This window comes from Sphingorhabdus lacus, assembly GCF_009768975.1.
Classification (GTDB): Bacteria; Pseudomonadota; Alphaproteobacteria; order Sphingomonadales; family Sphingomonadaceae; genus Sphingorhabdus_B; species Sphingorhabdus_B lacus.
This window is the reverse complement of sequence record NZ_CP035733.1, coordinates 345,419-402,220: the sequence shown is the minus strand read 5'-3', so window position 1 is coordinate 402,220 and position 56,802 is coordinate 345,419. Positions and strand designations below refer to the sequence as shown.

General features: G+C 57.8%; 53 protein-coding genes (2 of these 53 only partly in view). 19 read left to right on the top strand and 34 right to left on the bottom strand.

Annotation, left to right across the window (positions count from 1 at the left end):
• The 8 genes from EUU25_RS01885 to EUU25_RS01850 all read right to left on the bottom strand — a co-directional run.
• A protein-coding gene (locus EUU25_RS01885) for a TonB-dependent receptor (RefSeq protein ID WP_158897789.1) crosses the window boundary here: on the bottom strand, positions 1–406 show its 5' portion. 1,709 nt of this gene lie to the left of the window's left edge; only the first 406 of its 2,115 coding nucleotides appear in the window; it begins with the start codon at positions 404–406; the stop codon falls past the left edge of the window.
• Positions 407–585: 179 nt separating this feature from the next.
• Complete coding sequence (locus EUU25_RS01880) at positions 586–891, bottom strand: hypothetical protein (protein WP_158897787.1); 306 nt, start codon at positions 889–891, stop codon at positions 586–588.
• Between the two features lie 72 nt (positions 892–963).
• Positions 964–1,833, bottom strand: a complete 870-nt coding sequence (gene galU, locus EUU25_RS01875) for a UTP--glucose-1-phosphate uridylyltransferase GalU (protein ID WP_187351285.1) — start codon at positions 1,831–1,833, stop codon at positions 964–966.
• A gap of 73 nt (positions 1,834–1,906) precedes the next feature.
• Entirely contained in the window at positions 1,907–2,440 is a 534-nt protein-coding gene (msrA, locus tag EUU25_RS01870; protein WP_158897785.1) for a peptide-methionine (S)-S-oxide reductase MsrA, read from the bottom strand.
• Positions 2,430–5,516, bottom strand: coding sequence for an efflux RND transporter permease subunit (locus EUU25_RS01865; RefSeq protein WP_158897783.1), 3,087 nt, complete (start codon positions 5,514–5,516; stop codon positions 2,430–2,432). Before EUU25_RS01865 ends, msrA begins: the two co-directional genes overlap by 11 nt.
• 3 nt (positions 5,517–5,519) lie before the next feature.
• Complete coding sequence (locus EUU25_RS01860; RefSeq protein WP_281347010.1) at positions 5,520–6,542, bottom strand: efflux RND transporter periplasmic adaptor subunit; 1,023 nt, start codon at positions 6,540–6,542, stop codon at positions 5,520–5,522.
• A 115-nt stretch (positions 6,543–6,657) separates the two neighbouring features.
• Positions 6,658–7,611, bottom strand: coding sequence for a M48 family metalloprotease (locus EUU25_RS01855; RefSeq protein ID WP_158897779.1), 954 nt, complete (start codon positions 7,609–7,611; stop codon positions 6,658–6,660).
• Entirely contained in the window at positions 7,608–8,564 is a 957-nt protein-coding gene (locus tag EUU25_RS01850; protein ID WP_158897777.1) for an L-threonylcarbamoyladenylate synthase, read from the bottom strand. The genes EUU25_RS01855 and EUU25_RS01850 overlap by 4 nt, the downstream gene beginning before the upstream one ends.
• Before the next feature lie 54 nt (positions 8,565–8,618).
• Between EUU25_RS01850 and EUU25_RS01845 the strand changes: the two genes are divergently transcribed.
• Both EUU25_RS01845 and EUU25_RS01840 read left to right on the top strand, forming a co-directional pair.
• The gene (locus EUU25_RS01845; RefSeq protein ID WP_158897775.1) at positions 8,619–10,355 is read left to right on the top strand and encodes an acyl-CoA dehydrogenase; all 1,737 of its coding nucleotides are present in this window, start codon (positions 8,619–8,621) and stop codon (positions 10,353–10,355) included.
• The gene (locus tag EUU25_RS01840; RefSeq protein WP_158897773.1) at positions 10,352–11,167 is read left to right on the top strand and encodes an ATP-binding protein; all 816 of its coding nucleotides are present in this window, start codon (positions 10,352–10,354) and stop codon (positions 11,165–11,167) included. Before EUU25_RS01845 ends, EUU25_RS01840 begins: the two co-directional genes overlap by 4 nt.
• 340 nt (positions 11,168–11,507) lie before the next feature.
• On the opposite strand, the gene EUU25_RS01835 is transcribed toward EUU25_RS01840, so the two are convergent.
• The gene (locus EUU25_RS01835; RefSeq protein ID WP_158897771.1) at positions 11,508–12,830 is read right to left on the bottom strand and encodes a PQQ-dependent sugar dehydrogenase; all 1,323 of its coding nucleotides are present in this window, start codon (positions 12,828–12,830) and stop codon (positions 11,508–11,510) included.
• Positions 12,831–12,843: 13 nt separating this feature from the next.
• Positions 12,844–13,026: a hypothetical protein gene (locus tag EUU25_RS01830; protein WP_158897769.1), complete on the bottom strand. Its 183-nt coding sequence runs from the start codon at positions 13,024–13,026 to the stop codon at positions 12,844–12,846.
• Positions 13,027–13,204: 178 nt separating this feature from the next.
• Between EUU25_RS01830 and EUU25_RS01825 the strand changes: the two genes are divergently transcribed.
• The gene (locus EUU25_RS01825) at positions 13,205–13,414 is read left to right on the top strand and encodes a hypothetical protein (RefSeq protein WP_143776010.1); all 210 of its coding nucleotides are present in this window, start codon (positions 13,205–13,207) and stop codon (positions 13,412–13,414) included.
• A gap of 109 nt (positions 13,415–13,523) precedes the next feature.
• On the opposite strand, the gene EUU25_RS01820 is transcribed toward EUU25_RS01825, so the two are convergent.
• Positions 13,524–16,460: an L-glutamate gamma-semialdehyde dehydrogenase gene (locus EUU25_RS01820; RefSeq protein WP_222848839.1), complete on the bottom strand. Its 2,937-nt coding sequence runs from the start codon at positions 16,458–16,460 to the stop codon at positions 13,524–13,526.
• Here EUU25_RS01820 and EUU25_RS16720 point away from each other — a divergent pair.
• Positions 16,446–16,514 carry a hypothetical protein gene (locus EUU25_RS16720; RefSeq protein ID WP_484591132.1) on the top strand — a complete coding sequence of 23 codons (69 nt, stop codon included), beginning with the start codon at positions 16,446–16,448 and terminating at the stop codon, positions 16,512–16,514. The two genes, EUU25_RS01820 and EUU25_RS16720, sit on opposite strands and share 15 nt — an antisense overlap.
• Positions 16,515–16,650: 136 nt before the next feature.
• On the opposite strand, the gene EUU25_RS01815 is transcribed toward EUU25_RS16720, so the two are convergent.
• Entirely contained in the window at positions 16,651–17,019 is a 369-nt protein-coding gene (locus tag EUU25_RS01815; RefSeq protein ID WP_158897765.1) for a glycine zipper 2TM domain-containing protein, read from the bottom strand.
• A 144-nt stretch (positions 17,020–17,163) separates the two neighbouring features.
• Between EUU25_RS01815 and EUU25_RS01810 the strand changes: the two genes are divergently transcribed.
• Positions 17,164–18,189, top strand: coding sequence for an esterase-like activity of phytase family protein (locus EUU25_RS01810; protein ID WP_158897763.1), 1,026 nt, complete (start codon positions 17,164–17,166; stop codon positions 18,187–18,189).
• A gap of 27 nt (positions 18,190–18,216) precedes the next feature.
• Here EUU25_RS01810 and rpmB read toward each other — a convergent pair whose 3' ends face one another.
• Positions 18,217–18,507 (bottom strand): 50S ribosomal protein L28, encoded by a 291-nt coding sequence (gene rpmB, locus EUU25_RS01805; RefSeq protein ID WP_158897762.1) that lies wholly within the window; start codon positions 18,505–18,507, stop codon positions 18,217–18,219.
• 132 nt (positions 18,508–18,639) lie between these two features.
• On the opposite strand from rpmB, the gene tadA reads away from it, so the two are divergent.
• Positions 18,640–19,095, top strand: a complete 456-nt coding sequence (gene tadA, locus EUU25_RS01800; protein WP_158897761.1) for a tRNA adenosine(34) deaminase TadA — start codon at positions 18,640–18,642, stop codon at positions 19,093–19,095.
• A gap of 452 nt (positions 19,096–19,547) precedes the next feature.
• On the opposite strand, the gene EUU25_RS01795 is transcribed toward tadA, so the two are convergent.
• Complete coding sequence (locus tag EUU25_RS01795) at positions 19,548–20,210, bottom strand: Crp/Fnr family transcriptional regulator (protein WP_158897760.1); 663 nt, start codon at positions 20,208–20,210, stop codon at positions 19,548–19,550.
• Positions 20,211–20,339: 129 nt separating this feature from the next.
• Here EUU25_RS01795 and EUU25_RS01790 point away from each other — a divergent pair, with 129 nt between their 5' ends.
• Positions 20,340–21,806, top strand: a complete 1,467-nt coding sequence (locus tag EUU25_RS01790; protein ID WP_158897759.1) for a hypothetical protein — start codon at positions 20,340–20,342, stop codon at positions 21,804–21,806.
• Positions 21,807–21,915: 109 nt separating this feature from the next.
• On the opposite strand, the gene yghX is transcribed toward EUU25_RS01790, so the two are convergent.
• From yghX to EUU25_RS01775, 3 genes are read right to left on the bottom strand one after another with little or no spacing between them, the layout of a single operon-like run.
• Positions 21,916–22,824 carry a YghX family hydrolase gene (yghX, locus tag EUU25_RS01785; RefSeq protein WP_158897758.1) on the bottom strand — a complete coding sequence of 303 codons (909 nt, stop codon included), beginning with the start codon at positions 22,822–22,824 and terminating at the stop codon, positions 21,916–21,918.
• Between the two features lie 15 nt (positions 22,825–22,839).
• Positions 22,840–23,640, bottom strand: coding sequence for a LytR/AlgR family response regulator transcription factor (locus tag EUU25_RS01780; RefSeq protein ID WP_158897757.1), 801 nt, complete (start codon positions 23,638–23,640; stop codon positions 22,840–22,842).
• Positions 23,637–24,773 carry a sensor histidine kinase gene (locus tag EUU25_RS01775; RefSeq protein ID WP_158897756.1) on the bottom strand — a complete coding sequence of 379 codons (1,137 nt, stop codon included), beginning with the start codon at positions 24,771–24,773 and terminating at the stop codon, positions 23,637–23,639. The genes EUU25_RS01780 and EUU25_RS01775 overlap by 4 nt, the downstream gene beginning before the upstream one ends.
• Before the next feature lie 90 nt (positions 24,774–24,863).
• Here EUU25_RS01775 and EUU25_RS01770 point away from each other — a divergent pair, with 90 nt between their 5' ends.
• The 3 genes from EUU25_RS01770 to EUU25_RS16610 all read left to right on the top strand — a co-directional run bounded on the left by EUU25_RS01770 (position 24,864) and on the right by EUU25_RS16610 (position 26,691).
• Positions 24,864–25,463: an HD domain-containing protein gene (locus EUU25_RS01770; RefSeq protein ID WP_158897755.1), complete on the top strand. Its 600-nt coding sequence runs from the start codon at positions 24,864–24,866 to the stop codon at positions 25,461–25,463.
• Positions 25,464–25,646: 183 nt separating this feature from the next.
• Entirely contained in the window at positions 25,647–26,546 is a 900-nt protein-coding gene (locus EUU25_RS01765; RefSeq protein WP_158897754.1) for a beta-1,6-N-acetylglucosaminyltransferase, read from the top strand.
• A 16-nt stretch (positions 26,547–26,562) separates the two neighbouring features.
• Positions 26,563–26,691, top strand: a complete 129-nt coding sequence (locus EUU25_RS16610) for a hypothetical protein (protein WP_281347000.1) — start codon at positions 26,563–26,565, stop codon at positions 26,689–26,691.
• 4 nt (positions 26,692–26,695) lie between these two features.
• Here EUU25_RS16610 and EUU25_RS01760 read toward each other — a convergent pair whose 3' ends face one another.
• On the bottom strand, positions 26,696–31,345 hold the full coding sequence (locus EUU25_RS01760; protein ID WP_158897753.1) for an NAD-glutamate dehydrogenase: 4,650 nt from the start codon (positions 31,343–31,345) through the stop codon (positions 26,696–26,698).
• Between the two features lie 186 nt (positions 31,346–31,531).
• On the opposite strand from EUU25_RS01760, the gene EUU25_RS01755 reads away from it, so the two are divergent.
• Positions 31,532–32,875: a dicarboxylate/amino acid:cation symporter gene (locus tag EUU25_RS01755; protein WP_158897752.1), complete on the top strand. Its 1,344-nt coding sequence runs from the start codon at positions 31,532–31,534 to the stop codon at positions 32,873–32,875.
• A 2-nt stretch (positions 32,876–32,877) separates the two neighbouring features.
• Here the strand turns inward: EUU25_RS01755 and EUU25_RS01750 are convergent, their stop codons facing one another.
• Positions 32,878–33,615 (bottom strand): class I SAM-dependent methyltransferase, encoded by a 738-nt coding sequence (locus EUU25_RS01750; protein ID WP_158897751.1) that lies wholly within the window; start codon positions 33,613–33,615, stop codon positions 32,878–32,880.
• A 184-nt stretch (positions 33,616–33,799) separates the two neighbouring features.
• Between EUU25_RS01750 and EUU25_RS01745 the strand changes: the two genes are divergently transcribed.
• Entirely contained in the window at positions 33,800–35,140 is a 1,341-nt protein-coding gene (locus EUU25_RS01745) for a spinster family MFS transporter (RefSeq protein ID WP_343032377.1), read from the top strand.
• Here the strand turns inward: EUU25_RS01745 and EUU25_RS01740 are convergent.
• Both EUU25_RS01740 and EUU25_RS01735 read right to left on the bottom strand, forming a co-directional pair.
• Positions 35,137–35,649 (bottom strand): L,D-transpeptidase family protein, encoded by a 513-nt coding sequence (locus tag EUU25_RS01740; RefSeq protein WP_158897750.1) that lies wholly within the window; start codon positions 35,647–35,649, stop codon positions 35,137–35,139. The genes EUU25_RS01745 and EUU25_RS01740 overlap by 4 nt on opposite strands.
• Complete coding sequence (locus EUU25_RS01735) at positions 35,639–36,928, bottom strand: adenylosuccinate synthase (RefSeq protein ID WP_158897749.1); 1,290 nt, start codon at positions 36,926–36,928, stop codon at positions 35,639–35,641. Before EUU25_RS01735 ends, EUU25_RS01740 begins: the two co-directional genes overlap by 11 nt.
• Before the next feature lie 327 nt (positions 36,929–37,255).
• On the opposite strand from EUU25_RS01735, the gene EUU25_RS01730 reads away from it, so the two are divergent.
• The 3 genes from EUU25_RS01730 (at position 37,256) to EUU25_RS01720 (ending at position 39,884) form a co-directional block, all read left to right on the top strand.
• Positions 37,256–38,077, top strand: coding sequence for an alpha/beta hydrolase (locus EUU25_RS01730; protein ID WP_246162969.1), 822 nt, complete (start codon positions 37,256–37,258; stop codon positions 38,075–38,077).
• A 490-nt stretch (positions 38,078–38,567) separates the two neighbouring features.
• The gene (locus tag EUU25_RS01725; RefSeq protein ID WP_158897748.1) at positions 38,568–39,125 is read left to right on the top strand and encodes a hypothetical protein; all 558 of its coding nucleotides are present in this window, start codon (positions 38,568–38,570) and stop codon (positions 39,123–39,125) included.
• A gap of 102 nt (positions 39,126–39,227) precedes the next feature.
• Positions 39,228–39,884 carry a hypothetical protein gene (locus EUU25_RS01720; protein WP_158897747.1) on the top strand — a complete coding sequence of 219 codons (657 nt, stop codon included), beginning with the start codon at positions 39,228–39,230 and terminating at the stop codon, positions 39,882–39,884.
• 31 nt (positions 39,885–39,915) lie between these two features.
• Here the strand turns inward: EUU25_RS01720 and EUU25_RS01715 are convergent, their stop codons facing one another.
• The 5 genes from EUU25_RS01715 to EUU25_RS01695 form a co-directional block, all read right to left on the bottom strand.
• A complete protein-coding gene (locus EUU25_RS01715; RefSeq protein ID WP_158897746.1) occupies positions 39,916–41,034 on the bottom strand; it encodes an ATP phosphoribosyltransferase regulatory subunit in 1,119 nt (372 codons plus the stop codon).
• A gap of 41 nt (positions 41,035–41,075) precedes the next feature.
• Entirely contained in the window at positions 41,076–42,659 is a 1,584-nt protein-coding gene (gene serA / locus EUU25_RS01710) for a phosphoglycerate dehydrogenase (protein WP_158897745.1), read from the bottom strand.
• A 103-nt stretch (positions 42,660–42,762) separates the two neighbouring features.
• Positions 42,763–43,887 (bottom strand): phosphoserine transaminase, encoded by a 1,125-nt coding sequence (locus EUU25_RS01705; protein ID WP_158897744.1) that lies wholly within the window; start codon positions 43,885–43,887, stop codon positions 42,763–42,765.
• A 103-nt stretch (positions 43,888–43,990) separates the two neighbouring features.
• Positions 43,991–44,305 (bottom strand): PepSY domain-containing protein, encoded by a 315-nt coding sequence (locus EUU25_RS01700; RefSeq protein WP_246162843.1) that lies wholly within the window; start codon positions 44,303–44,305, stop codon positions 43,991–43,993.
• Positions 44,306–44,307: 2 nt separating this feature from the next.
• On the bottom strand, positions 44,308–44,892 hold the full coding sequence (locus EUU25_RS01695) for a protein-methionine-sulfoxide reductase heme-binding subunit MsrQ (RefSeq protein ID WP_222848819.1): 585 nt from the start codon (positions 44,890–44,892) through the stop codon (positions 44,308–44,310).
• 163 nt (positions 44,893–45,055) lie between these two features.
• Here EUU25_RS01695 and EUU25_RS01690 point away from each other — a divergent pair, with 163 nt between their 5' ends.
• Together EUU25_RS01690 and EUU25_RS01685 are read left to right on the top strand one after the other, a co-directional pair.
• Positions 45,056–45,718, top strand: coding sequence for an extensin family protein (locus EUU25_RS01690; RefSeq protein ID WP_158897742.1), 663 nt, complete (start codon positions 45,056–45,058; stop codon positions 45,716–45,718).
• Between the two features lie 40 nt (positions 45,719–45,758).
• Positions 45,759–46,625 carry an LOG family protein gene (locus EUU25_RS01685; RefSeq protein WP_158897741.1) on the top strand — a complete coding sequence of 289 codons (867 nt, stop codon included), beginning with the start codon at positions 45,759–45,761 and terminating at the stop codon, positions 46,623–46,625.
• 16 nt (positions 46,626–46,641) lie between these two features.
• Here EUU25_RS01685 and EUU25_RS01680 read toward each other — a convergent pair whose 3' ends face one another.
• Positions 46,642–47,067 (bottom strand): c-type cytochrome, encoded by a 426-nt coding sequence (locus EUU25_RS01680; RefSeq protein WP_158897740.1) that lies wholly within the window; start codon positions 47,065–47,067, stop codon positions 46,642–46,644.
• A 13-nt stretch (positions 47,068–47,080) separates the two neighbouring features.
• Positions 47,081–47,719 (bottom strand): c-type cytochrome, encoded by a 639-nt coding sequence (locus EUU25_RS01675; RefSeq protein WP_158897739.1) that lies wholly within the window; start codon positions 47,717–47,719, stop codon positions 47,081–47,083.
• A gap of 146 nt (positions 47,720–47,865) precedes the next feature.
• Between EUU25_RS01675 and EUU25_RS01670 the strand changes: the two genes are divergently transcribed.
• Entirely contained in the window at positions 47,866–48,759 is an 894-nt protein-coding gene (locus EUU25_RS01670; RefSeq protein ID WP_158897738.1) for a prephenate dehydratase, read from the top strand.
• Here EUU25_RS01670 and EUU25_RS01665 read toward each other — a convergent pair.
• The 3 genes from EUU25_RS01665 to EUU25_RS01655 form a co-directional block, all read right to left on the bottom strand.
• On the bottom strand, positions 48,756–49,814 hold the full coding sequence (locus tag EUU25_RS01665) for a glycosyltransferase family 4 protein (RefSeq protein WP_158897737.1): 1,059 nt from the start codon (positions 49,812–49,814) through the stop codon (positions 48,756–48,758). The two genes, EUU25_RS01670 and EUU25_RS01665, sit on opposite strands and share 4 nt — an antisense overlap.
• The gene (locus EUU25_RS01660) at positions 49,811–50,635 is read right to left on the bottom strand and encodes a UDP-2,3-diacylglucosamine diphosphatase (protein ID WP_158903000.1); all 825 of its coding nucleotides are present in this window, start codon (positions 50,633–50,635) and stop codon (positions 49,811–49,813) included. Before EUU25_RS01660 ends, EUU25_RS01665 begins: the two co-directional genes overlap by 4 nt.
• Before the next feature lie 160 nt (positions 50,636–50,795).
• Positions 50,796–53,093 carry a TonB-dependent receptor gene (locus EUU25_RS01655; RefSeq protein ID WP_158897736.1) on the bottom strand — a complete coding sequence of 766 codons (2,298 nt, stop codon included), beginning with the start codon at positions 53,091–53,093 and terminating at the stop codon, positions 50,796–50,798.
• 185 nt (positions 53,094–53,278) lie between these two features.
• Here EUU25_RS01655 and EUU25_RS01650 point away from each other — a divergent pair, with 185 nt between their 5' ends.
• Complete coding sequence (locus EUU25_RS01650; protein ID WP_158897735.1) at positions 53,279–53,542, top strand: DUF2171 domain-containing protein; 264 nt, start codon at positions 53,279–53,281, stop codon at positions 53,540–53,542.
• Between the two features lie 34 nt (positions 53,543–53,576).
• Here the strand turns inward: EUU25_RS01650 and polA are convergent, their stop codons facing one another.
• The 3 genes in view from polA to EUU25_RS01635 are tightly spaced (at most 58 nt apart) and all read right to left on the bottom strand, a layout consistent with a single transcriptional unit that may run on beyond the window.
• Entirely contained in the window at positions 53,577–56,393 is a 2,817-nt protein-coding gene (gene polA, locus EUU25_RS01645) for a DNA polymerase I (protein ID WP_158897734.1), read from the bottom strand.
• Between the two features lie 58 nt (positions 56,394–56,451).
• Positions 56,452–56,748 carry a hypothetical protein gene (locus tag EUU25_RS01640; RefSeq protein ID WP_158897733.1) on the bottom strand — a complete coding sequence of 99 codons (297 nt, stop codon included), beginning with the start codon at positions 56,746–56,748 and terminating at the stop codon, positions 56,452–56,454.
• A gap of 51 nt (positions 56,749–56,799) precedes the next feature.
• Positions 56,800–56,802: the 3' end of a hypothetical protein gene (locus tag EUU25_RS01635; RefSeq protein ID WP_158897732.1), read on the bottom strand. The gene runs 684 nt beyond the window's last position; the window shows 3 of its 687 coding nt (coding positions 685–687); the start codon falls outside the window, past its right edge; the stop codon is at positions 56,800–56,802.

Genomic DNA, 56,802 nt, shown 5'->3' with positions numbered 1-56,802 from the left:
CGTTGACAACCTGTCCTTGCCCCTGCGTTTCGGCATCAGCACCCGCCTGTTCGGTGAGCTCGACATAGTCAACTTCACTCGCTGGGATGCGCGAAAGTATTGTGAAAATATCATCAGATTTGCTGGATGGTCGGTCGCCATCAATTAAAACATTGCCTGCGTTTTCGCCAAATCCACGCCGTCCTTCTCCTTCAGCGATCGTAAACCCGGGGATACGGCGTATCATGTCCAACGCTGTTACCGGCGCATAGACTTCAAAATAATCGGCGCGAAATTGCCGTTTGCCCTCGATCGCCGTCACATTGACTGTGCCGCCGGATCGGCCTTCAGCATGCGCAAGTGCAGGGCTAATAATGCAAAATGTGCCGGTTAGCACTATCGCAATCTTGCGTCGAAAACCTGTCATTTATCCTCCCGAAAGACCCGCGCCGCATGCGCTGGATCTTTCGATAACCCGATTACATCTGTAGACAAATATTTGGAATCTTCGTTCGACAAACGAAGCATCCATTCGACCAAGCGCAAAAATACAACCGTTACAGTTGTTTGTCGAACTTGATTAGTATTTCACCGAAACAAGTCTCACTAATTTGGGTTTGCCAGTTTGACTTCAATTTCTTCGTCAAGTTGTTGCAACTTCGCGCATGCATCGCTGTTGCCGTCATCACATTTTTCGCGAGCTTTGTCGCGCTGGCGAGCAAGTTTCCCTATGGCCTCCTCACGCTTCCGAAGTTCACGACCTCGCTTCTCATCAGCCTCCGACTGGCTAGTTGTTAGGACATCCGCTGTCTTGGAAACAATTTTAACAGGCGCTGTAACCACGTCTTTAACGACCGATGCAACGCATCCAGGAAGAGTGAGCACAATCATGGCAGACAACAATAAGCGCATAACAACTCCTTGGCAAAGATCGTCGCCTGAATTGACGCGTATCATATGAGTAGAAGCTTAACGCGCCTATCCCTACTTCAACAAATCGAACGCAATAGCACGCACTTCGTCCGCCATATCCGCGCGGGATAACGCGACGGCCAAATTAGCTTCTATGTAACCAACTTTCGAGCCACAGTCGTATCGACTTCCATCGAACGTCACAGCGTGAAATGGTTGCTTTCCGATCATCTGAGCCATTGCATCCGTTAGCTGGATTTCGCCCCCTGCACCTTTTTCTTGATGCTCAAGGACACGCATGACTTCAGGTTGCAGAATGTAACGGCCAGATATGATCAAGTTCGATGGCGCGTCTTCGACCTTCGGCTTTTCGACTAAGCCCATGACCTCTGTCACCGCACCGTCACTCTTGCCTGGTGCGATCACACCATAGCTTGACACTTTTTCGTGCGGAATCTCGAGAACGCTGATCATGTTGCCGCCAATATTGTGGTAGGCGTCAACCATCTGCTTCATGCATCCGGGCGAGCCGTGCATAAATTCGTCCGGCAGGAAAATGGCAAAGGGTTCATCCCCTACGATGTCGCGGGCGCACCAAATTGCGTGCCCAAGACCGAGAGGCTCCTGTTGCCGTACATATGCACAGTTGCCCGGTCCTAAGCGTGTAGGCTCCAGAACCGATAAATCTTTACCCCGTTCGGACATTGTCTTTTCGAGTTCATAGGCGATATCAAAATGATCTTCGATCGCGCTTTTCCCGCGTCCAGTGACGAAAATCATCTGTTCTATGCCAGCTTCTCGCGCTTCATCGACGGCGTATTGAATCAAAGGACTGTCAACGATTGGCAGCATCTCCTTAGGGATGGCCTTTGTTGCCGGGAGAAAACGGGTGCCAAGCCCTGCAACAGGGAAGACGGCTTTGCGTATCGGTTTGATTTCCATGCCGCTTCAATACCCCTGTTGCAGAATTTGTCGATTACTCGGAAGGATAATTATTTGGCAATTTGGCGAGTACTCAATTTGACAATTTTTGTGCAAAACTCTTTTTCAACTTCGCGAGTTTTGGTGGAATAACCGCCAAGCAATAGGGATTACGTTGCCCCTCACCTTCCCAATATTCTTGATGATAATCTTCAGCAGGGTACCACGTTGCAGGCCCTTCAATCGTTGTCACGATTGGAGCCGGCCAATCCGCAGATGCCCTCGCTATTCCTTGCGAGGCGAGTTGATGCTGGCCATCGTCCAACGGGAAAATTGCGGATCGATACTGTGTTCCGATATCATTACCCTGCCGGTTAAGTTGAGTAGGATCGTGGGTTGCGAAAAATATGTCGAGTAAATCGGAGTATCTTATTGTCGAAGGATCGTAGGTGATACGGATGGCTTCGGCATGGCCCGTGTCGCCGCCACAAACCTGTTTATAGGTAGGATTTTCAATATCTCCGCCGATATATCCGCTTTCGACGCTTTGCACACCTTTCAGTCGACCAAATACGGCCTCCGTGCACCAGAAGCATCCTCCGGCAAAGATTGCCTCTTCATGTGGCATTCGATAATTCCTTTGTGTCGATAGAGGGCATTGCAGCCTTATTTTCATCACTGCGAACAACCAGCAAGTACATTGCGGGTGTTACAATACGTGATAGCAGTGTCGACGAAATCAAGCCCCCAATCAACACAATTGCCAAGGGACCGTATAAGCTTCCCCCAAATAGTGCCAGTGGCATCAAGCCGCCAATGGCGGTCACCGAAGTCAAGAGAACAGGAAGAAAGCGAACTTCACCAGCTTGTTCTATGGCCTCGCGCAAGGCCATTCCCCGGTCACGCAATTGGCTTGTGAAATCTACTAGTAATATCGAGTTTTTGATTTCAATGCCGACCAGCGCAATGAAGCCTATGACCGCCAAAAAGGATAAATTATTTCCGGTAATCAGAAGGGCAATCAGACCGCCAAACGTCCCCAGTGGAATAACGCCTGCGACGACTAATGCTTCTTTAAAGCGACCAAACTCTGCGACGAGGATGGCAAAGATGCTAAACATGGCGATAATGACGATCGGCCCGAAGCCAGCAAAAGTATCGTTTATTTTTTCCGCTTCTCCACCAATCTCAATCGAATAACCAGGCTTAAGCGGAATTGAGTCCATTTTCCGTTGTGCGTCGCTATTGACTTTTGACACGACAGCACCGTCAGAAATCTGTGCTGTAATGCTTATGTTTCGTTCCAGATTATAACGGTAAATTGCTGCAGGTGTTGATTCCAATATTGGGCGGCTAATTTCGGAGAGCTGGACGGATTGACCACTGCGGTTTGAAACATAAATAGATTCCAGCGCCGAAACTGGCTGCGTTTCCGCCAAAGGCAACCGAACGACAACGGGGTAACTATCACCCTCGCTATCTCGAAACGTTCCGGATCGCTCTCCTGAAAGGGCGAGCCTTATTGCCCGCCGAGGCGCGCCGGAAGGCACATCAAGTAGAGCTGCCTTCGCATCGTCGATCCTAACATCAAGGTCTACGCGATCAAATGCGACGGGATTGTTCACGTCACGGGCACCAGGCGTATCCCTTAGGATTTGCTCCATCTTGGTAGCGACGTTGCGAAGTTCTTCTTGTTCTGGCCCATATACGCGAAACTCGACAGGCGCATTTATCGGTGCGCCGTTCTGGAAAAGAACGATCTTAATGCGTGCTCCCGGAATGAGGTCAAGTTTTTGCCTTAGACGATCGACCATAGCCCGGGATTGCGCACCCTTCCATTCATTCATGATAGCCAAGACTTCGCCATGGGTGGGGTTTTCACCCCGCTGGAATACATTGTAAAAAACAGGGGGGTTATACGCTCCGACATTCTCTGCGCGTACGGTAATGGCCGGTTCCGACTTGAGCACTTCTGATACCTTACGGATTATACGGCCAGTTTCTTCAATGCTAGATCCCTGTTCCGCTTCAACGGTAACACGAAAATAGGACGTGTCCGCATTGGGAAAAAGGCTAAAGCCAAGGACGGGAACCAAGGAAAAAGCAGCGCACGTCACCGCCAATGCGCCCCAGACTGTCCGGCGAGGTCGATCCAACGCCCAATGCAACATGGGATGGTAAAAGCGGTCGATCTTTCCCATCAACCAACGAAGTAAAGCGTTACCCCCTTCTTCTTCATCGCGACTTAAAATCCGGCTGGCTAAAAAGGGGACGATAGTAAGCGAAACAATCATTGAAGCGGTGATAGTTGAAACTATTGTTCCGATGAAGCTCTGCGTAAATTTCCCGGCACCCTCAGGTAAAAAGAATAGCGGGAAAAAAGCAAAAATCAGGACGCCCGTCGAACCCATTACGGCCATCGTGATCTCTTTTGTGCCATCGATTGCGGCCTGATCGCGACTTTTTCCCATCCTCAAATGCCGCGCAATATTCTCTACGACAACGATGGAGTCGTCGACAAGAAGCCCTAGAGACAAAATGAAACCTGCTACGACTAGTTGGCTAAGGTTGAATCCCATGGCAGAAATTGCAAGCAGACCCGATGCAATGGACAGCGGGATTGAAATCATCACAATGATTGACGCGCGCCAACCAAGCGGCAGTAGCGTAAAAAGAACCAGAAAGAGAGCGATGCCAAAGTCTCTTGCAAGTTCTTTCAACCGCTTCGTAATGTCTCTACTTTGATCAAACTGAACGATAGCCTTGATGTCTGGGGGGAGCAGTTTCTGCTGGAGTGCCAATTCTTGCACGAGTAAATTGCGTAATTTGGTAGCGTCAGTTCCTTGCTTCTGATTTGCCGTTATCCAAATCGCCCTTTTCCCGTTGTGACTCACTTTGACGCGTTGTTCGGCGGCGCCGTATTTGACTTCTGCTACGTCGCCAACACGTAGCAATGTTCCATCATTTGTGCGCAATGGCAGACTTCTGATCGTCTCCAAGTCGCGAAATGCTCCGCCTGCCTCTACATTGAACCTACGTGTTCCGCTTGTAACAGCGCCAGCAGGTACATCTGCCCCACCCAATCTGATTGCGTCGGCTACCGCACTTGCGGGAACTCGCAAAGCAGCAAGCCGCCCAGCATTAACTGCAACGCTAATTTCAGGCTGGGGCAGACCGTATATTTCAGTTTGCCGAACTTCCTTATATCGGCCCAGCGCCTCGCTGATATCCCTGGCATATTTCTCCATGCGGTACCAACTGGCTGATTCGCTCAGCAGTGCGATTTGCAAGATAGAGGTATTTGTTGTTCGAATTTTTTCGAATGTCAGTCGCTGTAGGTCCGATGGCAACTGGCTCCGAATAGCAGTAACTTCGCGAACCGTGTCATTGAAATATTGATCAGGATCTCCCGACCAGTCGAATTCAGCACGGATGACCGCGCTGCCGTCTGTGCTGGTTGACGCCACATTTTGCACGTCTTCTAGACCTTGAATCAGTTCTTCTATGGGTTTGGTAATTGTTTGTTCGATTTCCGCAGGATCAGCCCCCGGTTGAAGTGCGACAATCGACACGACTGGCATTGAAAAATGTGGATCTACCGCCCGCGGCACTTGCTGAAATGCTGAAAACCCCAAGGCACATAGCAATGTAAAAAGCACCAGCGTTAGCTGCCATCTACGAATTGCAACTTCTGCGATATGCATTGGTCAACGCGCCGCTTGAATGGCGCGAACTTTTGACCCTGGCCGCAACTTTTCAAGCCCGGACGTCACGATCTTATCTCCCGGTTGGAGGCCTCCCGAAACGATAACAAACTCGTCAGTTAACCGTTCAATGGCAACGTTGCGCGTTTCGACCTTGTTTTTAGAGTTCACGACATAAACCAAGCCCTCCCCTGTGCGCACGCCGAACAACGCGCTAGCAGGGATTTGAAGTGAGCCATCTTCGGAAGCGGGTAATTTGATGTTGGCGGTACCAATCTGACCCGAACGCAGCTTTGAGTTGCTCGGCAAGGTGAACTGAACTGTGAACGCGCCCGTGGCTTCATTTGCACGGCCGTCAATTTCCGAAATAGTTGCTTGGATTGGACCGCTTGCAAGAGACTCGATCGAGATTTCTGCCGCCATGCCGACACGTAATTTCGTGGCGTCACGATCAATGATGGGCACCCTGAAAATGAAACCGGAGTCGCCTTCACCCAATATCAGCGCCGGTGTACCGGCGGCGATTACCTGCCCTGACTGCACATTCCGAGACAAAACGACGCCATTAGACGGCGCATAAAGTTGCGCGGTTCCGGATGCAAAACCAGCTTGCCGGACACGGGCATCAGCAGCTTTTAGAGCCGCTTCCGCAGCCTCAAAACGCGCTTTTGTAATCCATCCGTCGGCATAGAGTGACCGAACTCTTTCAAATTCCGAACCGGCACGGTCGCGTTCGGCCGTGGCGACACTGACATCTGCTCCGACATTTGTAGTGTCCAAAGCTGCCAGCAACGCACCGCGTTTCACAGTATCACCTTCTTCGAACCGAACAGTGGCGACTTTTCCGGCCGTCGTGAAGCCGAGAGGTGTCTCACGACGAAAACGCACGGTTCCTACAGCATTAATTGTTCGCTGCAGGCTCTCGCGTTGCACAGTATAAACTTGGACAGGATGCACATCATTTACGACGGCCTTCGGTGCGCTACCCTCCCCACTGCAGGCGGCAACGAGGCTGAGGGCTCCCATCAGTGGTAACAATCTCACTAAACGCGGCAAAGCCTGCCCTCCCCTGGATATCTCTTTGGTCCGTGATAGGACAAACCGATGCAAGATGAAACAACATCCTAATATGCAACTGAAATCAGCTTTCTTCTTTGAGCAGTGGTGGCGGGTACAGTCCGTTAAACTTCATAGAGCCATTTATCCTGCTGATTTCGGATTGCATTATGTCAACACGACCACGCCAGCGCAGATGCGTTCCGTCCGAAATAAGCGCGGGGTCTGTGGCCCGACCGAAGCGTTCAATAAACCGCACGGCGGCTAAAGGATCGTAGCCGGCATTTGCCATCAACCATACCGACAAGCGATCCGCTTCTATTTCGGTTGCCCTTATATTGCCCGCGCTCTTCCTCATTCTTCTCAGCTTTTCACGGTGTTCCAGCAAGTTGTGCGACAATTCGTGCGCCACCGCTGCCGCTAGTTCATCATCGTTGGCGGCGAAGTTTACCAATGCCTCGGTGATGCGGACATTATAACCATCCGCCCCGGCATCGAGCTTCGATTTGGTGTCGATCCAGAAGCGCGAGGCACAGATGGGTGCGGGGTTCAATCTGAAGGTCCTAGAACCAGCCGCAGTCTCCAACCTAACCTCGACACTGTCGTTGGACATTAATGCCGTCCGGAATTGCTCCTGAACATGCTCGATACGCTGAGCGCTCCTTGCCTTTGGTGTCGAGGTCGACCAATTCCATGCCGTACCATTAAAATCCAGCAATCCATCACCAGCCACAATCCCCGCTAAGTCGGCGGGTCCACCAGCAACAACACCGGCCACAGCAACGGGCTGGCGAAACGCCAAGGCGGTGCGGGCGGTTTCGAGATCAGGATATTGCCGCTCGTCTTGCAGCACCCATCCGGGGTTCCGCTCCAGCTTTTTGCAAAAAGGCGCGTTGGCGGCGGCCAGCTTGTACCCGATAGTCGCAATCCGGATATCCTGCTGCACCAAGGCCTGATAGGCTTTTACGTCAGAAGGATTGGAAGCGGCAGTTGCAATGGTCGCGAGTCCGAGGACAGCGCAAAATGCGATCGACTTCATCGTGTCGCAGCTCTTTTCAAACGATCGTTTATGGCCACTCCTATGCCTTTGTCCGGGATGTCCGCCACAGCTATCGAACGATATGGGCTGGCGTCGGCGCGGTGCAAGGCGTCGAAGAGATGGGCTGCCGCTTGGGCAAGGTCAGCGGTGGGGGATAGATTGTCGTGGCCTGCCACCGTTCCGAAACCGATGAGCCATTCGCCGTCCTCGGCTATTTGGGCATTTAGCCGGACCGTTTTGGTGGGGGCATAGTGGCTGGCGAGTTGGCCGGGGGCTTCGATCTTTTGGCCGGTTTGTTGACTTGGCTGACGCTTCGAGAAGGTTTGGAGGGATTCGGTAGTTACCGGTCCAGGACGTAATATTTCTATATTTTCCAGACGTATAGCGACAATAGTTGACTCCAAACCTTCTTTACAGGGTCCGGCGTCCAAAATCATCGGAACCGCACCGCCAAGGCTCGCCAAAACATGCTCGGCTCGTGTCGGACTGATCGCTCCGCTTTTGTTCGCCGAGGGCGCCGCAAGGTTCAGTCCGCTCTTTGCCAATACCGCCTGCATCACCGGATGCGCCGGGCAGCGCAGCGCGATCGTCGGCAGGCCAGCGGTCACAGCCGCCGCAACCTTCGCCCCTTCGCGCAACGGCAGAACAAGCGTCAATGCCCCGGGCCAGAACGCCTCCGCCAGTTGCCGCGCCAGCGGTCCAAACTCCGCCAGTTCCTCGGCAGCGGCCAGATCATGCACATGGACGATCAGCGGATTGAAGTCCGGCCGCCCCTTCGCCGCATATATATGCGCCACGGCGTCCGCATTGCTGGCATCGGCGGCAAGGCCATAGACCGTCTCGGTGGGAATCGCCACGATCTGCCCACCTCGCAAAAGGTCGGCAGCCGCCGTAATCGCAGCATCATCGGCGGGCACAACCCAGCCATTCCCCAAGGTATTTGAGCCTAGCATCGGTTCGGTCTATAGGCGCTGTGCAACCCGCTTTCACAGGAAATTTTTCGTCCCATGACCTTTGCTGCCCCTATCGCCGAACAACTCTTCGTTTTGAAGCATATCACCGGGATTGATGCGCTGGCCCAACATGGCCGTTTCGCCGACTCAACCGCCGATGTGGTGCAGGCAATTGTCGAAGGGATTGGCGAATTTGCGGCCAATGAATTCGCTCCGCTCAACCGCATCGGCGATGTTGTCGGCGCGCGGCTTATTGACGGAAAGGTCGTCATGCCCGACGGTTTCGTCGCCGCTTACCAGTCTTATGTCGCCAATGGCTGGGGATCGATCAACGCACCATCCGACTTTGGCGGACAGGGCCTGCCCTTCAGTATGGCGACCGTCGCGCTCGACTCCCTGGGCGCTGCCAACATGGCCTTTGCTTTGTGCCCCATATTGTCGGTCGGCGCGATTGAAGCCATCAACCACCATGGCTCCGAAGCCCAAAAGGCGGCCTATCTTCCCAAGCTATCCACGGCGGAGTGGAGCGGCACCATGAACCTGACCGAGCCGCAGGCCGGATCGGATGTCGGCGCCCTGCGCGCCACGGCAACCCCCTTGGGTGACGGCCGCTACCAGATCCGCGGCCAGAAAATCTATATCAGCTTCGGCGACCATGACATGGTGGAGAATATCGTCCACCTCGTGCTTGCCCGCACACCCGATGCGCCCGCAGGAACCAAGGGCATTTCGCTGTTCCTGGTCCCGAAATACCAGCTGACCGCTGACGGAGACATCGGCGAGGCAAACGATATCAAGGTTGTGTCCATCGAACATAAGATGGGCATCAATGCCTCGCCCACCTGCGTCCTTGCCTTTGGCGAGGAAGGCGAATGTGTCGGTGAATTGATCGGCCCCGAATTCGGCGGCATGCGCGCGATGTTCACAATGATGAACAACGCCCGCCTGAATGTCGGGTTGCAGGGCGTGCAAATCGCCGAAGCCGCGACGCAAAAGGCGATCTGGTTCGCGCGCGAACGGGTGCAGTCGGCCAAGGCGGGTGGTGCATCACGGGATTCGGTCGCAATTATCGAGCATCCCGATGTTCGCCGCATGCTATTGCGTATGAAGGCCGGAACGCAGGCCATCCGCGCTCTGCTCTACTTCGCCTCGGGCTATGTCGACCGCGCCGCATTGGGCGAAGACGGCGCGCGTGAAATGGTCGACCTCCTCACCCCGCTCGCCAAGACCTATGGCACTGATCTCGGCAGCGAAATCGCCTCGCTCGGCATACAGGTGCATGGTGGCATGGGCTTTATCGAGGAAACGGGAGCAGCCCAATATTACCGCGATATCCGCATCGCCGCAATTTACGAAGGTACCAACGGTATCCAGGCAGCCGACCTTGTTGGCCGCAAACTGGCAATGGAAGGTGGCGATGTCATTCGCCGTCATTTGCAAACCATCACCGCCGACGCGGGCGACAATGCCCCCCTGTCCGCGCTTGCCGGGGCCTGTGCCGAGGTGACCGAATGGATGCTGGGCGCCAGCGTCGATGATCGCCTCGCCGGAAGCTATGCCTACACCCAGATGATGGCCATTGCGACGTCCGGCTGGCTGATGCTGCGCCAATTGCGTGCCGCACAGGCGGAACAGACCGCCAATGGCACCAACGCCTTTCTGGATGGCAAGGTTGTTGCCTGCCGCTATTATCTGGAAGTCATGGTGGCCGAAGCCCTTTCGCTGAAGACGAGCGCGAAGGCCGGTTCCGAATTGCTGTATATGCTGGACGCAGAAGGGATGGCGGCTTGAACACGGATATTTTGAAGCGCATCGCCGAAGCGCTCGAAAGACTGTCCCCGCCACCTGCCCCGCCGATGGACCTGTCGGCCTATCCTGCCTATCATTGGGACGGAAAACGGCTTGCGCCGGTCCACCATTTCCGGCCGTTGCCCATCGATCTGATCGTCGGCGTCGACCGCCAGAAAACCGATATGCTCGAAAACAGCCGCCGCCATGCCTCCGGCGCGGCCGCGCATGATGTGCTTCTCTGGGGTGCGCGCGGCATGGGGAAATCGGCGCTGGTCAAATCCGTCGTCGGGGAATTGCAGAAAGAAGGGCTGTTTGTCGCACTGGTCGAGGCATCGTCATCCCACCTGGCCTCGCTGCCCCAGTTATTTGAGGAACTGTCCGTTTCCGGGCGACGCTTCATTCTGTTTGTCGATGACATCGCCTTTGATACGCACGACAACGGGCCGCGCCTGCTCCGCTCGCTTTTGGAAGGCGGGGCCGAAGCGCGTCCGAACAATGTGCGGCTCTATGTGACATCGAACCGGCGAAACATCGTTGACCGGACAATGGCCGAGCAAACCGATGCTATCAACGCCCGCGACAATATTGACGACAGCCTCGCGCTCGCCGACCGCTTCGGGTTGAAGCTTGGTTTTCAATATGCCGATCAGGAAGCCTTTGTGTCGATGGTCGCGGCCTATGCCAGCCATTTCGACCTCGACTGGGACGAAGCCGACGCCCTCGCCTTCGCCCACCAACGCGGCGGCCGATCGGGCCGGGTGGCGTGGCATTATACGGTGGAACTCGCCGGACGCGCGGGACGCAAGATTTAGGTGGATGCCTATCTGAATTCCGTTCGCCTTACCCCTTCCCGCTTGCGGGACGGGATTGGTTCGTGCGACGATTTGGCGAACGGGCGAAGCCTCTAATCTACTCTCTCCGCGGTCTCCGCGGCCTCCGCGTAATCCAAATAACTTGCGCTAGAGGGGTTCACGCGGAGTTCGCGGAGAGCGCGGAGAAAGTAGACTTCATCCTGAATCCTACTCCCCGTCGAATCCCACAAACCCGTCACCCCGAAACGAGTTCAGGGAGACGGGGTAAAAAGAATAAAAGGGACAGTCCCCAAGGTAACTTTATACGGGGACTGTCCCTTTAGGTACTGTCCCCAACACCTCAGCCCTTGGCCTTCACACGCCAGACAATATTGCCGACATCGTCGCTCACCAGCAAAGAACCGTCCTTCGCAACCGTCAGCATCGTTGGCCGGCCCTGCGCATTGCCGTCCTTGTCCAAGAAACCGGTCAACACGCGCACTGGCTTGCCGACAGGCTCACCCTTCGGGAAGGGCACGAAGATCACGTCATAGCCCGAGGCAGGCTTGCGGTTCCACGATCCGTGACGGGCAACAAAAGCACCGTCGGTCAGGGACGCGCCGAGCTTTGCATTATAGCCAAAGGCGAGACCCAGAGGCGCGGTGTGGGCACCCAGAGCATAGTCCGGACGGCGTTCATATTCGCGCTTTTCGGGTTTTGGTGGCGACACACGGGCGTCGGTAAAGCCACCCCAATAATGTTGCGGCCATCCATAGTCGGCACCGAATTCCACGAGGGCCAGATAATCCGGAACCAGATCAGATCCGAGCATGTCGCGTTCGTTGACGACCGTCCACAAACGTCCCGACTTGTCCCAGTCAAGCCCAACCGGATTACGCAGGCCCGATGCGTAAGGCATCTTCTTGCCTGATGCCAGATCGAGTTCGAGAACCATCGCGCGGCCCCGTTCGAATTGCATGCCGCGTTCGGCGATATTGCTGTTCGACCCGACCGAGATGTAGAGTTTCTTGCCATCAGGTGACGCGGCAAGGTTGCGGGTCCAATGGTTGTTGGGGGCCATGGCGTTCAGTTTGGTGACTTCACGGCCTTTTGCGGTGATGCTGGTCGCGCCTTCCTTATAGGGGAAGGCCAGCACAGCATCGGTATTGGCAACATACAGCGTATCGCCGACAAGAACCATGCCGAAGGGCGAGTTCAGGCCGGTGATATAGGGTGTCTTGAGCTCCGCCTTGCCATCGCCATCGGCGTCGCGCAGCAGGCTGACCCGGTTGGCCGACGGCACGCCTGCCCCAGCCTTGCCCATCAGCCAGCGCGCGACCATGCCTTCAACACCGCCGCCATCACGCGGGGGCGAATTGGATTCAGCCACCAGCACATCGCCATTGGGCAAAACATATATATTGCGGGGATGGTCCAGCCCTTCGGCAAAGCGTTCGACGACAAGGCCGGGTGCCGCGACCGGCGCTTCGCCGGCTTTCCAGCGGTCGACATCGGCCACGTTGATTGTCGGAAACATCTCCGGCCGAGGCTGGGTGAGTTCGGGTTTAGGGCCTTCCAGCGCCGCTAGCGGAAGCTTTGCTTCGTCCGGGCGGGTCAGGAACCATACACCGATCAGGCCAAGGACGATGAAAATCAGAACTATATTACGTACATGTTTCCACATGGCTTAAATCCTCTCAGGCCCGCTTGCGGTCCAACAGCCAAACCACCAATGCGATAGCTACACCGGCACCGAAGCCGATCATCATACCTGCAGAAGGCTCATTCAGCGCGATACCACCGATGACGCCCAAAAGCAGGCCGAGGGCAATAAAAATGCCGCCAGCAAAGCGGGGTTGGCTATTGTTCGTTTCAGACATGCCGCCCCTTTGCCACCAATGCCGCCTGACAGGCAAGCGGGAACATCGTGCTTAATTTCCGCTAACCAATTGCTTTGACGGAACAGCCATGCCCCCGCGCTATCAGCGTTTCTGCAGACAGGCCGTTTCACCCGGGCCTGTCTGCCACCCGGAACCCTTGTGAAAGCCTGACCAGCCTATGTTTTTGCCGCTCTATGTCGAACCGCGCGATGTTGTCGAAGCAGAAGCGTTGATCGACCAATTTGGTAAAACCGCCGGACTGGAGGCGGCTGATCGGGCCGAGGCGAGCCGCAATGTGGGCAACCACCTGCATTATTGCCGCTGGCGCCAGATTGAACGGCTGATCATCATGCTCAGCATCGAAACGACATTGGGCACTATTCACTAAACGGCGTTTCTGGCCGGACTTTTAGCCGGGTTTTTGCAAACAAATGACGTTAAAAGTAGCCGTCACCCTGAACTTGTTTCAGGGTGACGAGAATGGCGTTCAAACCAGATTAAACCTCGTCCTCCAACGACAGCAGCGACGCGTTGCCACCTGCGCTTGTCGTGTCCGTACTGGTCGTGCGTTCGGCGCAGAAACGGTAGAGATAGTGCGGACCGCCCGCCTTGGGTCCTGTGCCCGATAGCCCTTCCCCGCCAAAGGGCTGACTGCCCACAACTGCGCCAATCATCGAACGGTTGATATAGAGGTTGCCGACCCGCGCCATCTGTTCGACCGCTTCGCTGCTGCGCGCGATGCGGCTGTGGAGGCCCATGGTCAGGCCGAAGCCCTTGGCATTTACGCGCTGCACCGTTGCGTCGAGCGTTCCGGCTTTCCATGTCGCAACGTGGACGAGCGGGCCGAACCATTCATTTTGCAACTGGTCGAGGTCATTCAGCCGGATAACTGTTGGCGGAACGAACAGGCCCTTGGCCGGGACCGCAACGCTGTGGAAGATGCGGTCTTTCACGCTTTGGCGATAAGCCATCAGCTTGTCATAGGATGCCTGGTCAATGACGGGGCCAATGTCGGTTGCAGGATCGGACGGATCTCCAACATTCAGGCAATCCATCGCACCGCGCAGCATTTCGAGCGTATGATCCGCAATATCTTCCTGCAACAGCAGCAGGCGAAGGGCGGAGCAGCGCTGTCCAGCGGATTGGAAACCCGAGATGATGACATCACGCACGACCTGTTCGGACAGAGCGGTGGAGTCGACGATCATCGCATTCAAACCGCCCGTTTCCGCAATCAGCGGCACCAGCGGGCGGGCGTCGTCGAGCAAGAGGTTGCGGGCGATGGCCTTGGCGGTAGGGACCGATCCTGTGAACACCACACCGCAAATGCGGGTGTCAGACGTCAGCTGCGCGCCGACATCGCCTGCGCCGGTCACCAATTGCAGCGCGTCTGCAGGGACGCCGGCTTGATGCGCGAGCGAAACGGCAAAGGCGGCGATGGCGGGCGTTTGCGGGGCGGGCTTTGCAACCACCGCATTGCCGGCCACCAAAGCGGCGGCGACTTGTCCTAAAAAGATGGCGAGCGGGAAGTTCCACGGGGCGATAGCAACCCAGACACCGCGCCCTTCATGGCGCAAGACATTGCGTTCGCCCGTCGGCCCGGGCAGTTCTACCGGCACCAGATCGGCAATGGCGCGCGCGGAATAATAGCGGCAGAAATCGATGGCCTCGCGCACTTCGGAGAGCGCATCGGGGATGGTTTTCTTCGCCTCCTGCACCGCAAGCGCCATCAACTTGCCCCGGTTTTCCTCCAGCAGATCGGCCAGACGGTCCAGACATTCGGCGCGGGTGTAGAGCGATGTCGAAGACCATGCCGGATAGGCGGCCAAGGCGCGGCTGACGGCCTCTTGTGGGCCGGGACCTGCGGCTATGGCAAGCTTCGCGGGGATGGCGATTTCGGTGGCAGTAGCAGCCAAGACGGCGGCATCGTCCAGATCGACGCCCTGGCTGTTCACGCGCTCCGGCTGGAACAGGTCTGCGGGCAAGGCGATGGCGGGGTGGCGCGTGCCGCCTACCGCCATGACCTTTTCAACCGGATCGGCGAGCAGTTCGTCTTCGCTGACCGACTGGTCGGCCAACTGATGGACAAAGCTGCTGTTCGCGCCATTTTCCAGCAGGCGGCGGACGAGATAGGCAAGCAAGTCGCGGTGGCCGCCGACGGGCGCGTAGGTCCGGCAATGATAGCCCTCCTCCTGCACCAGCCTTTCGAAAAGCCCCTCGCCCATGCCGTGCAACCGCTGGAATTCAAAATCACGCCGGTTGCCCGCCCAATGCACGATGGTCGCGATGGTCAGCGCATTGTGGCTCGCCAGCGCCGGGCGGATGTGCGCGGCGTCGAACATGTCGCGGGCGCAGGCAAGGTAGGACACGTCGGTCGCAGGCTTGCGCGTGAAGAGCGGGAAATCGCTCAGCCCGCGCTCCTGTGCGTGCTTTATCTCGCTGTCCCAATAGGCGCCCTTCACCAGCCGCACCTGCAGGATCCGGCGCGTTTCCGCGCCTAGCGCATTGGCCCAGGCGATGGTCGGCCGCGCGCGCTTGGAATAGGCCTGCACCGCCATGCCCAGCCCGTCCCAGCCGTTCAGCGCGGGATCGCGTGCAACGCGCTCGATGATATCAAGGCTCATCTCCAGCCGCGCCGCCTCTTCGGCATCGATGGTCAACTGAACGCCGAGCGAAGCCGCCTTGGACGCGAGTTCGCGCACCATGGCGGCAAGTTCGGGCACACAGCTCGCCGCCTGCGCAGTTTCATAGCGGGGGTGCAGCGCCGACAGCTTCACCGAAACGCTATGCCCGCGCGCCGCATTCTGCCCGACCGAGGCAATGGCGTTGGCATAGGCTTCGAAGTAGCGCTCGGCATCGGCGCGGGTCCGGGCGGCCTCGCCCAGCATGTCGAAGCTGGCGGTAAAGCCCCGGTTTTCCTTGGCATCCATGCGCTTCATGGCTTCGTCGATGGTCCGGCCCATGACAAAGACCTGCCCCATCAACCGCATCGCCGCGCCCACGGCCTGCCGCACGAAGGGTTCGCCAGCACGCGCGATCAGACGTTTCAGGCTGCTGTTGCTGTCGCCCAGCACCGCCTTGCCCAGCACCAGCCCCCATGTCGCACTGTTGACGAGCAGGCTGGACGATTGCCCCTTATGCCCGCGCCAGTCCGCATCGGTCAGCTTGTCGGCGATGAGCAGGTCGGCAGTCTCCGGATCAGGCACCCGCAAAAACGCCTCGGCCAGCGATAAGAGCGCCGTCCCCTCTTCCGTCCCCAGCCGATATTCCTGCAAAAACTGGTTCACCCAACCATCGGATTGCGCAGCACGCAGGTCCTGCAACAGGTCGCGGGCAATCGCCACAATCGCATCCCGGTCCGGCGCTGCCATTTGCGCGCTGACCACCAGCGGTGCCAGCACCTCGGGCTCCGGCTTGCGATGATAGGGACGGATGGCGGCGCGGGCGGAGTCGAGTGTCGGTGTCATGCCCCGCGCTTTGCCGGATAATGGCGGGCCAGACAAGTTTCACTTGTAACGAAAAAGGCCAGCACCGCTTAACGATGCTGGCCCACCCCCGAAGAGGTTCGTCTTCAACCTGCGGCTGAGAAGGTTCAGGGACGCCGCAGGGTGAAAGCCTTAGAAACTAGCGGTAACGACGGCGGCAGTTGCTGTCCGACTTGTCGATCGCGCGACCGGCCAGCGCGCCTACCGCAGCACCGATGATGCTGCCTTCGGTCTTGTTACCGCGACGGGCGACTTCGTTACCCAAAAGGCCACCGGCAACCGCACCTATGATGGTGCCGCCCGTACCCTTGTCGCAACGTTGGTTGCCACGGTAATAGCGGTCACCCCGACGATATTCGCGGCGGTCATAACGGTCATAGCGGTCGTCGCGGCTGTAATAGCCATCGTCGTCATAGCCCCGGTCAGCATATGCAGGGGCGGCAGAAAAACCTGTTACGGCGGTGGCGGCAAGGACCAGTGCGCCAATGCTCTTGCGAAATTGTGTCATATCTGTTCTCCAGCTCTTAGGGTCAGGGGCAATGTGTTTTCCCAACGATGCTGTTATGCAATGACGCTATTGACCCTAATCTGAATGTAGTTGTTATCGTCTGTTCATGTTTATGCCGCTTAAGATTAACAACAATGGGGTCCCATGATTTCCCGACTGAAGCGCCCTTTGCTCCTTATTTTGCTCGCTATCCTGTCCATTGGCGGCGTTCGCATCATCGAGATTAACAACAGCCAGGATATCGCGTTCAAGCCCCTCAACCTCGATCCCGCACATCCCGGCAAACGCCGAATCGGCGAACTGATTTTCGAAGGCGCATGGCAATTGGACAGCCGGAACGAGAATTTCGGTGGCATTTCCGGCCTGACGCTCCTGCCGGAAGGACGCTTTGTCGGGATTAGCGACGCCGGAACCCTGATCGGATTCGGGCTATCCAACAACGCCCAGATCGATCGCCCCTTCATTGCCCCCTTACCGGGTTCGACGGGGCCAGACCTTGATTACAAGGACCGCGACAGCGAAGGCATCGCACATGATGCGCATAGCGGACAGTTTTGGGTCAGCTACGAAGCGAACCATGCGATTCGGCGATTCTCCCGCTCCTTCTCCCGCGTAAGCGGCGTCGCTCGCCCGGCAGAAATGCAGGAATGGCCCGAAAATCGTGGTGCAGAAGCATTGATCCGGCTTCGTGACGGTCGGTTCATCGTCATTGCCGAATCCGTGGACGACGGGACGCATCAGGCTTTGCTTTTTTCAGGGGACCCTGTTGAAAAAGGTTCGGTCGTCAGCCGATTCACCTATCGCCCACCTGCAGGCTATCGCGTCACCGATGGCGTCCAGTTGGCGGACGGGCGCCTGGCCCTGATCCACCGTTCCATCGGCCTTCCCGACGGTTTCGCGGCAAAGATCGGCCTGCTCCAGCCTTCGCTGATCGCCAAAGGCAAGATCGTAGAAAGCCGGATCGTCGCGACGCTGACGTCGCCGTTGCTGGTGGATAATCTGGAGGGGATCGCCACCGAAGAGAATGGCGGAAACACCTATATCTGGCTGATTTCCGACAATAATTTCTTCGTTCTGCAGCGGACTATCTTGATGAAGTTCCGCCTCGCCGAAAAGGCAGACACGAAAAAACCGGAAGCGGAACCCGCCCCCGGTTTTGAATCTCTGTAAAACAGCCGCCGAAGCAGCCGTCCGAAATCAGGCCGCAGCCTTCTGCTTCTTGGCGATTTCTTTCTTCACCTTGCGGGCGTTGGTCGAAAGCTTTTCGTCCGAGGTCTTGAGCAACCAGTTGTCGAGACCGCCAACATGTTCAACCGAACGCAGACCATGGGTCGATACCTTGAACTTGTAACCCTGTTCCAGCGTGTCCGACAGCAAGGTAACATTCTGCAGGTTCGGCAGGAACGTGCGCTTGGTCTTGTTGTTGGCGTGGCTGACATTGTTGCCTACCAGACGGCCCTTGCCGGTGAGTTCGCAAATGCGCGACATGATATCTATCCCGTTAAAAAAGATGTGGTGCGGAATCACTGTCCCGCGAAAGTCGCTGCCCCTAACCTTCCGGGCCAGAAAGGTCAAGTCGCAGATATAGCCAAATGCGCCATTGTCGGGTAGCGGAAGGCCATGTCTTTGTCCAATGCCCGCAAAATGATGGAAGAAGCACTGGCCCTCGCCCGTCAGGCAGCGGAATCAGGCGAGGTTCCGGTGGGTGCCATCGTGGTCAAGGACGGCCAGATCATCGGACGCGGCGCAAATCGCCCCCTTAAAAGCCACGACCCCACCGCCCATGCCGAAATCATCGCGCTGCGGCAGGCGGCGACAGCGCTCGGCAACGACCGGCTGACCGGATGCGAGCTATGGGTGACGCTTGAACCCTGCGCCATGTGCGCCGGCGCCATCGCCCACGCCCGCATCGCCCGCCTCTATTATGGAGCCGACGACCCCAAAGGCGGAGCCGTCGCCCACGGTCCCCGCCTGTTCGACCAGCCTACCGTGCACCACCGGCCGGAAGTTTACGCCGGAATCGCAGCCGATGAGGCAGCGGCGCTGCTGAAGGCGTTTTTTGCAGAGCGGCGGTAGCGTGGCTAGTGCGGCGTTTGCGGGAAGGCTGGGCTGACTTTTTTTTCGCTAGAAGGAAAAAGGAAAAAAGGAAGAAGGCGTCGCGTCACCCCTTCAACGGCAGGCAATGAAAGGGGACTGTCCCTTCAGGGACAGTCCCCAACCCCGCAGCTTAACACACCCGTCACCCTGAACTTGTTTCAGGGTCTTAGTTTTCAACGTCGCTGACTAAGACCCTGGAACGCAGTCACCGAAGGTGAAACGAGTTCAGGGTGACAATGCTTTCGAGGGAAGCGCCAGGCATCAACAAACACTTCGCCACACCCTCGCGCCGGATTAATCTCACGCAAAGGCGCGAAGAAGGACGTGAAGAAACAAGTGTTTTGCCCTGCGTCGTCACCCAGAACGAATAGCTGGTTTCACTGAGCAATGCAGCTATCTGGAATAATCGGAATATTGTGGGAATCACACAATCAGGTCGCGGCTGCGAAACGGGCAAGAGCTTGCAAGTCAGGTACGGTGACACGTCCATAGCCGGTTTTGATTAAACCGATCTTGGCGAGCTGGCCTAGCCGAATGTTAAGTGTCTGGCGGGTGCAACCGGATAGGCGCGCCAGTTGTTGTTGTGACAGACGTGCAATATGCGGGGCGTGGCCGTCTCCGCCGACTTTCACCAGCATCACCAACAGATTGGCCAGACGCTGCGTGTCACGGCTGAGCGCGGTATGTTCCATCCATTTCATGATCGCGCGAAATCGTTTGCCCAATTCCAGATAGAGCGGCCCATAAGCCGCCTGGTTCCGGTTCATGATGGTGCGTACCAGCGCGGACGGAAATGTGATCAGGGTCGAGCCTGCAATAACCTGGAATTCGCGCTCGGTTTCAATCGGATCAAGGACCGCCAGCCAGTTTACCCAGCTCCCGGCGCCGAATGTGGCGATGGTTACTTCGCCGCCTTCGGCTGACCCTGTCGTCAATTCCGCTTGCCCGCTCATCACAAGAAACAGATAGCGGGACTGCTCGCCCGGGTAGCCCAATGCTCCGCGCCGGGCAAAGGATCGCACGTTCGCCGCCTGAAATAGCAGATCGACATCATCCGGATCTAGCACGCCAATGACCGGGGATTGTCGAAACATAGAACGGATGAATTTCTGGTGATGGGCTTGCATTGCTCCACTCTGCATCAATTGTCCGGATTCCGACAATTGCTTTTTGCAGTCGGCCCTATTCTCTCCGCCAATAGCCATAAAAAGGAGAGGCCCATCATGTTCGAGAGCAAGACCCTATCACGCGCCACCACGATAGTACTGACCGCCAGTTTTTTGGCTGCGAGCCCCGGGCAAGCGCAGGATCATGTGCCGATGTCGGGCCCCATCAACCGGATGGACACCCAAAAACCCGGGACGCCCGGGCCACGCACCTGCTTTTGGAGCAATGGTCCCTATAGCGGCGATCCCTATCTCAACATCGCGTGGCCGGATACCAACACCTTTTACTGGACTGCCAAATTTACTGTGCCCGAAGGCGCGTCGCTGCGTCTTGACGGGCAGTTCCCGCATGCGCGCTATTCATCTTTCACAACCTATGACATGCGCGGGCAGCCTGTCGAAAGTCTGGCAGATTATCTGATTTCGCCACTGTCCGGCCATACTAATCCCGCGCGTGATGGCGCCGACCGGACAGTGCGGAAGCGTTCCTATTCGATTGAAATCCAGACGGGTGGCACTCGCGACCTTTCACGGCGCGAAGGAATTTTCATTGAAGGTGCAACTTCCAAGGTCATCCACGCACCCAAGAATGATGGTTATCAACAGGTTCTGATCTACCGGATATACACGGTCGACAAAGGTTCAGGCATCACCGGGAATGTCCCGCTGCCAACCCCGGTGCTAACGCTCGCGGACGGCAAGGTTTTGCGCGGAATGGATGCCTGCGACGCGATCAATGCCAGCCAGCAAATGAAGATCGCGCCAGACGCCGTTGGTATGCCAGCCTGGCGATATCGCGAGTTGCTGACGACACCGGGCAAACCGGATACAAATCCGGCAACAAATCCGTCGACATGGTATGCGCAGTTCGACCGCAAACAGTTTGAGGGCATATTCACCGGTGCCATCGGCAATTTCGACCGCAAGAGCGAAGGCTTCTATCCCACGGTCGACAATCAATATGTCCGCACTTTCATCAATCGCAAATTCGGGCCGATCTATGTGCTGCGCGGCAAGCTGCCGGTTACGCCGCGGACCATGAGCGGTGATCCGGTGATGCGGGTCAAAGATGCAGACATGCGATATTGGTCACTCTGCTCGCAAAAGGGTGCAGCCAATACCATGGTACTAAAATGCCTGAATGACGAGCAGATCGTCATCGACAAGGACCGCAATTATGTGGTCGTATTCAGCCGCGCGGCGGATCGACCCCGCAATGCCTATCCCGAATGCGGGATCAATTGGCTACCTATCCCCGATGACGGAGACGGCCTCTACGATGCCGATCAGGGTAACATGATGATCCGCAACATGCTTGCTTCTCCCGGTTTTAGACACGCGATCCAGAATGTGACGAAGACAGGCGAAGAACGCGAGGTAATGGGACCTTATCTGCCGACGGGCACATATCTCGTGCAAGCAACGTTCGAAGCGGTGTTCCAGTGTCGCTCTCCGGCAGAGCAAAGTGCTATCGCGCGCGAAACCATCGCGGCGGATCAAGCACAGCAGGCGGCGCAGAAATAACGTACCGCCGTTCCGGATTATTGCGGGGCGGGGCGATGAACGTGAAGTTGAAGAAAGACAATCTTGCCTATTCTCTTCTTCCTTCTGACGAAAAAAGAAACCGCCCGCCTCAGGCCGTCAAATTCGCCTTGAAAAAGGCCAGGGTCCGCGACCAGCTCAACTCCGCTGCCGCCTTGTCGTAACGCGGGGTGCTGTCGTTGTGGAAGCCATGCTGCGTGCCGGGGTAGAAATGCACTTCGTAGCGTTTCTGGTTGGAAATCAGCGCCGCCTGATAAGGCAGCCAGCCTGCGTTGATGCGCTCGTCTGCTTCGGCATAGTGGATCAGCAACGGGGCCTTGATCGCGGGGACTTCCTCGGCCTTGGGTTGGCGGCCATAATAGGGAGCCGAAGCGCCGAGGTCGGGATAGGCCACGGCAAGCGCATTGCATACGCCGCCGCCATAGCAGAAGCCGACCGCACCGACTTTGCCGTTGCTTTCCTTGTGATCGCGCAGAAATTCAAAGCTGGCGAAGAAATCCTCAAGCAATTTTGCCGGATTGAGTTTCGCCTGCAGTTCGCGGCCCTTGTCGTCGTTGCCGGGATAGCCGCCAACCGAGGACAGGCCGTCGGGGGCGAGTGCCAGATATCCGGCCTTCGCCAGACGCCGCGCCACATCCTCGATATAGGGGTTGAGGCCGCGATTTTCGTGAATGACCAATACCGCAGGCAACTTGCCCTTTGCCTTGGCAGGCCGGGCGAGCAGGCCGTTGATGCTGCCATGGCCTTCTGGGCTGGGTACTTCGACCCTTTGCGTTATGATCGCGGGGTCGTCGGCCTTCACCTGTTGCGCCAGCGCATAATCGGGCGCGAGTTGCTGCAGGATCATCAGGCCCGTGACACCGGCGGCGGCGAATTTGCCCGCCTCCCGGATGAATTCGCGCTTGGTCAGCTTGCCATGCACATAGCCGTCAAAGATTTCGAGAATATAGGGATGGAAGTCGCTGGCTTTCATGCGCGGTGACGCGTCGGCTTCGGCCATCCCTATTCTCCTTTTTTAATGTACGAAACGTGCGACGACGTCGCGGTAGGACCGGCTAACCTTCACCTGCGCGCCGGATTCGAGCACGAGGAAGCATTCGCCATTGGTGTGGGGCTTGACCTGACGCACCTGGTCCAGATTGACGATGGTGCTGCGGTGCACCCGCTGGAATGTGCGCGGATCAAGACGCTTTTCCAGATCCTTCATCGTTTCGCGCAGGATCAGCGAATTGTCGGCGGTGTAGATGCACATATAGTCACCCGCAGCGTCGATCCGCTCAATGCTTTCTACGTCGACGCGGAAAATCTGGCCCCGGTCCTTGACGTTTATCAGCTTTTCAAAGCGCGTGGACGCGACATCGTCGTCCATTGAGCCCAGATTGTCGGCGGCGTTGGGCGCGACTTCGTTGATGACGGTGCGCAGACGCTCCAGCTCATCGGTGTTGCGCTTGTTCGCCAGACGTGACCGGACACGTTCCATGGTGTCGGCCAACCGGTCGGGCTCGACGGGCTTCATCAGATAATCGACCGCCTGCGCCTCAAAGGCCTTGATCGCATGTTCGGAATAGGCGGTGACAAAGACAAAAAGCGGGGGATCAATGTCCATCACGCCCTGCACCACCGAGAAGCCATCAAATCCGGGCATCTGGATGTCCAGAAAAACCAGATCGGGCTTCAATGTCTTGATCTTCCGGATTGCCTCACGCCCGTTATGGCATGTGGCAACGATTTCAATATCGTCAAATGCCTGAAGCCTCAATTCGAGGCCCTGGATGGCCAATTTTTCATCATCAACCAATATTGTACGAATGCTCATGCGGTTTTCATTCCTTGTAATGTTGCCCCCGCTTGATTTTCTTCGACCGGTATAATGCGCGTCTGATAAGGCAGTTCCAATAAAACCTCAAATCCGCCGCTAGCTTTCACATAAAATTCGAAACGCTGGTCATCTCCATAGGCCTGCGAAAGCCGCTCGCGCGTGTTCGCCATGCCGACCCCTGTGGACAGGCTGTGGTCTTGCTGACCCGGCTGCAAGCCCGGGCCGGTGTCGGAAACGGTGATGCGAACCCTTTGGCCGACGAGTTGAGCGGTAACCGAGATATCCGCCCCCTCTTCTTTCGGCGTGACCGCATATTTGATGGCGTTTTCCACCAACGGTTGCAGCAACAATGAGGGCACCAGCGCATTTTCGACCGCCGGTTCGATGTTGAAAAAGGTGCGCAACCGCTCTTCGAAACGCATTTTCTCGATATCGAGATAGAGCTTCAACGTCTCGATTTCCTGCGTCAGCGGCACTTTAGCGGCGGCCTCGTTAATCAAGGTGAAGCGCAGGAAAGACGACAGGCGCGACAACATCGCGTTGGCCTGCTCGGTCTGTTTCAGCAGGACCAGCGTGGAAATACTGTTCAGCGTGTTGAACAGGAAATGCGGGTTGAGCTGATACCGCAGCATGGTGAGCTGCGCGCTGGTCGCCTGCGCCTCCAGCCGCATCATCTGGTCCGCCTGCTCTTCGGCGCGGACGAAATAGTTGATCGCGTAATAAAGCGCCGACCATGCCGCCAAAAGCACCGAGTTGATATAGATCGCCGCCAGCCAAAGCTGCGCAAAGGGCGTTTCGTCGACCCCGTCGCGTATCGTCTGCAGCACCCACACATCGATATAGGCATAGCCAATGGTCGCCACGGACATGGCCACAAAGGTCAGGCTCCACGTAATGAACGGGCGCTGGTCAATCAGGAAACGGTAGACCACCGACAGAACGAGCGTGATGGAATAGCCGGTAACGGCGGAGATCAGGATGGGGACAAGGAAGCTGACAGGCTGGCCCTGCGCAATGCCGGATGCGGCGCGCAAGATAACGGCCCCTGCCCAACCGGCGGAATGCAGGTTCCAGAAAGCCCGGTTCTTGTCCGCGAAAAAGGGTTTATCAGTAAGCTCTAGAACCGCCATATTTTGGGTCTAGCCGCATTTTGCGCGCGCATGAAGCCCTTGTTTCACAGAAAAGCCATGATAGCATGGCTGACGAGAGGAAAGAGTCACATGGACAATCAAGACGATCGCGCCAGTTTTCACGACATGTCGCTGAGCACGCAAGAGGATTGGCAGATCATCATGCGGCACAATATTCCGTTCGCGCAAAATGGCGGGAAGCGGATATTAGACCATTTGAAGCTGCTCGACGGCGACTTTGGCGGCTTTGCGGTGGACCGGCTGACCCATTCGCTGCAGACCGCGACCCGCGCCTATCGCGACGGGCGGGACGAAGATTATGTGGTGATGGCCTTGCTGCACGATATCGGCGACACGCTGGGCGCGGCAAACCATCCCGACATTGCGGCGGCGATCCTGAAACCCTTTGTGTCCGAGAAGCTCCTCTGGATTGTCCAGCATCATGGCATCTTCCAGGGGCATAATTTCTTCCACCATCTCGGCCTTGACCGCGATATGCGTGAACAGTTCCGGGGGCATGAATGGTTTGCCGATACCGAAGAATTTATCGACAAATATGATTGCCCGGCTTTCGACCCCGAATATGACACCCTGCCGCTCGAATTTTTCGAACCCATGGTGATGAAGCTGTTCAAATATCCGCTGAACAGCATCTACAAACGGGCAATGGAGACCGAAGCCGCCGAATAATCGGCGGTAGGGCCTTATATAAGGGCGCTTTCATCCCTATATAGGCGGGACTGACAGCCGCCCCGCCCGTGCTGGCCAGTGTCTCTTTCCGGTCGAACTTTCTTTCGCTTGGCGTCCCGAGACGGGTGATACCCGCCGCGCGTCGTCCCTGCAGGTCCGGCGCGCGCACATGGAGTGCGCCTTTTGATCGCCTATTTCATTCTCGTCCATCGCTTTCCCGAACAGTTCAAGCGCATGTTCCGCGCCATCTATGTGCCCGGCAACCAGTATCTCATCCACATCGACCGCACCTCCGGCCCCGAAATACAGGCCGACATCACCGCCTTTCTGAAACCTTATCAGGGCACTGCCATATTGGAACCGCGCCCCATGCTATGGGGTGGATACAGCCTGGTCGATGCAGAGCTGCGCGGCATGGCGATGCTGCTGAAGATGAGCAAAAGCTGGACCCATTATATCAATCTGAGCGGACAGGATTTCCCGCTGAAGTCACAGGAATATATCCGCGGCTTTCTGCGGTTGAATCGCGGCAAGCAATATATCCGTGCCGTAAACCAGCATTTGGTCCGGCCCGACACCGTCAACCGGATCAGCCATTATTTTATTGAGGCTTTGGGCCGCATCTTCCGGACCGGCGTCAAACGCCGCCCCATGGCGCATGTCACACCCTTTATCGGCACCCAGTGGAAAGTCGTCACCCGCGCCTTTTGCGAATTCGCCTGCACCGACGCCCGGGTGAAGCCGTTCCGCACCTTTTACCGCCGATCGCTGATTGCCGACGAAGGCTTTTTCCAGACCCTGATCATGAACAGCGGAAAGCATGGCGAAGTGATCAATGACGATTTGCGTACGATCGACTGGATCCCCGACGGCGACATCAAGCTGCGCCCTCGCACCTTTGTCAAAGCCGATGCCATGCGCTTGAGCCTCAGCCCCGATTTCTTTGCCCGCAAATTTGACGCCGACGAAGATTCGGAAATCCTCACCTTGCTGGAGGCGCATCTGCTGACGCCAGCCGCCAGCCAGTACCGGCCAATTGCGAACAGCAGCCCTCTTACCCCCAAGCCGGCACTAGCCGCCTAACCACAGGAGAGACGATATGGCGAAGAGCCAAAAGAAAACGAACCGCGAAGCCCGCAAGCCAAAGGCCGAAAAACCGAAGAAGCAGAACGCGTCCAATCCGTCGACAAAGGGTAGTGTCGCCGGACTGATGGCATCCAAATCCTAGCCGCTTAACGCCCCAGCAGCACCCGCGCCTGCCCGGCAATCTGTGCCAGCATAGCGGGTGTGGGCAAACCGGCCATACGCGCACGGTCGACCATCGCCTTGAAGGACCGGACCCGGCCTTCATTGTCGGCGACCCAGCCCTGTGTATCGGCGAGCGGCTTCTTCGCGGCGCGGCGGCGGAGGAAATCGAGGCGCATTGCCTGGAAATCACGCGCCAGCCCGGCAACGAGCAAACGCTCCCACGGGTCATGCGGATCCATTTGCATCGCTGTGCCCTGTGCCCAGCCGATGCCCAGCGCGTCGCCCAGTGCGGTGAACGCCTGTGTCAGCGCAGTCACATCGGCCTTTTGTGTCGCCGACAGCGCCGCAAGGCCAATCGCCCCATCAAGCTGTGCCATCTGCACCAGACGATCCGCAATTTTGCGCGGCGCGCCATGTTCGACCAGACGCGCGCCAAAGCTTTCGGTCTGGTGACGGACATCCGCAGGTAGCAAGCTATCAAGCGAGGTCGACAATTTCTGTACGACCGGAGTGTAGAGCGCGGTCGCAGCACCCACGTCACGGCCTTCCGCCGCATTGCGGATCAGGTCGGCCATTTGCGCGCGGACCTCAACAGCGGTCTGATTAAACAAGAGCAAACGGGTCGATTCGGGCATTTCGGCCGTGTCGATAGCCTGCCATAATGCCGGCAGATCGTAGATCCGCTCCGCAATGGCAAAGGCCGCCGCAACTTCGCCGAGGCCACAGCCTTCTTCTTCCGCCAATTCGAACGGGTGGAGCAGACCGAGCCGATTGATCATCCGGTTTGCAAGCTTGGTCGCGATGATTTCCTTGCGCAACCGGTGCGCCAAAATCGCCGACTTGTGCTTTTTGACCATTGCGTCAGGAAATGCCGCAAGCAACTCGCCATCCATCGAGGGATCTTCGGCCAAGGGAGCGGCCTCTACGCCATCCTGCGTCGCCAGCTTCGCCGTCGACAGCAAAACCGCCAGTTCCGGCCGGGTCAGCCCCTTGCCCTCACTTGCGCGGCGGAAAAGCTCGTCATTGGGTGCAATGCCTTCGACCACACGGTCCAACCTGCCCGTGCTTTCGAAGGTTTCGATCAGCCGGACATAAGCGGGCAAATCCCCCGCCCCGCCGGTTTCGGCGATGGACAGCGCCAGCGTCTGCAGGCGGTTATCCTCCAGCACCAGATGCGCAACCGCATCGGTCATTTCGGCCAGCAACTTGTTGCGGACCGGTTCTTTCAGCTTGCCCGCACGCATTTCGGCGTTGAGCGCGATCTTGATGTTGACCTCATTATCCGAACAATCAACGCCGGCGCTGTTGTCGATAAAGTCGGTATTAATGCGACCACCGCGCAGGGCAAAGCCGATGCGGCCTGCTTGCGTGACACCCAGATTGGCACCTTCGCCAATGACTTGCGCTCGCACATCGGCGCCGTTGACGCGAATGGCATCGTTGCCGGGGTCGCCCACGTCCAGATGGCTCTCGCCCTTGTCCTTGATATAGGTCCCGATTCCACCAAACCAAAGCAACTGGACGGGCGCTTTCAAAATGGCCGTCATCAGTTCCGAAGGTTCAATATCTTTGGCATCTATGCCCAGCAAGGCCCTGATTTCAGGGGTTGTCTTGATGCTTTTTTCATTGCGTGCAAAGACGCCACCGCCTTTGGAAATCAGCTTTGGATCATAATCCAGCCAGCTTGACCGAGGCAGGTTGAACAGCCGCTGGCGTTCTTTCCAGCTTATGGCAGGGTCCGGACTGGGATCGAAGAAGATGTGTCTATGGTCAAAGGCCGCAACGACCTTCAACGTTTTGGACAGCAGCATACCATTGCCGAACACGTCGCCCGACATGTCGCCGACACCGGCAACCGTAACAGGCTCTTTCTGCACATTGATGCCCATTTCGGCAAAGTGCCGCTGGACCGAAAGCCAGCCACCCTTGGCGGTGATGCCCATTGCCTTATGGTCATAGCCCACCGAACCGCCACTGGCGAACGCGTCGCCCAGCCAGAAATTGCGTTCCAGCGCGATGGCATTGGCCGTGTCGGAGAAGGTTGCGGTTCCCTTGTCGGCGGCAACCACGAAATAGGGATCGTCGCCGTCATGGATAACTACGCTGTCGGGATGCACTACCTTGTCGTTCACGATATTGTCGGTGATCGACAGCAAGGTGCGGATGAACAGGCGATAGCTCTCGGTGCCTTCCGCAAACCAGGCGTCGCGGTCGACCCGCATGTCGGGCAGTTTTTTGGGATAGAACCCGCCCTTTGCACCCGTTGGCACAATCACGGCGTTTTTGACGCGCTGCGCTTTCATCAGGCCCAGAACCTCGGTGCGGAAATCGTCCCGGCGGTCGGACCAGCGCAGACCCCCGCGCGCGACAGGACCAGCGCGCAAATGGATGCCCTCGACCCGCGGCGAATAAACGAACACTTCGCGCCAAGGCAGAGGCGCGGGCAGACCCGGAACTTTGGCGCTGTCGAGTTTGAACGCCAAGGCTTCGGCACCGGCAGGCGCAAAGGCATTGGTACGCAAGGTGGCGCGCACGACGCCCATATAGCGCCGCAAAATCCGGTCCTCATCAATTGCCGAGACCGCAGCAAGTCCGGTTTCAATGCTCTTGATAAATTTCGCCGATTCCTTGTCGCGGTCGCCGGTAAAGGCTGGATCATGCGCGGCGTTGAAGAGGCTGATAATCGCGCGTGTGACGCCCGAATGCTTGGACAGGGCGGCAACGGCGGTGGGCATGCCATAGGTGACACCCGTCTGCCGCAAATAGCGGTACCAGGCGCGCAGCAAGATCACCGACTGAGGCAAAAGCGCGGCCACCGTGACAAGCTGGTTGAATACATCATTCTCGGCTTTTCCGTCGAGAACCTGGCTCAACGCGCCTTCGAGAATGGCGGCGCGTTCCATCACGCTGGCGACATCGCCACCGCGCAGACCCAGTCGGAAGTCATGGATATAATTCCCGTCACTCAAGGCCGTCGGGGATTCCTCCAATACGTCGAATCCGAAATTTTCGAGCGCGGGGACCATGTCGCTCAACGGCATGGCACCGCCCTGACTGAACACTTTCAGGCGCAGCATTTCCCCATCGGCGGAAAGCCGCGTCACCTTGCTATGGTCACGCTCCATCTGCAGCAGGCCGAGCATATCGCGCGCAGCTTCGTCCGAACTGTAGCTGGTGCGGTAATTGTTCGGGAACAATGCGCCATAACGAACGATCATTGCAGCGGCGCGCTTTTCATCGGTCAAGCGGGCAAGCGATGCCTCAACCGCGGGCTCCCACCCGCGGACCATGAGTTCCAGCTTATCGTCGAGTTGGGCTTCATCGACCTTCTGGTCACGATCCGGCAAGTCGAGCGTGTAGCGCAGAAGCGCGATACCGCCATCTTCGAGGCTGATCGACCAGCCAAGCAGCCCGCCGCCTGTCGTTGCGGTCAACATATCCTCGATCTGCTTGCGCATACCGGTGGACACATCGTCGCGGGGCAGCCAGACGAAAATATAAAGATGCCGTCCAAGCGGCGACCGGATCGCCAGCAATTTGGGCCGTGGCCGGTCGGTCAGCGACATGGCGGTCAGGGTAACCCGCTCCAACTCCGCCAGTTTCAGCGACACCAGCAAATCATGCGGCAAGGAGGTCAACACATGGGTCATCGCCTTTCCGGCATGTCCCGACGGGTCAAATCCGAACCGCTCCATCAATGTCGAAAGATGCGTGCGCAATACCGGTATCCGGTCTGGCGCGGTTGCCAGTGCGGCGCTGGTCCACAGACCGGCTGTAATCGACAGACCTGTGATCGTGCTGCCCTCACGGATGGGGACAACCACAAGGTCCAACTGCACATTGCGGTGCACGCTCGATACGCGGTTGGCTTTCAGGATCAGCGGCGCGCTGCCGCCTTCTTCGAACCATTTGATGGCAAGGCCGATGCTCTTTTCCGACAGGATCGCCTCGTTGCTGACCCGCGCCAAGCCGAGCCGTTTCGACCTTTTCCCGTCGCGCGCCAGAACTTCATGTCCCAGCACGGTCATATTATTTTCGAGGAACCAGCGGACCAGAGCCGCGCCTTCGCCATCGGGCAGGCTGTCGGCATCTTCGGACATCGCACCCAGCATCTTGCGCCAGTCGGTAACCGCGCCGCGCACATCGCGCAGCACAGCGTGCAGATTTTCTTCGAGCGCGCGCCGTTCCTTGGCGTCGACGCGATCGGTCTCAAGATAGATGAATGATTCGCGTGTGACCGATGAATCCCGTTTCCGGCTGACCGACTGCAACACGGCCTGATCGTCACGCACGGTGCTAAGCACAGGGTGGATCAACCGCTTTACGCCAATTGCTTTGGAGGCAACGGCGGCGGAAATCGAATCCACCAGAAAGGGCATATCGTCATTGTTCATGGCGATCCGCATGGCCATGCGGCCCTGCGCATCGGTAAAACTGTCCAGCGCTACCGCGGCGTTGCCCACCTTGCGTTGCTCCGCAACCTGCAAGGTGAAGCGCGCCGCTTCTTCGCAGGCTTTGGCATCAAACCCCTCATTCTCTCCGGGAAGGGCGCTGTCCGCGAAGGCGGTCGCCAGCGCTTTCAACAAGGTGGCATCCGCTTTTGCGGCAGTTTTTGATGCTTTGGCAGCAGCCATGAATTTTACTCCTGAGCCCACGAAATTGGGGATTGGTCATGGTTAATACGACACAATCCATTGTAATTTTATTTCAATGCTTATGCCTTCGTTCGCCGGGCTATTCAAGTTACGTCGGTAGCGGGTTGCGGTCATCATTTTGCCTGTGTAGCGTCACCCCATGCCAAAAGGGCCGGAGGGAAGTTTATGGATAAGCGTCTGACATTGTGGATTTTGGTCGGGATGATCCTGGGTATCATCGTCGGCTATGCGGTCCATATTGGCGTCGCGCCCGACAGCACAGCCTTCGAAAATCTCACCAAAACGTTCAAATTGCTGTCGGATATTTTCCTGAATCTCATCAAACTTCTGGTCGCGCCGCTGATCCTGTCGACGATTGTTGTGGGCATCGCACATATGGGCGACAGCAGCGCGCTGGGCCGTATTGGCTTCCGCGCAATTACGTGGTTCATCCTCGCCAGCTTTATTTCCATCGGGCTGGGCCTGTTGATGGTCAACATCTTCCAGCCGGGCATTGGCGTTCCCCTGGGCGCAGCGGCAGAGGCGGCCGCGTCTGTCGGTGAAGTCAAGAAACTCGATGTATTCGAGTTCATCTTGTCGATCTTTCCCAAAAACGCGTTCGAGGCGATGGCCACGAACAATATCCTCCAGATTTTGGTCTTCTCGCTGTTCGCTGGAGTGGCCCTCTCGGCGCTCGGCGAAAAGGGCGCGCCGCTTGTCCGGGCCGCAGATGCGCTGGCCGAAATGATGCTGCAGATTACGCATTATGTGATGCGCTACGCACCGGTCGCGGTGTTTGGGGCATTGGCCAAGGTCGTGGCCACCAGCGGCCTCGCGATTTTGGGCAGCTACCTCGAACTGCTTGCCGAGTTCTATATGTCGCTCGTTATCCTCTGGGTGCTGTTGCTCTCCATCGGCTGGATATTCCTGCGCAACCGGATCTGGACGCTGATCCGGTATATCCGTGAACCGCTGTTGATTGCATTCTCGACCGCATCGTCCGAAGCCGCGCTGCCCAAGCTATTCGAGCAGCTCGACCGCTTTGGCGTGCCGCGCCGCATCTCGGGCTTCATGCTGCCGCTGGGTTACAGCTTCAACCTTGACGGCTCGATGATGTATATGAGCTTCGCGACGATCTTCATCGCGCAGGCCTATGGCATCGATCTTCCGATCATGACGCAGATCCTGATTTTGCTGACGCTGATGATCTCGTCCAAGGGCGTGGCGGCGGTTCCGCGTGCTTCGCTGGTCGTGATTACCGGGACGCTGGCGATGTTTGGGCTACCGGTCGAGGGCGTCGCCCTGATCCTCGCGATTGACCAGTTCCTCGATATGGGCCGCACTGCGACCAATGTCGTCGGCAACGCCGTTGCAACCTCGGTCATCACCAAATGGGAAGGCATGCTGGAGGTCGAGGAGCCGGAATTTGTCGAACCCCCGCACGCCCCTGCCCACACCGCAGCCGCAGGCAAACGCGGGCTGGACCTCGCCGAAGATATGGTCAGCGATACGCGCAGCACCAAAAGCTGAGTTTAGGCGGGAAGCTTGTGTCCGATCAGGGTGCCTTTTGCGCCCTTGCTATCGAGCGTGAAACGCATCGTATGATGTTCCCGCCGCCAGCGCCGCGCAACCACGCGCTCGCCGGGGCGGGCCGCATCGTCAAGCAGCACCCGGCCGCCGGGCCGGATGCGCGGAAACAGGCTCGCCGCCGCACCGCGCACATAGGGATGGATGGCCCAAGGCGGGCCGTCGACGATCAGTAAATCAATATCTGTGGGCACATCGCTCAGTTGATACCAATGCCCGGGCCAACCCGCAGGCGATGCCCCCAAAGGCGCATGCCGTATTTCTGCCGTCAAACCGTTCTCGCGCACCCATTGCTGCGTGATTGAGGCAAATTCGCCATGCTGGTCATAGCTGACCAACGATCCCCCGCCGAACTTCTGGAGCGCGCGGGCGATGATGAATGTCGACGCGCCGCAGCCCAGTTCCACGACCTGCGCTGGACGCATTTCTTCAATGGCGCGTGTGATGTGCCACAGGAAATGCGTATCGGCTTTCCAGCTTCCCAAATTGGGCAAGGCATCGGCCGGCAAGTCCAGATATTCCAGCAACGCCGCCTTGTCCGCTTTCCGTCCGCCATGAAGGCTGCGCAACAGCCATGGCCATTGGATCGCACCATAAGCGGTCACCATGGCACGGTCACCCAGAGTGAGATCGAGCCCAATATCGTCAAGCGGCAGCAGGGCCGTAGTTTCGCGTGTTGTCATGTCCCTCGCCCATGGGCGCACGACGGGCTACGAGCAACACAGCATTTCCGCCCTGCCGCGTTTCCAGAACGGTTCAAAGCGGATGTATCCCGAATATTTTCGGCAAGGCCCCGACATTCATCGCGAACGCTTTGACAAATCGAAAAATTGCCGGATAAACGCGGTGAGAGAAGAGGAGAGATGAATGCGTGATGCGGCGTCGCGTGCGGGCGAGAGCGGTTTCGATTCGGGGGCATCCCGCGCAGCAATCGGAAGGGCATCGACCACCCCCCGCCTGATGCTGTGGACCTTGCTGATTGTCTACACGCTGAACTTTCTGGACCGCCAGATCGTCAACATTCTGGCCGAACCGATCAAACGCGACCTCCAGCTGAGCGACACCGCACTGGGCTTACTGGCCGGCCCCGCCTTTGCCGTTTTCTATGCCGTGCTCGGTATCCCCATCGCCCGCTATGCCGACCGCGCCTCCACCAACCGCGTGGCGCTGATATCGGTGTCGCTTGCCCTCTGGTCCGCCATGACCGCCCTATGCGGCGTTGCGCAGAATTTCGTTCAGCTCCTGCTGGCCCGTATCGGCGTCGGCGTCGGCGAAGCGGGATGCACTCCAGCGGCCCATTCGCTTATCACCGATAGCGTGCCGCCCGAAAAGCGGTCCTCGGCCATCGCCTTTTTCGGCCTTGGCGTTCCCATAGGCAGCTTGTTCGGGCTGATCATCGGCGGTATCGTCAACGATCTTTATGGCTGGCGCGCCGCGCTCTTTCTGGTGGGCGCACCGGGATTGCTGCTAGCGCTCATCCTGCCGATGATCATCCGTGAGCCCCGCCGCACTGATGGCCCTGTCCGCGACGCGGCGCAGAACGGGCCAAAGAAAGTCGAGCTGCGCGTCGGCGAGGCGTTCCGGGAAGTATTCTCCTCCCGCGCCTATCTCTACATCTTCATCGCGGCGTCCTTCACCGCCTTTCTAAGCTACGGCAAGGGTCTGTGGACGATCAGCTTTTTCATCCGCAGCCACGGGCTTTCGACGACCCAGGCCGGTCTGGCTATGGCGGTTGCCTTGGGTATTGCCGGGGTAATCGGCACCCTACTCGGCGGGAAAATGGCGGACAAATTCGGCAAGGATAACAAGCGCCATCTGCTGACCTTCCCGGCCGTCGGCATGGCGATTGCCGCGCCCATCCTGTTTGCCGGCTATTGGGTCGATGACTGGCGCATTGCGGTTGCGTTGCTGATCGTGCCGACCATCCTCAACTCCGCCTATTACGGCCCTGCTTATGCCTGTGTGCAAGGCCTCGTCCGCCCCGAAGCCCGCGCCATGGCCGCATCTATGGTCGTTTTCGGCCAGAATTTGATCGGTCTGGGCATGGGCCCGTTGCTGTTCGGCATGCTGTCCGACGCGCTGATTCCCGTGGCCGGCCAAGACAGCGTCCGCTGGGTCCTGTTCGGCGCGGCATGGCTGGGAATCATCCCCGCTTTCTTCTTCTGGCGCGCAAGCCTACGCCTGAAGGCGGAGTTGAAGAGCGGTTAAGGGCGGATCGTAATCTTTGCGCCATCCGGTACCAACTTCCAAATCTGCTCGATTTCAGCGTTAGTGACGGCGATGCAGCCATCGGTCCAATCGTGCTTCAGGCGTTTAAGTGGCGACCAATTGGGCTGGCCATGTATAAAAATATCCCCACCGGGGGACTTTCCTTTTGCCTTCGCAAATGCGCGGTCAGCAGCGTTGGGGTAGGATATGCGCAGGCTGAGATGATAGCGACTGGCAGGGTTCCGACCCGAGATGGTATAGTCACCTTCCGGCGTTCGTTCATCGCCTTCGAATTGTTTGTGTCCGATCGGCGCATCGCCGAATTGGATACCCTTATAGCGAGAGATGATCTTACCTTTCCGGTAAAGCAGCATTTCACGATCGCTCTTGTCGACCAGGATATAATCAGCCTTAGTGCCGTCGGAGACAGATGATTGCGTGCTTTGCGGATCTCCATTTCCGCACGCAGCCAACGAAATTGCGGCAAATAGACTAAGCCTAATCCGCAAAAGGATCGCGCACCAAAATCGTGTCTTCGCGTTCGGGCGAGGTGCTGACCAGTGCCACCGGTGTTTCGATCAACTCTTGCACGCGACTGATATATTTGATCGCTTGCGCCGGAAGGTCGGCCCAGCTACGTGCGCCTGCGGTGGTTTCCTGCCAGCCGGGCATCTCTTCATAGATCGGCTCGACCGAAGCCTGATCCGCCGCATGGGCAGGCAGATAGTCATATACTTTGCCGTTGAGGCGATAGCCGGTGCAAATCTTGATGGTTTCAAAGCCGTCGAGCACGTCCAGCTTGGTCAGCGCGATTCCGGTCACGCCCGAAACGGCGCAGCTTTGCCGCACGATGACGGCATCAAACCAGCCACAGCGGCGCTTGCGTCCGGTGACGGTGCCAAATTCATGACCGCGCTCACCCAGACGCTGGCCGGTTTCATCTTCCAACTCGGTCGGGAAAGGACCCGATCCCACCCGGGTTGTATAAGCCTTTACAATGCCCAGCACGAACCCGGCAGCGCTTGGTCCCAGACCTGACCCTGACGCAGCAGTGCCCGACACGGTGTTGGAGCTTGTGACAAAGGGATATGTGCCGTGATCAACGTCGAGCAATACGCCCTGCGCGCCTTCGAACAGGATGCGTGCGCCTGCCTTGCGCACCTTGTTCAATCGCTTCCATACCGGCTGCGCATATTCGAGAACGAAGGGCGCAATTTCCTTGAGGTCCGCAATCAGCCGCGCCCGGTCTACAGGCGGCTCGCCGAAACCGGCACGCAGCGCATCATGGTGTGCGCACAGACGGTCAAGCTGCGAATCCAGGGCATCGAGATGCGCCAAATCGCATACGCGGATGGCGCGGCGGCCGACCTTGTCTTCATAAGCCGGGCCAATGCCGCGTCCGGTCGTGCCGATTTTGCCGGAACCCGCCGCTGCCTCACGCAAACCGTCGAGGTCGCGGTGGATTGGCAGGATGAGGGCGCAGTTATCCGCCAATGCGAAATTTTCTGTCGTAATGGACACGCCCTGCCCGCGCAGCTTCGCCATTTCGTCGCGCAACGCCCATGGGTCAAGCACCACGCCATTGCCGATGATCGACAATGTACCGGTGACTATGCCCGACGGCAGCAGCGACAATTTATAGACATTTTCGCCGACCACCAATGTGTGTCCGGCATTATGGCCGCCCTGGAAACGGACCACGGCATCGGCCCGCTCGGCCAGCCAATCAACAATCTTGCCTTTACCTTCGTCGCCCCATTGGGCGCCGATCACGGTTACGTTCGCCATTCAAAATTCCCTGACTGAAGGGCCTTTTTCTGCGCAGAAGGATTTTTCTGCGAAGGGATTCGCCGTGCGTCCCGTTATGACTATGGACGCAAAACGTCCACCCTAAAGCGTCAATGGAGGCAAAAGATGCGTAAATGGATTTTAGGTGGCGTGGCACTGACCATGATCGGCACCTGTGCAGTGGCCCAACGCGGGCAGCGCTTACCAGCGGAATGCCGTCAGGAAGTCGTGCAACTTTGCGGTATCAACCGCGATGCGATGCGAGGCTGCCTGCGTGAGAAATACAGCCAATTGTCGGAAAACTGCCAAGGGGAATTGCGCGCCCTGATGGGGCAGCGCAGCGAAGGCGGAACAGCCGGAGCGCGCGCCGCCGGAGGAACCGAAATGTCCTATGGCAGCGACGCGTTGCAAAAACTCGATTTCTGGCGCAGCCCGCAGGACAAGGCCCCGCTGGTCATCTTTGTGCATGGCGGCGGCTGGAAACGGGGCGACAAGAATAACGCCACCGGGCAAAGCAAGGCCCCGCACTACCGTGCGCAGGGCTATGCCTTTGCCAGTATCAATTACCGCCTTGTCCCTGACGCCACGGTCGAACAGCAGGCAAGCGACGTCGCCGCCGCTGTCGCCTATTTGCGCAGCAATGCCCGGCAATTGGGAATCGACCCTGACCGGATTGTCCTGATGGGCCATAGCGCAGGCGCGCATTTGTCGGCGCTGGTGGGCACGGACCCCGCCTATCTGCAAAAGGCGGGCCTGCCGCTATCCGCGCTGAAGGGTGTTATCCCGCTCGACGGCGCGGCCTATGACGTACCCGCGCAGATGAAAGAAGGCGCAGCGATCATGGGGGACACCTATGCGCAAGCCTTCGGCCTCGACCCCGCACGGCAAAGGGCATTGTCACCCTACTGGCACGCACCCTCGCCCAATGCGCCTGCCTTCCTGATCCTCCACGTCGACCGCGAAGACGGCGCCCGCCAATCCGCCGCGCTTGCCGATGCCCTGCGTAAAAGTGGGACGGCGGTGAAGCTGCAGGCGTTCGAAGGTAAGGGCCTGCGCGGACATATGGAGATCAACCGCAAGCTGGGCGAAGCCGACTATCCTGCGACGCCGGTGGTGGATGCGTGGTTGCGGGAGGTTTTTGGGGAGTAGATATTGAGAGGCTTCTGGGTGCCCTCTGCCTACGAGGCCGGGATTATTTGGTTCGCACGAAGACACAAAGGCGCAAAGGGGCGTAAAAAAGTAAAGTATCTTTCGAAGCCATCACCCTGAACTCGGTTCAGGGTCCATTTGTTAGACCATTCCTGCACCCGTTGTGAAAAGCCAAGCCGTGACGCGCGGTTGCGTTTTCACTCGCACATTGGATGCCGTTGCTCGATGGACCCTGGAACGCAGTCACCGAAGGTGAAACAAGTTCAGGGTGACGATCAGGTATAAAGCGCGATGTTCTTGTTTCCTTATTCTTTGTGCCTTTGTGTCTTTGCCTGAGATATTCCTTCTCCGCTAAAGAAGAGAGGGGGATGATGTCTTCTGTTCAATTGCCTGGATTGAAAGCGGACTTTCAGGGCACGACAACATTGCGGGCAGCGAGCAAAATTGCCACTATCAGTACACGTGACGTCCTAAGTGGGGAGCATGACAAATGAGTCTTAGCAAATTTACATTTGGTTTGACGTTATCGATCTTGAGTATGCTTCCCACAGGGCAAGTCGGAGCGACAAGCATCGTTGCCTTGAGGCCGCATGACCCAGCGCGGGCCTGTCCGGCGATTGAAACTGCGGTTGCGGAGATGACAGGTCAAAAGCCCCGGACGGAACCTTGGCCCATCTATTATTCGGATGAATTCGGAACTGTCGAATATGACGAGCACATAGCTTTCGTCAAATCCATGACGACTTCTGAAGGCCGGCCCGATCGGTCGCCAATCCAGTTGACCCTTGTTTGGCCTGTCGGCAAACAAAAGGATGATAAATCGAGGGCGCTGTATGTTATCAGCCTGCAACGGGATAAGTGGCACAAGGAGCGCGAAGTGTCCTTTGATCCCATGCAGACGGAGCCCGAAGGTTTTGACTTTGCGCCGAGTTATTGGTTGGTGGAGTTCTCGGAAAACCGGATCGTAACCATGCGGGAAGGGTTTATTTTCTTCGAATTCGTCGACTATGATAAGCGACTAAAGGGATGTGGGCGCTACGACCGCTAGCCACAGCGATACAGCCATTCCCGAAAGATTCAGCACATCTGTAACCCATCGTAAGAACAAAATCCCGCTTCGCGCCCTGCCCAAAGGACGATACACAGCCCTATGCGAATCGAAGGTAATTATCGGGAAGACGGCTACGCCACCATAAGGAGCCTGATCCCGCCGGAAGTGGCGGCGAACCTGTTTCGGCAGATCCAGATCGACCTCGAAGCTGCCGGAAAAAACTTCAACACTTTTGCCAAGGAACACCAGCTGTCCAACCGGCATACGGTGGATATTTCGGGGCATTTCTACCGGCCGCTGACGACCTTTTTGTGGGGTCTGACCCCGATTATGAGCGAGCTGACGGGTGCCGATTTGCTGCCGAGCTACGATTATTTCCGTATCTACCAGAAAGACGATGTGTGCCGCGTCCACTCGGACCGCCCGTCGTGCGAGCACAGCGTATCGCTGACACTGGTCTATAGCGATGACAAAGCCTGGCCGCTGGAAGTCGGGTCGATCCCCGTCTCTGGCGAAGGGCCATGTGTCGATGATTTCGGTGACGAGCCCTATACCGCCGTCGCCATGCAGCCGGGCGATGCGGTTCTGTATCGCGGGATGGATTTGCGCCACGGACGCATGACACCCAACCCCAATCGCTGGTCCGCGCATCTTTTCCTGTTCTGGGTCGAACGAAATGGCAAGTTCAAACAGCACGCCTTTGACGAGGAACGGTTGCGCTCCGAATTGAAGCGGGTCAGCAATCTGGACGTTTGACCAGCTCCGGCAAACACCGGCATTGCACAGATTAAATGGGTTCCGCTCGCCCGTTGGTCAGCACATAGGCGCAATCCAGTGCCTGTGCATTGTCGCTTTCATCGAGCGCCGCGACCGTGATCCAGCCTTCGCTCCGCATCTGCGCCGCTTTGGACGCCAGCGTTCCTTTGGGCAGGAACAGGCGGCGGTTTTCGTCCTTTTCCGCGACGATGTCGATCAACGGATCGGGATAAAGCGAAAAGCCGGTGGCGACTTCGACACCGCCGTCTGTGCGCGCGATGGCATAGGTGCCGCCGCGTCCGAGTGCAGCGGTGTAGCCCTTGGCAAAGAGCGTGAAGCCGAACCAGCTTTGATATTCAAAGCCATGCCGCTCGGTAGGGTCGAGGGTGATGGTAGCGCGGTCGCCGAGCGATTCTGCAATAGCTTCCAGCGCGCCAATCCGTGACGCCAGCGCACCGCCCGCATCAATAGCGCGCAATTTCTGCACCGCTTCGGCAAAAGGTCCGGTTGCCGCAAGCAGAGGCAGATAGGCATCCGCCCCCAATGCGCTCAACCCGCCTGCATCCTTCATATCCAGTTCGGACCGCACCGCGTCGATCTTTTCGGGCGAAAGCGGCAGAGCCTTGGCTGCCAGCGTTTCGACCAAATCGGGCAAAGTGAAATCGACGGTAATATCCTTGACCCCCGCAGACTCCAGCGCCTCAACTGCAACGGTCACGATTTCCGACGCGGCAGCGACGCTGTCATTGCCGATCAGCTCGGCGCCCAATTGGGTGATTTCCCGTTCGGGCCGCAATTGGCGCGCACGCAGGCGCAGGATTTGGCCGTGGTAGCACAGACGCAGCGGGCGTGGTGCATCGGCCATCCGGGTAGTCGCAATGCGGCCGACCTGCACGGTGATGTCCCCGCGCAAGGCCAGCGTATGCCCCGAAACCGGGTCGGTGAAGCGCAGCAGGCTGTTACGCGTTGCGCCGCCGCTGCGGGCCGACAGGCTGGCTTCGAATTCGGCGATGGCCGGGCTGACCCGACCATAGCCATGTGACGCCATGACATCGAGCATGGCGCGCGCAACCCGAACGGCAGCCTCCGCCTGCACAGGCAGGCGGTCGCGGAATCCTTCGGGTAAAAGATCGGGCGATATGCTGGTCATGCGGGCTCTTTACGCGAAAACGCCTGTCGGGAAAGCCCCGATCAGAATTTAAGCGCCTTTACCGTTTTCACGCCGGGCAATTTGCACAACTGCCACAATACGGGCTCTTCGATTTCGGAGTCCATCGACAGCAGCAATACCGCCTCGCCACCGGCACTGCGGCGGCCGAGATGGAAGGTGCCGATGTTCAGCCCTGCCTCGCCTAAGGTCGTTCCGACGCGGCCGATGAAGCCGGGCGCATCTTCGTTGACGATGTAGAGCATATTGCCTTCCAGCTCTGCCTCCAGGCTGATCCCGAAGATCTCGACAAGACGCGCTTCGCTATTGGCGAAGAGGGTCCCGGCGACCGAACGGGGTCCCTGGCTGGTGTTGACGGTCACGCGGACCAGCGTGTGGTAGGCACCGGGCTTGTCATGGCGCACTTCGCGGATGTCGAAACCGCGTTCCTTGGCGAGGTAAGGCGCGTTGACCATGTTCACCGCGTCGGAGAAGCGGCGCATGAAGCCCGACAGGACAGCTGCTGTAATCGGCTTGATGTTCAGTTCCGCCGCTGCGCCTTCCACTTCGATCGCCATATTGTCGAGATCGTCATGCGCCAATTGGCCAACCAGCGAACCCAGCTTTTGCGCGAGGTTCATATAGGGCTTCAGCTTCGGCGCTTCTTCGGCGGACAGGCTGGGCATGTTGAGCGCGTTGGTAACGCCGCCGCTGACCAGATAATCGGCCATCTGCTCGGCCACCTGCAGCGCGACATTGACCTGCGCTTCGTTGGTCGACGCACCCAGATGCGGGGTGCAGATGAAGTTGGGCGTGCCGAACAAGGGCGATTCCTTGGCGGGCTCGGTGGCGAACACGTCAAGCGCAGCGCCAGCGACATGGCCGCTGTCGAGCGCTTCTTTCAGCGCCGCTTCGTCGATCAGGCCACCGCGCGCACAGTTGATGATGCGGACGCCCTTCTTGGTCTTGGCGAGATTTTCCTTCGACAGGATGTTGCGGGTCTGGTCGGTCAGCGGCGTGTGCAGCGTGATGAAGTCGGCCTTGGCCAGCAATGTGTCGAGGTCAGCTTTCTCGACACCCATTTCGACGGCACGCTCGGCAGTCAGGAACGGATCGAATGCGACAACCTTCATCTTCAGGCCCAGCGCGCGGCTGGCGACGATACTGCCGATATTGCCGGCGCCGATCAGGCCCAGCGTCTTACCGGTAACTTCAACACCCATGAAGCCGTTTTTGGGCCACAGGCCCGCCTGCGTCTGGGCATTCGCCTCGGGCAATTGGCGCGCGAGGGCGAACATCAAGGCGATGGCGTGCTCGGCGGTTGTGATCGAGTTGCCGAACGGCGTGTTCATCACGACTACGCCCTTGGCCGATGCGGCGGGGATGTCGACATTGTCGACGCCAATTCCGGCGCGGCCAATGACCTTCAGATTTGTGGCGGCATCCAAAATGGCCTTGGTCACTTTGGTCGAGCTGCGGATGGCAAGACCGTCATAGTCGCCGATCATGGCGGCCAGTTCTTCGGGGGTCTTGTCGGTGATAACGTCAACGTCACAGCCACGCTCGGCAAAGATTTTGGCTGCGTTGGGGTCCATTTTGTCGGAGATAAGTACGCGAGGTTTTGTCATTTTTTGTTCCGTTCTGAAATGCCGTCATGCTGAACTCGTTTCAGCATCTTATTTTACCGGCGAAAGTAAGGCCCTGAACCAAGTTCAGGGTGACGGCTTGGACTTAAGAGGAGAGCTGAGAATAGGCCCAGTCGAGCCAGGGTCCGAGCGCCTCAATATCGGCGGTGTCGACAGTCGCGCCGCACCAGATCCGCAGACCCGGAGGGGCATCGCGGTAGCCCGCAATGTCATAGGCGGCACCCTCGGCATCAAGCAGCGAAGCGAATTTCTTGATGAACGCTTCATCTGCGCCTTCGACCGTCAGGCAGACCGAGGTTTTCGACCGCGTCGCTTCGTCGGCGGCAAGATGGCCTAGCCATGTCCGGTCGGCGACAATCTTACCAAGCGCGGCGGCATTGGCGTCCGAACGGCGCATCAGACCTTGCAATCCACCAACGCCTTTCGCCCATTCAAGCGCGAAAATGACGTCTTCGACCGCGAGCATCGAGGGGGTGTTGATGGTTTCGCCCTTGAACACGCCTTCGGCTAGCGCGCCTTTCGACATCAGGCGGAATACCTTCGGCAGCGGCCATGCGGGTGTGTAGTTTTCCAGACGCTCGACAGCGCGCGGGCCGAGGATAAGCACGCCATGTGCGCCCTCACCGCCCAATACCTTCTGCCAGGAGAAGGTGGTTACGTCGAGCTTGTCCCAAGGCATGTCATAGGCAAACACAGCCGAGGTTGCATCGTTGAAGGTCAGGCCTTCGCGGTCGTCCGCGATCCAGTCGCCATTGGGAACGCGCGCACCTGATGTCGTGCCGTTCCAGGTGAAGACGACGTCATTGCTGAAATCGACCGCCGACAGATCGGGAATTTCGCCATAGGGCGCATTCAGGACGGTGGCGTTCAGCTTGAGCTGTTTGTTGACATCGGTAACCCAACCTTCACCGAAGCTTTCCCACGCAAGCATCGTGACCGGCCGTGCGCCGAGCATCGTCCACATCGCCATTTCGATGGCGCCGGTGTCCGAACCGGGCACAATACCTATCCGGTGCGTATCGGGCACCTGCAGCACTTCGCGCATCAGGTCGATCGCAAGTTGCAAACGCGACTTGCCGATCTTGGCGCGGTGCGAGCGGCCCAGTGATTCGGTTGCTAATTTGGAAGCTTCCCAACCCGGCGGCTTCGCGCAGGGACCGGAAGAAAAGTACGGACGCGCCGGTTTTACGGCGGGTTTACTGATAGTCATGTAAGCGTCTCCTTGCAGAGAGCAGCGCGGCGTTGGGACCGCGTGGCCCGGAGCCGCGTTTAAGCGCGACCCCGGTTTTGTCAATGACTATCGACGCAGTCGTTCAATAACCCTGCTTGCGGAACAGCACTTCACCCCGGCGTCCGACATAGAGTTTTTCGAGCGTGACAGGGTGGAAATAGGCTTCGACCCGGTCGCCTTCGGGGGTGGTGCCATAAACTTCATAGCAACCGCCATCGACCTTGGATTTGCGAACAGTCCAGCCTTCCTTCGTCAGCTTCTTGGTCAATTCGTCCTGCGTTTTCCAGCCGGATACAGGGCCAGCCTTGCACTTGATGACGCCGGTGGCCGAAGCGGGCGCGGATACCAGCGCAACAGCGGCTGCGGCAGCAAGGGTAAGGGGGATAAAGACGCGCATATTCATGCTCCTTTGGGTTGGGGTTTGGGGGAAAGAAAAAAGCGTGCGGCCACCAATAGCGCCAAAGGCACAAAGTGGACGAGCGCCGGGACTAGGTTGTTGTGGATGAATATCCAATGGACCAGAACGAGGACCGCCGCAGGATAGACCAGACGCTGGAGTTGCTTCCATCCTACCTTCAGCTTCCGCATCGACGCGTCATTGCTGGTCACCGCCAGTGGCACGAACAACAGCATTGCGGCCCAGCCCGTCCAGATGCCAAGCGCCCAAAATTCGGCAAGGATATCATCGAGATTGCCCATGTCGATCAGATAGAAAAGCAGATGGAGCACCGAATAGGCGAAAGCCGCGACACCCAAAGCACGGCGGCGTTGCACGAGCCAGTTGAGCCACGGTTTTGGCCCCAGCAGCGAAACCAGCGGGCTCAGCACCATCGCAAATATCATCAGCCGCGCCGCCCATTCGCCGGTCGGATGCAGCATATCCATCGCAATCACGTCGCCCGATGCATAGCGGCGCAGCATCAATAAAGCCGGGATTGCCAGCAACAGCCAAAAGGTGGGCTTCTTGTTAAGAATGATTCGCAACACTCGTCGGCGTTACGGACTGTCGTTCCGGCTTGCAATGGCGAATTTGTAACAAACTATCCCATTCGGATTGCGGCCAATGGTTTGTTTCCCGCGCCCACAGCCTACAAGACCTCCATTTTCCAGTTCGCCTGTCCGGCGAATAACGCTAAATAGCGTTACAATGCAAAGGCGCCTCCTTCTTATCCTGGCCGCACTCGTCGCCACGACGGCGCTGTCCGCCTGTGGTGGCCGCGATGAACGCGATATACCGCGTGTCACCAATGACAGTTTCAGCAGCAGCGAATCCCGTAAATGCCTTGCCGATCTGAAGGCACAATCGGTGCGCTTTCAGGTATTGCCCAACCAGATGCGCGGTGGCGGATGCCGGACCATCGATACGATCAAGGTTCTGGATCTGGGCACCGAAACCGCAAATCTCGGTCCAATGACCTGCCCGCTAGCCGCCAATTTCGCCGCTTGGGCCCGCCATGCGGTCCGACCTGCGGCCAAGCAATATCTAGGGTCCGACGTGGTCCGCATTGAAACCTTTGGCACCTATAGCTGCCGCAATGTGAATGGCGGGCGTTCGGGCAAATTGTCGGAGCATGCCTATGCCAACGCAGTCGATGTCTCGGCCTTCATCCTGCGCGACGGGCGGCGGATATCCTTGTTGAACAACTGGAATGGCCAGCCGCAAGAACGCGCCTTTTTGCGCCGCCTCCACCAGTCCGCCTGCAAGCGCTTCGGGACCGTTCTCGGCCCTGAATATAACGCCCAACACGCCAACCATTTCCACTTCGATATGGCAAAATCAATGAAGGATGGCTCCGCCTTTTGCCGATAAGGGGTGGCAAAATGTCGCCGGCGAGGGTAAACCCGCGCTAATGAACGATACAAAAATAACAGATCGCCGCTTCTACAAAGCCCAACAGGAAGCGGATTTCGCGGAACAACAGCTTTCCACCCCCCAGACACGCAGCAAGTCTTACCGGCTTGCTTTTCAGGACACCGATTTCCTGCTGCGCGAGGATTTGCGTCCTGTGCGGTTCCAGCTTGAATTGCTCAAGACCGAGATGCTTCTCGATGAAGCCAATATCGGATCGATGCTGGTCATTTACGGATCGGCGCGCATTCCTGAGCCGGAAAAGGCCGACGCCCTTTTGACCAATGCGACGGATGATCGTTCGCGCATCATTGCCGAACGGATGAAGGAAAAGTCGCGCTTTTACGAAGAGGCACGGACTTTGGCGCAACTCGCGAGCCAGGCCAATGTGACCGACGAAGCAGGGAAGCGGCATTTCGTCGTCTGCTCTGGTGGCGGACCGTCCATCATGGAGGCAGCCAATCGCGGTGCCCATGATGTCGGCGCCGAATCTGTCGGCCTCAACATTGTCTTGCCGCATGAGCAGGCGCCCAACCTGTTCGTCACCCCGCGCCTAAGCTTCCAGTTCCATTATTTTGCCCTGCGCAAGATGCACTTCCTGCTGCGCGCCCGCGCGGTTGCGGTATTTCCGGGCGGCTTTGGAACGTTCGATGAATTTTTTGAACTGCTGACGCTGGTCCAGACCGGCAAGATCAAAAAAATGCCCATCCTGCTGTTCGGCAAGGATTTCTGGAACCGTGTTGTCAATTTTGAAGAATTGATGCTGGAAGGCGTGATCAGCCCACCTGACCTCGAACTTTTCCGCTTTGTGGAAACAGCGGATGAGGCATGGGCGGCGATTTGTGATTTTTACGAGGTAGCGGCTTAACTCCCGACCTCGTCAATCATTTCAGTGTTGCGAGATAGTCGATGAGCGCCTTCCGGTCAGCGGCATCGTTGATGCCTGCGAACATCATCTTTGTTCCAGGTGCCCATTTGGCGGGTGCTGTCAAAAACGCATCCAGATTGGCTTCGTCCCAAACACCGCCCTTGGCCTTCAGGCCATTGGAATAGGTGAAGCCGGGCGCGGACGCGACGGCGCGGCCGGTTATGCCGTGCAATCCCGGGCCAATACCATTACGGCCTTCGGGCGTGACAGTGTGGCATGCCATACATTTTTTAAATACGTCTTCGCCCGTCTTGGCAACGGCAGCGACAGGCTCCGGCGCGGCAGTTTGCCCGACCGTGTCAGAGCCCGTAGCTTCGCCGCCACCACCGCAGGCGGCAATAGCGAACAGCAGCGGCAGCGCCGCGAAAGCTGCAACCTTCATATGCGCCTCGTGCTTACTTTGCAGGTGCAGGGGCTGCGGCAGCAGGTGCAGCTGCGGCATCGGCAGCAGGTGCTGCTGCACCGTCGGCAGGTGCACCTTCAGCAGCAGCCGCGTTGGCAACGGCCGCCTCGACAGGCGACGGCAGCGGTAGGTTTGAACCCTGGCTGTTCAAATAGAGCATCAAAGCCGCGCGCTCTTCCGGATTGCCCAGACCGGCAAACGTCATTTTGTTGCCGGGTGCATATTTTTTAGGATTGGTCAGCCACTCGTTCAGGGCTTCAAATGTCCAGGTACCGCCCTTGGATTTCAAGGCATCTGAATAGGCAAAGCCTGCATGGCTACCCAGTGGCTTGCCAACGGTTGCCCACAAATTCGGCCCAATACCATTGGGACCACCTTGCGCAATCGTATGGCATGCGGTGCACTTTTTGAAAATGGCTTCGCCTTTGGTCATATCGGCAGCAGCCATCATATTACCCAAGGGCACAGCAGCTTCAGCACCACCGCCTTCAGCCTCAACACCTTCGATCGCATAGCCCGGCTTATGAGGGGCGGCGCTGTGAAAATACATTCCCGAAGCGATGCTCAATCCCAGCGCGGCGATGCCACCTGCCAAAACCCAGCCTGCGATTGTGTTACTGCGATCATCCATCGATTGTCTGCCCTGTTATGCGGTTTGATGCATGCGGCTATCGAAGCCGCCAGATTCCCTGCCCCTCTAATAGCGCAAAGGGAGCCGTGCAAGAGCGGAAATCCGGTCTTGCCCGATATGATTCCGTCCCGTAACGCGACGCCATTATGGATAGCTATCCCGCCCCTGCCCTCGCCAAGGTCAAAGAGATGACCGCCATTGCCACCGCAGACCCTGCGCGCGCCGTTGCATTTCAGGGCGCTCCGGGCGCAAATTCGCACCTGGCGGCGCTGGAATATGACCCTGAATGCCATCCACTTCCGTGCTTTTCCTTTGAAGACGCCATCGACGCGGTGAAGGACGGGACAGCGGCCCGGGCGATCATTCCTATTGAAAACTCGCTCCACGGCCGCGTGGCGGACATCCATTTCTTATTGCCCGAATCAGGTCTCAGCATCGTCGCCGAACATTTCATGCCCATTCGCCACTGCCTGATGGCCAAGACGGCGGACGCAAAACTGACCACGGCGATGAGCCATCCGCAAGCGTTGGGCCAATGCCGCCACTATTTGCGCGCACATGACATCATTCCGGTTGCCTATGCCGATACAGCCGCAGCCGCCGCCTTCGTCGCGGCCAATGACGACCCTTCGGCAGGCGCAATCGCCCCGCCCATTGCCGCCGAAATGTATGGGCTGGTCGCGATCAATGATGGCGTGCAGGATGATGCCAGCAACACGACGCGCTTTGTCGTGCTGTCACGCGACCCTGCGGACCGCTCCGCGATGGACGGCACCCTGATGACGACCTTCATATTCGAGGTGAAGAATATCCCAGCAGCGCTCTACAAAGCGATGGGCGGTTTTGCGACGAATGGCGTCAATATGACGAAGCTCGAGAGCTACCAAAATGGTGCCAGCTTTGCGGCAACCGAGTTTTTCGCCGACATTGAAGGTGCGCCGGGCGATGCCGCCGTCGACCGCGCGCTGGACGAGCTGCGCTTCCACTGCAACTCGGTGCGGCTGCTCGGAACTTACAAGCAAACCCGCGAACGCGGTTAAGCGAGTTCAAGAGCCCTTTCGCGCGCCGCATAGAGGGCGGCCAGAAACTGGTCTGCGGCACGATCCCATGTAAATTGGGCGCCATATCGGGCTGCGGCTATTCGGCTGCAACTCAACGCCTGGGTTATCGCAAATGACAAGGATTCCGATACCGACCCGACGGGTGCCGTCAGTTCATCAAATGGTCCCAGGCCCTCTGCCCCGATGATGTCCAGAGGACCGGGCACCGGATAGCCTGCGACAGGGACGCCACAGGCCAGTGCCTCGATCATGACCAGTCCGAACGTGTCGGTTTTGCTCGGGAAGACGAAAACGTCAGCAGCGGCATAAGCCTGCGCGAGTTCGGTGCCGTTCAAGCTGCCCATGAACAAAGCATCGGGGTAGCGCCGTTTCAATTCTTCGAGCGCCGGGCCATCGCCCACGACCACTTTGGTCCCCGCAACCGCCGCACCGAGGAAACTCTCCAGATTCTTCTCGATCGCCACGCGCCCGACGGAGAGCAATATGGGCTTGGGCAATGCTGCAAGCGCCGGATGCGGAGCAAGGCCGGGCTTGAAAATCTCCGTATCGATGCCGCGGGTCCACGGACGGGTGTGCGGGATACCCCGGCTTTCCAGTTCCGCACTCAAACGCGGCGTTGCCGACAGAACGGCGCGTGACGATTTATGGAAGATCCGCATCACCGGCCAGAAATAGTCGGGAGACAAACCTGTGCGCACCGATGCATAATCGGGAAAGCGGGTGTGGAAGGCCGTGGTGAAGGGTATCTTGTGCACCATGCACCAGCGCCTTGTGCTCCACCCAATCGGCCCTTCGGTCGAGATGTGGACAATGTCCGGCGCGAAATCGGCCAGTTTCTTGCGCAGTCCAAAGCGCGGCGCGACGGCCAGGCGTATTTCGCCATAGCCCGGACAGGGCACGGTGCGAAACTGGTCTGGGCTCATGACGCAAACTTCATGGCCGCGTGCGCGGAGCAACTTTACGGTCATCTCCAAGGTGCGCACGACGCCATTAATCTGCGGACGCCAGGCGTCCGTTGCTATCGCGATCCTCATGCCAAGGCCTTTTCGCGCTTGGCCGCCTGCTGGCGCTGGCGATTATGTTCGGCCCAGTCGACGATCGACATCTGCCCGAACTTGTCTTCGACCAATGCCGTGCAGCTTTCGACCCAGTCGCCGTCATTATAATAGGTGACGCCGTCGATATCGCGGATTTCGGCATGGTGGATATGACCACAGACAACGCCGTCGACACCGCGATCAAGCGCCGCACGGGCCACGGCCTCTTCATATTTGCCAATGAATGAAACCGCGTTCTTCACCCGCATCTTAAGGTAGGAGGAAAGCGACCAATAAGGCAGATGCAACCGGCGGCGGACGGCGTTCAGCCAGACATTGGCTTTCAGCAGGAAGGTGTACGCTGTGTCCCCGAGGAAGGCCAACCATTTGGCGTAGAGCACGACGCTGTCGAACATGTCGCCATGGGTGACCAGCAGCAAGCGGCCATCGGCGGTTTCGTGGATAGCCTCATGCGCCAGTTCGACCCCGCCAAAGCCGAGCCCCACATAATCGCGGAACATCTCGTCATGATTGCCCGGCACATAGACAACCCGCGTTCCCTTATGCGCCATTTTCAATATGCGGCGCAGAACCTCATTATGACTCGACGGCCAATACCAGCCTTTACGAAGGCGCCAGCCGTCAACAATATCACCGACGAGATAGAGCGTATCGCACTGGATGCTGTGCAGAAAATCGAGCAGCAGCTCAGCATTGCATCCCGACGTCCCCAGATGGACATCCGAAATCCAGACGGTGCGGTATTTCTGCTTGGGTTGAAAACTACGCGGTTCCTGTTCGTGGAACCAATCGGGCATTTTCGGATCGAAGATGCCGCTCAGCGGGTTCTTGGTCAAAACGTCTGTCATGATTTTCCCAGTTATTGCCTTAACTGGAACTGCCGGATAGCCGTCATGCGTTACGCGTTCACGTCGTACGCATGACAGTTTCGAGTCAGTTCCAGTTTTTCTGTGACAATCAGAACTTTGCACCGACCCGGATGCCGTACAGGCGCGGTTCGGCTGGAATGAAGGTCGGAATGCCAAAGGCACCACCGGTGTTTCCGGCATCGAGCAGATAGTCTTCATTCAACAGGTTGCGGGCGAAGGCGGCCACTTCGAACCGGTCGCCGCCAAAGCGGAAACCTGCGTTCACATTGACCAAAGTCACGGCTTCCTGGCTGATCAGATTATTGTTCGGAATTTCGAAGAAAATCTTGCTGCGGTAGGTGACCGAAGGCGTGGCAAAGAAGGTGATGCCGCCCATCGGGGCGTCGATGGTGAAGCCTGCGGCGGCCTGGACATCGGGTTGCAACCGGAACTTCGCGCCACGGAAGTTGGCCGCAATCGTTGGCTTGTCGTCGATACCTCCATCAATATAGCCGATATTCCCGAACACGCTCAGCCAGCTAGCCGGTTTGATCGTCAGTTCGGCCTCAACCCCCTTGTTGGTGGCGGTTCCGGCGCTTTGGGTCTGCGTGGTGCCGTTCGGCAAGACGACGCTCACCTGAAAATTATCATAGGTCAGATAATAGGCACCAATGGACCCCGAAAACATGCCTGAAGAACCCTTTACGCCGATTTCATAGTTCCATACATTCTCCGCCAGAACAGGCGTAAAGTTGGCGACAGGGCCCGTTGCCGTTGCCCGCGCACCCAATTGCACCGTCGCGGACCGGCGGCCTTTGGACACGGTCGCATAGGCATTGAAATCATCCGAGAAGCGGTAAAGCAAATTCAGGCGCGGCAAGACAGCGGCGAAACTATCCTCGGTCCGGAAGGTTTGCCCGCCGGTATCGACCTGGCCCGGAATAAGCGATGCGCCGCCGGAAATCAGCGAACGTGGCACCCGTGCATAAAAGCCCGAGCGGCGCTTTTCGATCAGCACGCGTGCGCCTGCCGTGATTTCAAGGGCGGGGGTCGGAATCCATGTGCCATCTGCGAACATGGAATAGCTGTCGTTGCGTCCCTGATTTTCAAAAACCGAACTGTACGGAACTTGGGTAAAGCGCCCGCCGGTCAAAATCGCTGTTGCCCCCGCGGCGGAAACGGTGCCGTTTGCCGCAATACAGGGCAACCCCGGAATGAGGCGAGCGGCGCATTGCAGGAACGTGCCTTCTTCGCTGGAGAAAGGCACATTCTGGATGCTGTTTTCATGAAAATAGTTGAACCCGAACGAACCGCGGAATTTGTCGTCGGTATAGGCAAAGCGGGTTTCGTGGTTGAACTGGTCGCCTTTGGCAAGCTCGGTGAATTCCAGATACCATGCGGCAGAACCGTCGGCGTCGAAAACCTCAAGCGAGTCAAATTTGCGGTAGCCATTGACCATAGTCAGTGCCCAATTATCGTCAAATTCCCAGTTCACGGTGTAATTGACGTCATACACGTCGCGGGTAAGGCCCAGCTTTTCCTGATATAAATCCTGCAAGGAACGCGGCGACCCGCCAAGGAACGCATCGCCAAATGGATTGCCCGGTCCCGAGGTCGTCGGCAAGGCGCGCGAGACAAAGGCGGTGCCGGGGTTGCGTTGGCGATCATAGGTAAGGATCAGGTCAGCCGTCAGCTCATCGCTTGGTGTAAAGCGGAGCGAACCCCGGACGCCCAACTGGTTCTGGCCATTAAGGTCTTCCTGACCCGGAGCCAGATTGTTGACATAACCGTCGCGCTTTTTGAACGCGAAGGCGACGCGCGCGGCGATCTCGTCCGAACCGATGTTCAGGTGGCCGCCCAGTTGGCGCTGATTGAAATTGCCGATACCGCCGGTGACTGATCCGGAAAATCCGGCTTCGGGGCGTGCCGAAATGATGCTGATCGCGCCAACGGCAGATGCGGTTCCAAACAGCGTCGCCTGCGGTCCCTTGATGACCTCGATCCGTTCAATGTCATAAATATCCTGATAGGAACCGCGCGAACGGGAAATGTCGACGCCATTATAATAGAGCGTGACGCGTGCGGCCTGCTGCGCAGAGCCGGAATCCGATGTGATACCGCGAATGACAACACCTGGGTTGTTCGCGCTCTGCTCCTGGATATTGAGGCCGGGGATATAGTTCGCCAGTTCGTCCAGGTCGCTGACGCCCAGTTCCTTCAAACGTGCACCGCTAACGGCGCTCAGGGTTACGGGAACATCAATCAGCCTTTCTTCGCGCTTTTGTGCGGTAACGATGATCTCACCTTCATAAGCTTGCTCTTCATCGTCCGCTGTCTGCGCAAATGCCGGAAAAGCGGTTGATGCCAATAAAAGAGAGATTGAAATTGGGAGAGAATGTGAACGCATGGTGGGAGACTCCAACGGTGTAAGACGCTGGCGCTATGGCGGTGCTGCGCGTCACTATTGCGTCGTCTGTGCGACAAATCGGCTATGCCAATGCGAAGGAAAAAAGACATGTCCTGCGGCCGCCAAGCCCATGGACCTTCTGCCGCTGTCGGGTGTTACCCTTTTCCCACTTCAGGAGAAAACATATGGCAGACCTTTCCAACATCAAGGAACATGCAGAAGTCATTGGCGCGGACGGCGTGCATGTCGGCACCGTCGACCGCGTTGTCGGCGACCGTATCAAGCTGACCAAAGAAGATGGCGGTGAAGGCCATCATAAAGGGCATCACCACTATATCAGCGGTGGCCTGGTCGCGACCGTCGAAGACGGCACCGTGCGCCTGTCGGCAAATGCCGACGTAGCGATCACATTTGAAGAGGAAGAAGAAGGCGAAGAAGCCGCCAACTGACGCCTAGCGGGGCGCGGCAGCCTTAGGTTAAACCCTAATGCGCTGCGCCCCAGCTTGTGCCTGTTCCGATTTCCACGCCCAGTGGCACGGTCAGCTTTACCAACGGTTCGGCAGCATCCGCCATCACCGCCTCGATCACCTTGCTGGCGGCGGCGACGTCACCTTCGGGCAGTTCGAAAACCAATTCGTCATGCACCTGCAATAGCATCTTTACATGGGGCAGCCCCGCTGCCTCCAAAGCCGGTCCCATGCGGACCATGGCACGCTTGATAATGTCCGCGCTTGTCCCCTGAATCGGTGCATTGATTGCAGCGCGCTCGCTTCCCTGCCGCTCCGCCTGGTTGGCAGATTTGATCCGCGGGAACCATGTCTTGCGGCCGAACAAAGTCGTGGAATGGCCACACTCCCGCACCGTCGCCAGCGTTTCCTGAATATAGTTGGAGATACCCGGAAAGCGTTTGAAATAGGCGTCGATCAGGGCCTGTGCCTCATCCGGCGTGGATTCCAGGCGCTTGGCGAGGCCCCAGCGCGAAATGCCGTAAAGGATCGAAAAGTTGATGGTCTTGGCGCGGCCGCGGGTGTCGCGATTGACCTCGCCAAACATTTCCTGCGCGGTGCGCGCGTGAATATCCTCACCCTTTTCAAAGGCATCCCGCAAGGGCGCTACATCGGCAAAATGTGCGGCAAGGCGCAGCTCGATCTGGCTATAGTCGGCCGACAGGATGACATTGCCGGGTTCCGCGACAAAGGCATCGCGGATCTGCCGGCCCATTTCGGTGCGGATCGGAATATTCTGTAAATTGGGATCGGTCGAGGACAGCCGCCCGGTCTGCGCGCCGACCAGTGAATAGCTGGTGTGGACGCGACCTGTTTTCGGGTTGATCTGTTCCTGCAAGCTGTCGGTATAAGTTGATTTGAGCTTCGCCAATTGCCGCCAGTCGAGCACCTTGCGTGCGATTTCCACGCCCTGCCCGGCCAGATCTTCGAGCACGGTCACATCGGTCGAATATTGCCCGGACTTGCCCTTTTTGCCACCCTTGTGCCCCATTTTCTCAAACAGGATATTGCCCAATTGCTGCGGGCTACCAATGGTGAAGGGTTGCCCCGCCAGTTCGTGGATTTCCTTTTCAAGGCTTTCCATCTGCGCGGCAAATTCGCCCGACAGCCGTGCCAATACCGCGCGGTCGACCTTGATACCGGTGCATTCCATTTTCGACAGGACAGGTACCAACGGACGGTCGACCAGTTCATAGACCGTTGTCACCTTATCCGGGCTCAACCGCAATTTCAGATGGTGCCACAGACGCAACGTAACATCGGCATCCTCCGCCGCATATTTTGTTGCATCGGATAGCGGCACTTCCGCAAAGCCGATCTGGCTTTTGCCGGTGCCAGTCACACTTTTATAGCTGATGCATTCATGCCCCAGATGCAAACGCGCCAGTTCGTCCATGCCATGGCCATGATCGCCCGCATCCAGTGCAAAGCTCATCACCATCGTGTCGTCATAAGGCGCGATCGTCAGGCCATGCTGCGCCAATACGCTGATGTCATATTTGAGATTCTGGCCGATCTTCAAAATGCTTGGTTCGACCAGCAAAAGCTTCAACCGCGCCAGCGCTTCGGCAAAGGGAATCTGCTCCGGATTTTCGGCGAGCAGGTCGGTGCCTCCATGGCCAAGCGGCACATAGCACGCTTCCCCCGGCGCCACGGCTAGGCTGAACCCGACAAGGCGCGCCGTCACCGCTTCCAGACTGTCGGTTTCGGTGTCGAAGGCCACCAGTCCCGTTTCCATCGCGCGCGAAATCCAGTGATCAAGCCGGTCAACCGTCGTCACACATTCATAGGCATTCACATCAATTGGTGGCATTGCAGGCGGCAGTGCGGCTTTCCCGGCAACCGGCGCGCTTGCGGCACCATCCCCTTTGCTCGTCGCCTTGGGGTTACCTGCAATCGCTTTGTTTGCCGCCGCGGTATTGGCCACTTGGCCGATGCGCTTCAGAAGCGAGTTGAAGCCATGATGTTGCAGGAACGCAGCCAAGGGCTCTTCCGGAATCGCTCCCAGCTTCATGTCCTCGATCGGGATCGGCAGCGGACAATCTTCTTTCAACGTCACCAGCACTTTTGACAGCCGCGCCTTGTCGGCATGTTCGATCAGATTGTCGCGCATCTTCGACGGCTTCATATCGGGCGCGGCGGCAAGCACGCTTTCAAGGTCACCAAATTCCTGGATCAACTTCGTCGCAGTCTTCGGGCCCACGCCCGGAACGCCCGGGACATTGTCCACGCTGTCGCCCATCAGCGCCAGCACGTCGCCGACCTTTTCGGGTCCGACGCCGAACTTCCCGATCACTTCTTCGGCGCGGATGCGCTCATTTTTCATGGTGTCGAACATGTCGACGCACGGTTCGACCAACTGCATCAGGTCCTTGTCGGACGAAACAATGGTCACATCCCATCCCGCTGCACACGCCGCCTTGGCATAGCTTGCAATCATGTCGTCCGCCTCGACATTGTCTTCCTCGATCATGGGCAGCGAAAAGGCGCGCGTGGCGTCGCGGATCATCGGGAATTGCGGGCGCAGATCTTCGGGCGGCTCGGGCCGGTTGGCCTTGTAGAGATCATAGATTTCGTTGCGGAACGACTGCGAACTTTTGTCCAGAACCACCGCCATATGGGTCGGGCCATCGGCCTGATGAAGATCGTCGGCGAGCTTCCACAACATGGTTGTGTAGCCGTAAACGGCCCCCACCGGTTCCCCATGAATATTGGTCAGTGGCGGCAGGCGGTGATAGGCGCGGAAGATATAGGCGGAGCCATCGACGAGGTAGAGATGCTTCTGTTCGGACATAGCCCAAGCGATAGCAGCGGCGTGTCGCCGCGCCTATCGTGAAATGCATGCCGCATCGTTATTCTGCCGCTGTAGCTTCCGCAGCCTTGCGCAATTTATACTCGGCATAGGCTTTGTTCAAAATCTTCATGCCGCGCCGGCAATAATATTGGTCATATTGGCGATCGCTGCTGCAACGCGCGCGCAATTGCGCCAAGACCGTCTCGGCACTTTGACGGACGCCGCCATAGGACCACGACATATCGCTAGAGCTGAAATTATACTCAGGCTGCATCACAAACCCGTTATAATTCTGTGCAGAGACCGGGGCTGAAAGCAAAAGTCCGGTAACCAAAATGCCCATTTTCAAACGCATTTTTCTTCTCCTCATGTGCCCCAGCACTATCATCTTCATCCGGTAAACAGCTTA

Bases quoted from the DNA above. Each gene is read 5' to 3' on its own strand.
- EUU25_RS01755 (WP_158897752.1), top strand. From the start codon at position 31,532: ATGGATAAGCGTCTGACATTGTGGATTTTGGTCGGGATGATCCTGGGT.
- EUU25_RS01705 (WP_158897744.1), bottom strand. From the start codon at position 43,887: ATGACTATCAGTAAACCCGCCGTAAAACCGGCGCGTCCGTACTTTTCT.
- EUU25_RS16610 (WP_281347000.1), top strand. From the start codon at position 26,563: ATGGCGAAGAGCCAAAAGAAAACGAACCGCGAAGCCCGCAAGCCAAAG.
- tadA (WP_158897761.1), top strand. From the start codon at position 18,640: ATGTCTTTGTCCAATGCCCGCAAAATGATGGAAGAAGCACTGGCCCTC.
- EUU25_RS01845 (WP_158897775.1), top strand. From the start codon at position 8,619: ATGACCTTTGCTGCCCCTATCGCCGAACAACTCTTCGTTTTGAAGCAT.
- EUU25_RS01775 (WP_158897756.1), bottom strand. From the start codon at position 24,773: ATGGCGGTTCTAGAGCTTACTGATAAACCCTTTTTCGCGGACAAGAAC.
- EUU25_RS01650 (WP_158897735.1), top strand. From the start codon at position 53,279: ATGGCAGACCTTTCCAACATCAAGGAACATGCAGAAGTCATTGGCGCG.
- EUU25_RS01855 (WP_158897779.1), bottom strand. From the start codon at position 7,611: ATGAAGTCGATCGCATTTTGCGCTGTCCTCGGACTCGCGACCATTGCA.
- EUU25_RS01825 (WP_143776010.1), top strand. From the start codon at position 13,205: ATGTTTTTGCCGCTCTATGTCGAACCGCGCGATGTTGTCGAAGCAGAA.
- EUU25_RS01685 (WP_158897741.1), top strand. From the start codon at position 45,759: ATGAACGATACAAAAATAACAGATCGCCGCTTCTACAAAGCCCAACAG.
- EUU25_RS01665 (WP_158897737.1), bottom strand. From the start codon at position 49,814: ATGAGGATCGCGATAGCAACGGACGCCTGGCGTCCGCAGATTAATGGC.
- EUU25_RS01760 (WP_158897753.1), bottom strand. From the start codon at position 31,345: ATGGCTGCTGCCAAAGCATCAAAAACTGCCGCAAAAGCGGATGCCACC.
- EUU25_RS01715 (WP_158897746.1), bottom strand. From the start codon at position 41,034: ATGACCAGCATATCGCCCGATCTTTTACCCGAAGGATTCCGCGACCGC.
- EUU25_RS01690 (WP_158897742.1), top strand. From the start codon at position 45,056: ATGCAAAGGCGCCTCCTTCTTATCCTGGCCGCACTCGTCGCCACGACG.
- EUU25_RS01670 (WP_158897738.1), top strand. From the start codon at position 47,866: ATGGATAGCTATCCCGCCCCTGCCCTCGCCAAGGTCAAAGAGATGACC.
- EUU25_RS01750 (WP_158897751.1), bottom strand. From the start codon at position 33,615: ATGACAACACGCGAAACTACGGCCCTGCTGCCGCTTGACGATATTGGG.
- galU (WP_187351285.1), bottom strand. From the start codon at position 1,833: ATGGAAATCAAACCGATACGCAAAGCCGTCTTCCCTGTTGCAGGGCTT.
- rpmB (WP_158897762.1), bottom strand. From the start codon at position 18,507: ATGTCGCGCATTTGCGAACTCACCGGCAAGGGCCGTCTGGTAGGCAAC.
- EUU25_RS01655 (WP_158897736.1), bottom strand. From the start codon at position 53,093: ATGCGTTCACATTCTCTCCCAATTTCAATCTCTCTTTTATTGGCATCA.
- EUU25_RS01680 (WP_158897740.1), bottom strand. From the start codon at position 47,067: ATGAAGGTTGCAGCTTTCGCGGCGCTGCCGCTGCTGTTCGCTATTGCC.
- EUU25_RS01660 (WP_158903000.1), bottom strand. From the start codon at position 50,635: ATGCCCGATTGGTTCCACGAACAGGAACCGCGTAGTTTTCAACCCAAG.
- EUU25_RS01675 (WP_158897739.1), bottom strand. From the start codon at position 47,719: ATGGATGATCGCAGTAACACAATCGCAGGCTGGGTTTTGGCAGGTGGC.
- EUU25_RS01735 (WP_158897749.1), bottom strand. From the start codon at position 36,928: ATGGCGAACGTAACCGTGATCGGCGCCCAATGGGGCGACGAAGGTAAA.
- EUU25_RS01860 (WP_281347010.1), bottom strand. From the start codon at position 6,542: ATGGGAGCCCTCAGCCTCGTTGCCGCCTGCAGTGGGGAGGGTAGCGCA.
- EUU25_RS01850 (WP_158897777.1), bottom strand. From the start codon at position 8,564: ATGCTAGGCTCAAATACCTTGGGGAATGGCTGGGTTGTGCCCGCCGAT.
- EUU25_RS01810 (WP_158897763.1), top strand. From the start codon at position 17,164: ATGATTTCCCGACTGAAGCGCCCTTTGCTCCTTATTTTGCTCGCTATC.
- EUU25_RS01700 (WP_246162843.1), bottom strand. From the start codon at position 44,305: ATGCGCGTCTTTATCCCCCTTACCCTTGCTGCCGCAGCCGCTGTTGCG.
- EUU25_RS01640 (WP_158897733.1), bottom strand. From the start codon at position 56,748: ATGCGTTTGAAAATGGGCATTTTGGTTACCGGACTTTTGCTTTCAGCC.
- EUU25_RS01780 (WP_158897757.1), bottom strand. From the start codon at position 23,640: ATGAGCATTCGTACAATATTGGTTGATGATGAAAAATTGGCCATCCAG.
- EUU25_RS01830 (WP_158897769.1), bottom strand. From the start codon at position 13,026: ATGTCTGAAACGAACAATAGCCAACCCCGCTTTGCTGGCGGCATTTTT.
- polA (WP_158897734.1), bottom strand. From the start codon at position 56,393: ATGTCCGAACAGAAGCATCTCTACCTCGTCGATGGCTCCGCCTATATC.
- EUU25_RS01865 (WP_158897783.1), bottom strand. From the start codon at position 5,516: ATGCATATCGCAGAAGTTGCAATTCGTAGATGGCAGCTAACGCTGGTG.
- EUU25_RS01795 (WP_158897760.1), bottom strand. From the start codon at position 20,210: ATGTTTCGACAATCCCCGGTCATTGGCGTGCTAGATCCGGATGATGTC.
- yghX (WP_158897758.1), bottom strand. From the start codon at position 22,824: ATGGCCGAAGCCGACGCGTCACCGCGCATGAAAGCCAGCGACTTCCAT.
- EUU25_RS01730 (WP_246162969.1), top strand. From the start codon at position 37,256: ATGGGGCAGCGCAGCGAAGGCGGAACAGCCGGAGCGCGCGCCGCCGGA.
- serA (WP_158897745.1), bottom strand. From the start codon at position 42,659: ATGACAAAACCTCGCGTACTTATCTCCGACAAAATGGACCCCAACGCA.
- EUU25_RS01745 (WP_343032377.1), top strand. From the start codon at position 33,800: ATGCGTGATGCGGCGTCGCGTGCGGGCGAGAGCGGTTTCGATTCGGGG.
- msrA (WP_158897785.1), bottom strand. From the start codon at position 2,440: ATGCCACATGAAGAGGCAATCTTTGCCGGAGGATGCTTCTGGTGCACG.
- EUU25_RS01770 (WP_158897755.1), top strand. From the start codon at position 24,864: ATGGACAATCAAGACGATCGCGCCAGTTTTCACGACATGTCGCTGAGC.
- EUU25_RS01880 (WP_158897787.1), bottom strand. From the start codon at position 891: ATGCGCTTATTGTTGTCTGCCATGATTGTGCTCACTCTTCCTGGATGC.
- EUU25_RS01815 (WP_158897765.1), bottom strand. From the start codon at position 17,019: ATGACACAATTTCGCAAGAGCATTGGCGCACTGGTCCTTGCCGCCACC.
- EUU25_RS01720 (WP_158897747.1), top strand. From the start codon at position 39,228: ATGCGAATCGAAGGTAATTATCGGGAAGACGGCTACGCCACCATAAGG.
- EUU25_RS01835 (WP_158897771.1), bottom strand. From the start codon at position 12,830: ATGTGGAAACATGTACGTAATATAGTTCTGATTTTCATCGTCCTTGGC.
- EUU25_RS01725 (WP_158897748.1), top strand. From the start codon at position 38,568: ATGAGTCTTAGCAAATTTACATTTGGTTTGACGTTATCGATCTTGAGT.
- EUU25_RS01790 (WP_158897759.1), top strand. From the start codon at position 20,340: ATGTTCGAGAGCAAGACCCTATCACGCGCCACCACGATAGTACTGACC.